General features: G+C 67.1%; 54 protein-coding genes (2 of these 54 only partly in view). 39 read left to right on the top strand and 15 right to left on the bottom strand.

The annotated features are described in order from the left end of the window. Positions 1-645: the 3' end of a S9 family peptidase gene (locus tag LK996_RS08705; protein ID WP_230526706.1), read on the top strand. The gene continues 1,755 nt to the left of window position 1, outside the view; the window shows 645 of its 2,400 coding nt (coding positions 1,756-2,400); its start codon lies off the left edge, out of view; it ends in the stop codon at positions 643-645. Here the strand turns inward: LK996_RS08705 and LK996_RS08710 are convergent. Further along, positions 632-1,291, bottom strand: coding sequence for a DUF1120 domain-containing protein (locus LK996_RS08710; protein ID WP_230526707.1), 660 nt, complete (start codon positions 1,289-1,291; stop codon positions 632-634). The two genes, LK996_RS08705 and LK996_RS08710, sit on opposite strands and share 14 nt — an antisense overlap. 195 nt (positions 1,292-1,486) lie before the next feature. On the opposite strand from LK996_RS08710, the gene LK996_RS08715 reads away from it, so the two are divergent. From LK996_RS08715 to LK996_RS08725, 3 genes are all read left to right on the top strand, one after another. Next, positions 1,487-1,675, top strand: coding sequence for a hypothetical protein (locus LK996_RS08715; RefSeq protein WP_230526708.1), 189 nt, complete (start codon positions 1,487-1,489; stop codon positions 1,673-1,675). Between the two features lie 112 nt (positions 1,676-1,787). Continuing rightward, positions 1,788-2,438 (top strand): DUF1120 domain-containing protein, encoded by a 651-nt coding sequence (locus LK996_RS08720; RefSeq protein ID WP_230526709.1) that lies wholly within the window; start codon positions 1,788-1,790, stop codon positions 2,436-2,438. A gap of 38 nt (positions 2,439-2,476) precedes the next feature. Next, entirely contained in the window at positions 2,477-3,073 is a 597-nt protein-coding gene (locus LK996_RS08725) for a hypothetical protein (RefSeq protein ID WP_230526710.1), read from the top strand. Between the two features lie 3 nt (positions 3,074-3,076). Here LK996_RS08725 and LK996_RS08730 read toward each other — a convergent pair whose 3' ends face one another. Beyond that, entirely contained in the window at positions 3,077-3,439 is a 363-nt protein-coding gene (locus LK996_RS08730; RefSeq protein ID WP_230526711.1) for an I78 family peptidase inhibitor, read from the bottom strand. Positions 3,440-3,578: 139 nt separating this feature from the next. Here LK996_RS08730 and LK996_RS08735 point away from each other — a divergent pair, with 139 nt between their 5' ends. Beyond that, complete coding sequence (locus tag LK996_RS08735) at positions 3,579-5,501, top strand: M61 family metallopeptidase (protein WP_230526712.1); 1,923 nt, start codon at positions 3,579-3,581, stop codon at positions 5,499-5,501. Positions 5,502-5,702: 201 nt separating this feature from the next. On the opposite strand, the gene LK996_RS08740 is transcribed toward LK996_RS08735, so the two are convergent. Both LK996_RS08740 and LK996_RS08745 read right to left on the bottom strand, forming a co-directional pair. Beyond that, complete coding sequence (locus LK996_RS08740; protein ID WP_230526713.1) at positions 5,703-6,128, bottom strand: hypothetical protein; 426 nt, start codon at positions 6,126-6,128, stop codon at positions 5,703-5,705. A 285-nt stretch (positions 6,129-6,413) separates the two neighbouring features. Continuing rightward, positions 6,414-10,112: an indolepyruvate ferredoxin oxidoreductase family protein gene (locus LK996_RS08745; RefSeq protein ID WP_230526714.1), complete on the bottom strand. Its 3,699-nt coding sequence runs from the start codon at positions 10,110-10,112 to the stop codon at positions 6,414-6,416. Positions 10,113-10,275: 163 nt separating this feature from the next. Between LK996_RS08745 and LK996_RS08750 the strand changes: the two genes are divergently transcribed. The 11 genes from LK996_RS08750 to LK996_RS08800 all read left to right on the top strand — a co-directional run bounded on the left by LK996_RS08750 (position 10,276) and on the right by LK996_RS08800 (position 21,704). Further along, the gene (locus tag LK996_RS08750; RefSeq protein ID WP_230526715.1) at positions 10,276-11,463 is read left to right on the top strand and encodes an EAL domain-containing response regulator; all 1,188 of its coding nucleotides are present in this window, start codon (positions 10,276-10,278) and stop codon (positions 11,461-11,463) included. A gap of 8 nt (positions 11,464-11,471) precedes the next feature. Then, a complete protein-coding gene (locus LK996_RS08755) occupies positions 11,472-14,381 on the top strand; it encodes an ATP-binding protein (protein WP_230526716.1) in 2,910 nt (969 codons plus the stop codon). A 40-nt stretch (positions 14,382-14,421) separates the two neighbouring features. Continuing rightward, on the top strand, positions 14,422-15,051 hold the full coding sequence (locus LK996_RS08760) for a ParA family protein (RefSeq protein ID WP_230526717.1): 630 nt from the start codon (positions 14,422-14,424) through the stop codon (positions 15,049-15,051). Between the two features lie 67 nt (positions 15,052-15,118). Further along, positions 15,119-15,595, top strand: a complete 477-nt coding sequence (locus LK996_RS08765) for a SixA phosphatase family protein (protein WP_230526718.1) — start codon at positions 15,119-15,121, stop codon at positions 15,593-15,595. A gap of 9 nt (positions 15,596-15,604) precedes the next feature. Beyond that, positions 15,605-16,201, top strand: a complete 597-nt coding sequence (locus LK996_RS08770; RefSeq protein ID WP_230526719.1) for a YceI family protein — start codon at positions 15,605-15,607, stop codon at positions 16,199-16,201. Continuing rightward, positions 16,198-18,099 carry a phospholipase D family protein gene (locus LK996_RS08775; RefSeq protein ID WP_230526720.1) on the top strand — a complete coding sequence of 634 codons (1,902 nt, stop codon included), beginning with the start codon at positions 16,198-16,200 and terminating at the stop codon, positions 18,097-18,099. The genes LK996_RS08770 and LK996_RS08775 overlap by 4 nt, the downstream gene beginning before the upstream one ends. A gap of 94 nt (positions 18,100-18,193) precedes the next feature. Beyond that, positions 18,194-18,808 (top strand): YkvA family protein, encoded by a 615-nt coding sequence (locus LK996_RS08780; protein WP_230526721.1) that lies wholly within the window; start codon positions 18,194-18,196, stop codon positions 18,806-18,808. Positions 18,809-18,849: 41 nt separating this feature from the next. After that, the gene (locus LK996_RS08785) at positions 18,850-19,233 is read left to right on the top strand and encodes a hotdog fold thioesterase (RefSeq protein ID WP_230526722.1); all 384 of its coding nucleotides are present in this window, start codon (positions 18,850-18,852) and stop codon (positions 19,231-19,233) included. Positions 19,234-19,237: 4 nt separating this feature from the next. Further along, positions 19,238-19,993 (top strand): lysophospholipid acyltransferase family protein, encoded by a 756-nt coding sequence (locus tag LK996_RS08790; protein WP_230526723.1) that lies wholly within the window; start codon positions 19,238-19,240, stop codon positions 19,991-19,993. Positions 19,994-20,052: 59 nt separating this feature from the next. Then, entirely contained in the window at positions 20,053-21,072 is a 1,020-nt protein-coding gene (locus tag LK996_RS08795) for a YheT family hydrolase (protein ID WP_230526724.1), read from the top strand. 17 nt (positions 21,073-21,089) lie between these two features. Next, positions 21,090-21,704 (top strand): YbhB/YbcL family Raf kinase inhibitor-like protein, encoded by a 615-nt coding sequence (locus LK996_RS08800; protein WP_230526725.1) that lies wholly within the window; start codon positions 21,090-21,092, stop codon positions 21,702-21,704. Here the strand turns inward: LK996_RS08800 and LK996_RS08805 are convergent. The 3 genes from LK996_RS08805 to LK996_RS08815 form a co-directional block, all read right to left on the bottom strand. Beyond that, complete coding sequence (locus tag LK996_RS08805; protein WP_230526726.1) at positions 21,682-22,524, bottom strand: undecaprenyl-diphosphate phosphatase; 843 nt, start codon at positions 22,522-22,524, stop codon at positions 21,682-21,684. The two genes, LK996_RS08800 and LK996_RS08805, sit on opposite strands and share 23 nt — an antisense overlap. Positions 22,525-22,584: 60 nt before the next feature. Then, positions 22,585-23,193, bottom strand: coding sequence for an RES family NAD+ phosphorylase (locus tag LK996_RS08810; RefSeq protein ID WP_230526727.1), 609 nt, complete (start codon positions 23,191-23,193; stop codon positions 22,585-22,587). Positions 23,194-23,254: 61 nt separating this feature from the next. After that, positions 23,255-23,638, bottom strand: a complete 384-nt coding sequence (locus tag LK996_RS08815) for an antitoxin Xre/MbcA/ParS toxin-binding domain-containing protein (RefSeq protein WP_230526728.1) — start codon at positions 23,636-23,638, stop codon at positions 23,255-23,257. 248 nt (positions 23,639-23,886) lie between these two features. On the opposite strand from LK996_RS08815, the gene glnA reads away from it, so the two are divergent. The 4 genes from glnA to LK996_RS08835 all read left to right on the top strand — a co-directional run bounded on the left by glnA (position 23,887) and on the right by LK996_RS08835 (position 28,115). Beyond that, positions 23,887-25,296, top strand: coding sequence for a type I glutamate--ammonia ligase (gene glnA, locus LK996_RS08820; RefSeq protein ID WP_230526729.1), 1,410 nt, complete (start codon positions 23,887-23,889; stop codon positions 25,294-25,296). Between the two features lie 18 nt (positions 25,297-25,314). Continuing rightward, positions 25,315-26,610 (top strand): ammonium transporter, encoded by a 1,296-nt coding sequence (gene amt, locus LK996_RS08825; protein WP_425493723.1) that lies wholly within the window; start codon positions 25,315-25,317, stop codon positions 26,608-26,610. Between the two features lie 90 nt (positions 26,611-26,700). Further along, positions 26,701-27,402, top strand: coding sequence for an RHS repeat-associated core domain-containing protein (locus tag LK996_RS08830; RefSeq protein WP_230526730.1), 702 nt, complete (start codon positions 26,701-26,703; stop codon positions 27,400-27,402). Continuing rightward, complete coding sequence (locus LK996_RS08835; protein ID WP_230526731.1) at positions 27,399-28,115, top strand: hypothetical protein; 717 nt, start codon at positions 27,399-27,401, stop codon at positions 28,113-28,115. The genes LK996_RS08830 and LK996_RS08835 overlap by 4 nt, the downstream gene beginning before the upstream one ends. On the opposite strand, the gene LK996_RS08840 is transcribed toward LK996_RS08835, so the two are convergent. The 3 genes from LK996_RS08840 to LK996_RS08850 form a co-directional block, all read right to left on the bottom strand. Then, positions 28,104-30,230: an amylo-alpha-1,6-glucosidase gene (locus LK996_RS08840; RefSeq protein ID WP_230526886.1), complete on the bottom strand. Its 2,127-nt coding sequence runs from the start codon at positions 30,228-30,230 to the stop codon at positions 28,104-28,106. The two genes, LK996_RS08835 and LK996_RS08840, sit on opposite strands and share 12 nt — an antisense overlap. A 2-nt stretch (positions 30,231-30,232) precedes the next feature. Next, on the bottom strand, positions 30,233-31,294 hold the full coding sequence (locus LK996_RS08845; RefSeq protein WP_230526732.1) for a glycosyltransferase family 4 protein: 1,062 nt from the start codon (positions 31,292-31,294) through the stop codon (positions 30,233-30,235). Between the two features lie 131 nt (positions 31,295-31,425). After that, positions 31,426-32,433, bottom strand: coding sequence for an SDR family oxidoreductase (locus LK996_RS08850; RefSeq protein ID WP_230526733.1), 1,008 nt, complete (start codon positions 32,431-32,433; stop codon positions 31,426-31,428). Between the two features lie 153 nt (positions 32,434-32,586). On the opposite strand from LK996_RS08850, the gene LK996_RS08855 reads away from it, so the two are divergent. From LK996_RS08855 to otsA, 4 genes are read left to right on the top strand one after another with little or no spacing between them, the layout of a single operon-like run. Beyond that, positions 32,587-33,150 carry a BON domain-containing protein gene (locus LK996_RS08855; protein ID WP_230526734.1) on the top strand — a complete coding sequence of 188 codons (564 nt, stop codon included), beginning with the start codon at positions 32,587-32,589 and terminating at the stop codon, positions 33,148-33,150. Between the two features lie 47 nt (positions 33,151-33,197). Continuing rightward, entirely contained in the window at positions 33,198-34,007 is an 810-nt protein-coding gene (gene otsB / locus LK996_RS08860; protein WP_230526735.1) for a trehalose-phosphatase, read from the top strand. Then, a complete protein-coding gene (locus tag LK996_RS08865; RefSeq protein WP_230526736.1) occupies positions 34,004-35,788 on the top strand; it encodes a glycoside hydrolase family 15 protein in 1,785 nt (594 codons plus the stop codon). Before otsB ends, LK996_RS08865 begins: the two co-directional genes overlap by 4 nt. Positions 35,789-35,801: 13 nt before the next feature. After that, the gene (gene otsA / locus LK996_RS08870; protein WP_230526737.1) at positions 35,802-37,166 is read left to right on the top strand and encodes an alpha,alpha-trehalose-phosphate synthase (UDP-forming); all 1,365 of its coding nucleotides are present in this window, start codon (positions 35,802-35,804) and stop codon (positions 37,164-37,166) included. A 25-nt stretch (positions 37,167-37,191) separates the two neighbouring features. Here otsA and LK996_RS08875 read toward each other — a convergent pair whose 3' ends face one another. The 3 genes from LK996_RS08875 to LK996_RS08885 all read right to left on the bottom strand — a co-directional run bounded on the left by LK996_RS08875 (position 37,192) and on the right by LK996_RS08885 (position 38,781). Next, positions 37,192-37,656 carry a tRNA (cytidine(34)-2'-O)-methyltransferase gene (locus LK996_RS08875; protein WP_230526738.1) on the bottom strand — a complete coding sequence of 155 codons (465 nt, stop codon included), beginning with the start codon at positions 37,654-37,656 and terminating at the stop codon, positions 37,192-37,194. 43 nt (positions 37,657-37,699) lie between these two features. Then, positions 37,700-37,942, bottom strand: coding sequence for a hypothetical protein (locus LK996_RS08880; protein WP_230526739.1), 243 nt, complete (start codon positions 37,940-37,942; stop codon positions 37,700-37,702). A gap of 128 nt (positions 37,943-38,070) precedes the next feature. After that, positions 38,071-38,781, bottom strand: coding sequence for an SDR family oxidoreductase (locus LK996_RS08885; RefSeq protein ID WP_230526740.1), 711 nt, complete (start codon positions 38,779-38,781; stop codon positions 38,071-38,073). A gap of 109 nt (positions 38,782-38,890) precedes the next feature. Between LK996_RS08885 and LK996_RS08890 the strand changes: the two genes are divergently transcribed. From LK996_RS08890 to LK996_RS08935, 10 genes are all read left to right on the top strand, one after another. Then, on the top strand, positions 38,891-41,797 hold the full coding sequence (locus LK996_RS08890; protein ID WP_230526741.1) for a M16 family metallopeptidase: 2,907 nt from the start codon (positions 38,891-38,893) through the stop codon (positions 41,795-41,797). Further along, a complete protein-coding gene (locus LK996_RS08895; RefSeq protein WP_425493724.1) occupies positions 41,797-42,114 on the top strand; it encodes a DUF4156 domain-containing protein in 318 nt (105 codons plus the stop codon). The genes LK996_RS08890 and LK996_RS08895 overlap by 1 nt, the downstream gene beginning before the upstream one ends. Positions 42,115-42,307: 193 nt before the next feature. After that, on the top strand, positions 42,308-43,324 hold the full coding sequence (locus LK996_RS08900; RefSeq protein ID WP_230526742.1) for a 3-oxoacyl-ACP synthase III: 1,017 nt from the start codon (positions 42,308-42,310) through the stop codon (positions 43,322-43,324). 74 nt (positions 43,325-43,398) lie between these two features. Further along, positions 43,399-44,451: an STAS-like domain-containing protein gene (locus LK996_RS08905; protein WP_230526743.1), complete on the top strand. Its 1,053-nt coding sequence runs from the start codon at positions 43,399-43,401 to the stop codon at positions 44,449-44,451. Between the two features lie 2 nt (positions 44,452-44,453). Beyond that, positions 44,454-45,350 (top strand): alpha/beta fold hydrolase, encoded by an 897-nt coding sequence (locus LK996_RS08910; RefSeq protein WP_230526888.1) that lies wholly within the window; start codon positions 44,454-44,456, stop codon positions 45,348-45,350. Beyond that, positions 45,350-47,008: an olefin beta-lactone synthetase gene (oleC, locus tag LK996_RS08915; protein WP_305068723.1), complete on the top strand. Its 1,659-nt coding sequence runs from the start codon at positions 45,350-45,352 to the stop codon at positions 47,006-47,008. Before LK996_RS08910 ends, oleC begins: the two co-directional genes overlap by 1 nt. Next, positions 47,005-48,003, top strand: a complete 999-nt coding sequence (oleD, locus tag LK996_RS08920) for a 2-alkyl-3-oxoalkanoate reductase (protein WP_230526744.1) — start codon at positions 47,005-47,007, stop codon at positions 48,001-48,003. The genes oleC and oleD overlap by 4 nt, the downstream gene beginning before the upstream one ends. Positions 48,004-48,021: 18 nt before the next feature. Then, a complete protein-coding gene (locus tag LK996_RS08925) occupies positions 48,022-48,672 on the top strand; it encodes a ubiquinone biosynthesis accessory factor UbiJ (protein WP_230526745.1) in 651 nt (216 codons plus the stop codon). Then, the gene (gene ubiB / locus LK996_RS08930; RefSeq protein ID WP_230526746.1) at positions 48,669-50,339 is read left to right on the top strand and encodes a ubiquinone biosynthesis regulatory protein kinase UbiB; all 1,671 of its coding nucleotides are present in this window, start codon (positions 48,669-48,671) and stop codon (positions 50,337-50,339) included. Before LK996_RS08925 ends, ubiB begins: the two co-directional genes overlap by 4 nt. Further along, positions 50,303-51,034: a pseudouridine synthase gene (locus LK996_RS08935; RefSeq protein WP_425493735.1), complete on the top strand. Its 732-nt coding sequence runs from the start codon at positions 50,303-50,305 to the stop codon at positions 51,032-51,034. Before ubiB ends, LK996_RS08935 begins: the two co-directional genes overlap by 37 nt. A gap of 16 nt (positions 51,035-51,050) precedes the next feature. Here the strand turns inward: LK996_RS08935 and LK996_RS08940 are convergent, their stop codons facing one another. Next, positions 51,051-51,620, bottom strand: coding sequence for a DUF2059 domain-containing protein (locus LK996_RS08940; protein WP_230526748.1), 570 nt, complete (start codon positions 51,618-51,620; stop codon positions 51,051-51,053). On the opposite strand from LK996_RS08940, the gene arfB reads away from it, so the two are divergent. The 5 genes from arfB (at position 51,619) to LK996_RS08965 (ending at position 56,692) form a co-directional block, all read left to right on the top strand. Next, the gene (arfB, locus tag LK996_RS08945) at positions 51,619-52,038 is read left to right on the top strand and encodes an alternative ribosome rescue aminoacyl-tRNA hydrolase ArfB (RefSeq protein ID WP_230526749.1); all 420 of its coding nucleotides are present in this window, start codon (positions 51,619-51,621) and stop codon (positions 52,036-52,038) included. The two genes, LK996_RS08940 and arfB, sit on opposite strands and share 2 nt — an antisense overlap. A gap of 22 nt (positions 52,039-52,060) precedes the next feature. After that, positions 52,061-52,672, top strand: a complete 612-nt coding sequence (locus tag LK996_RS08950) for a lysophospholipid acyltransferase family protein (protein WP_230526750.1) — start codon at positions 52,061-52,063, stop codon at positions 52,670-52,672. Positions 52,673-52,816: 144 nt separating this feature from the next. Next, entirely contained in the window at positions 52,817-53,845 is a 1,029-nt protein-coding gene (locus LK996_RS08955) for an NAD-dependent epimerase/dehydratase family protein (RefSeq protein ID WP_230526751.1), read from the top strand. Beyond that, positions 53,799-55,178 carry a glycosyltransferase gene (locus tag LK996_RS08960; RefSeq protein ID WP_230526752.1) on the top strand — a complete coding sequence of 460 codons (1,380 nt, stop codon included), beginning with the start codon at positions 53,799-53,801 and terminating at the stop codon, positions 55,176-55,178. Before LK996_RS08955 ends, LK996_RS08960 begins: the two co-directional genes overlap by 47 nt. Continuing rightward, entirely contained in the window at positions 55,166-56,692 is a 1,527-nt protein-coding gene (locus LK996_RS08965) for a hypothetical protein (protein WP_230526753.1), read from the top strand. Before LK996_RS08960 ends, LK996_RS08965 begins: the two co-directional genes overlap by 13 nt. A 16-nt stretch (positions 56,693-56,708) precedes the next feature. On the opposite strand, the gene LK996_RS08970 is transcribed toward LK996_RS08965, so the two are convergent. Further along, positions 56,709-56,909: the 3' end of a LysR family transcriptional regulator gene (locus LK996_RS08970; RefSeq protein WP_230526754.1), read on the bottom strand. It continues 768 nt past the right edge of the window; only the last 201 of its 969 coding nucleotides appear in the window; its start codon lies off the right edge, out of view; the stop codon is at positions 56,709-56,711.

The following is a 56,909-nucleotide window of genomic DNA, read 5'->3' on the forward strand; positions in this document are numbered from 1 at the left end:
GTCAGCGACCGCTATCCGAACTACTTCCGCGAGCAGATGTTCCACCAGCTGCTCGTCGATCGCGGCTACATCGTGCTCGACCTCGACTATCGCGGCTCGGAAGGCTACGGCCGCAAGTGGCGCACCGCGATCTACCGCAACATGGGCACGCCGGAACTGCAGGACTACCTCGACGGCCTCGACTGGCTCGTCGCGAACAAGCAGGGCGACCGCGCGCGCGCCGGCATGTACGGCGGCAGCTACGGCGGCTTCCTGACGTTCATGGCGCTGTTCAAGGAACCGGGCACGTTCAAGGCCGGCGCCGCGCTGCGCCCGGTGACCGACTGGTCGCAGTACAACCACGAGTACACGTCGAACATCCTCAACACACCGGAACTCGACCCCGAGGCCTACAAGGTCTCCTCGCCGATCGAATTCGCCGATGGTTTGCAGGACCACCTGCTCATCGCGCACGGCATGATCGACGACAACGTGTTCTTCCGCGATTCGGTGGTGCTCTCGCAGCGCCTGATCGAACTGCGCAAGGACAAGTGGGAACTCGCGCCGTATCCGCTGGAGCGCCACGGCTTCACGCATCCGGACAGCTGGTACGACGAGTACCGTCGCATCCTGGAGTTGTTCGACGAGAACGTCAGAGGTAAATGATTTCGAGCGTCGAGTTGCCGTCGATGGTGGTCGGTTGCGTGATCGACATCGTGTCGCGGCTTTCGAGGTAGACCTCGACATGGAATTGCAGGCTCATGGTCGTCGCCACGACGACCGTCGAGCCGGTGCCTGCCGCCACGAACTTGCGCCCGTTGGAACTGGGCACCCTGGCCTGCGGCGTGAGATACAGGTTGGTGTCGGCTTGCCACGTCGCGAGGTCGTTGCTGAACAACAGTGAGCGCGCCGACCCGTCCACCACGGGTTGGTAGTAGAAGCCGAATCCGTAGAACCCGATCGGATTTTGCGCCGCGGTCCAGCCCAACGCCAGGCAATGGCCGCACGAGGCCATCGCGGGATTCAACGTCTCGGAGCGATTGTCGAAGGCGCCAAGCGCGAACTGCGTCGGCGTGTCGCACGTGACCGACAACGTGCGGGAGTAAGTGTTGTAGTGCGCGAAGGAACTCTGGCTCAGGCTCGCGTAATCGATGCTACCCAGATCGATGTTCGGGTTGCCGATGTCCATCGAGCATGACGCCGCCGCGGTCACGCTGCCCGAGACGTGCATCTCCGCGCTTTCCGGAAGTGCCCAGCCCGGCGCGCAGTACATCGCAAGGGCCACCGCTGTCGCTATCGGAATGCACTTCATGGCGCCGGATCTTTCGCAGATGAGTCCGGTGCATTCTTCGCCTATCGCGCGACGCTGCAACGCCGGGAGGTTCCGGCCTGCATCGAACCGATTCGAGCTCCGCTGCCCCTTGGTGCGAATCCCGCACGATGCGTTGACGTCGCGGCAACGCCGGTAGCGCCACCCTGCGCGCCTGCACCTCGCCGGATCGCCGTGATGGAAAAACAACCGCATCGCAGGATCGAGAAGATCGCCGAGAACCGCTGGTTCCAGAACCAGCCGCGGATGGACGATCACGCCGAGCTCGGCACGTCCAAGGCCCTGGCGGAAGAGGACAACGCGCCGCCGAAGTTGTCGAAGGCGCCGCCGACGGCCCCGCAGCCCGGCGGACAGCAACGCATCTGACGCGGGGCGCGGTCCGCTGATCGCGTGGACGATTCGACGCACGGCTTGCGCCGTGTGCACGCAAAGTGCCGCCGCATGTCGAACGCGCCATGCGGCGCCACAAGGATGCGCGATGCGATTTCTTTTCGTTGTCTTGGCCGCGATGTCGGCCACGATCCCGCTCGCAAGCGCGGCACAGAACACCGGCGTCATCGCCATCGGCGGCACCGTCGTGCCCTCGTCGTGCACGCTGTTGGTGGATGCAGGCGGCGTCGACTTCGGCACCATTCCGCTGAGTGAGTTCAACGATGACGGCGGCACCGCCAAGCCCGCGCCGCGCGCGACGCAGATACGCGCCAATTGTTCGGGTCCGACATTGTTGTCGCTGATGATCCGCGACAACCGCCGCGACACGCTGACCGGTGTCCACTACGACGACGCGGGCGCCTTCGGGATCGGCAAGGCCGACTCCGGTTCGCAACTCGGCTTCTACCGCATCACGCCGGCGGCCGAAGGGGTGGTGAACGGGGCTCCGGCGCCGATCCTGCGCAGCAGCGACCGGTCCTCGTGGATCGAAAGCAGCGCGGACTGGACGAAGCTGGATGTCGCGTCGGCGGACGGGTACGCGTATCTCTCGCCGGGCACGGGCGCCGGGCCCGCCGGCGTCATGAGCGCCATCCTCCCCCTCAACGTCGCGCTGACGATCGCGCCGCTGGCGACGTTGGACCTCACGAGGGAAATTGTGATCGACGGCAGCGCGACGATCGAATTGCTCTACCTCTGACCCACTCCTCGCCGCGGTGTGGCGCTAAGCTCGGCCCCATGAAGCGCCGCGACTCGACGCCCGAAGTCCCGATTCCCGAAACGCATGCCGCCCAGCAGGTCGCCTACGCGTGGCAGATCGCCGCGCGCGACCTGCGCTTCACGCATCCCGAATTGCATGCGCAGATGACCGACAAGGTGCGCAAGCTGCTCGATGCGCAGGTGCTGGACGATCCGGCGATCGAGATACAGAAGCTGCAAGCCGAGCACACCGCGACCGCCTTGGTCTCCGAAGGTCTGCGCCGTGAACTCGACGAGCTGCGCCAGGCGCTCGCCGATGCGGTGCCCGGCATCGACGCGAAGGTGCCCGCCGCGGAAGCCGCGCGCCTGCGCATGCGCCAGTTGATCGACGCCGGTTCGCGCGGCAGCGGCCTGCCCGCGCCGGCGCACAAGCGCGGCGCCGATCCCGCCGAACTCGCGCCATCGCGCGACGTTTTGCAGGCCGTCGCCGACGGCACGCGCAACTTCACCCGCGAAGAACGCGAGTGGTGCGTGGGCGAAGCGATGGTGCTGACCGGGTTCCTCAAGACCCCCGTGCAGCTGATCGAAGAAGGCGAGCCTGCCCTGGCGAAGATCCTCCTCGACGCTCAGGCCTGAGCCTCAACCGCAGTTGACGTCGACCACCATGTCGTTGCCGTCGAGGATGATGTTCAGGCGATCGCCGCGGTAATCCATCGTGACCGGTTGATTCGGACGAATGACGCGCACGGTCGCGGCGCCCGCGGCGGTGCGTGCCTGTTCGGAGAACGCGTCGCTGATCTTCTGGCCTTCGAACTTTTCCGCCGGGTCGACGTTGCAGGTGACTTCGAGATGCCCTTCGGTCGTCGACGTGTCCGCCGAGGCGGACGACCCTTCGGCGGCCGCGGTTTCCGACGTCGCGGCGTCTGCGTCCGAGGACGGCGTCGAAGTGCAGGCGGCGAGCGCGAGCGACGTGCACAGTGCGAGGGCGATGCGGGTCTTCACGGCAGACTCCTGACCGGTGGGGAAGCCGCAAAGTACACCCGACCATGCCGAATGGCATAGGTCCGTTCGTCAACGATTCCGCAGGATGGGGCGTTTGCGCCTTTTCGCTTCCGTTGCGTTCACGACTCCAGGACACCGCATGCCCCGCCACACCTTGCTCGCCCTCGCGCTGACCCTCGCGCTGCCCAGCCTCGCCATCTCATCCGTAGCCGTTGCCCAGACCTCGCCGCAGGCACCGGTCTACGCCGCCAGCACCACGCCGTACCCCGGCACGATCGCGCTCGAGGTCGATGCGACCAACCTGTCGCAACGCGTGTTCTCGGTGAAGCAGCGCATCCCGGTGTCCGCCGGCCCGGTGACGCTGCTGTTCCCGAAGTGGCTGCCCGGCAACCACGCCGACTACGGGCGCATCGACAAGGTCGCGGGCCTGGTGATCACCGCCAACGGCCAGAAAGTGGAATGGACGCGCGATCCGCTCGACGTGTACGCGTTCAACGTCGACGTGCCGCAGGGCGCATCGACGCTCGACGTCGCGTTCCAGTTCATCACGCCCACCGATCGCGAGCAGGGCCGCGTCGTCATGACGCCGAACATGCTCAACCTGCAATGGAACATGGTCGCGCTGTACCCGGCGGGTTACGCCGCGAGCGCGATCACCTTCGCGCCGAGCGTGAAGCTGCCCGCCGGCTGGCAGGCCGCCACCGCGCTGGAAGTGCAGTCGAAGGCGGGCGACGTCGTGACCTACAAGCCGATCGACTTCGACACGCTGGTCGATTCGCCGATGTTCGCGGGGCGTCACTTCAAGACGATCGACCTGTCGAACGGCAAGGGCAAGCCCGTGCGCCTCAACGTCGTCGCCGACGACGCCAAGTACCTCGAAGTGAAGCCCGACCACCTGCAGGCCCATCGCAACCTGGTCGAGCAGATGCGCAAGCTCTACGGCGCCGAACACTACGACCATTACGACTTCCTGTTCGCGCTGAGCGGGCAGATGTCGGGCATCGGCCTGGAGCACCATCGCTCCAGCGAGAACGGCGTCGGCGTGAAGTACTTCACCTCGTGGGATCCGAAGAAGGGCAGCAGCGACCTGCTCGCGCACGAGTACAACCATTCGTGGGACGGCAAGTACCGCCGCGGCGCCGACCTCACCACGCCGACCTTCAACACGCCGATGCAGGGCAGCCTGCTGTGGGTGTACGAAGGCCAGACGCAGTACTGGGGCAACGTGATCACCGCGCGCTCCGGCCTGCGCACGTTCGAGACCTCGAAGGACGCGCTCGCGCTCGTCGCCGCGGCGTACAGCGAAAACCGCGCCGGCCTGTCGTGGCGCGCGCTGCAGGACACGACCAACGATCCGATCATCGCCAAGCGCACGTCGAAGGCGTATCGCAGCTGGCAGCTGAGCGAGGACTACTACTCCGGCGGCCAGCTGATCTGGCTCGAAGTCGATGCGCGCCTGCGCGAGAAGTCGAACAACAAGGTGTCGCTCGACGATTTCGCGAAGAAGTTCTTCGGCGGCAACGACGGCGACTTCAAGGTGAACCCGTACACGTTCGACGACGTGGTCGCGACGTTGAACGGCCTCGTCGCCGACGACTGGCACACGTTCCTGCGCGATCGCCTCGACGGCAAGAAGGCGATCACCGGCGGCATCGAAGCCGCGGGCTGGCGCCTGGTGTTCAAGGACAAGCCGAACGGTTACGCGAAGGCCGCGGCCTCCGAATACGGCGGCGGGGACGACTTCCTGTATTCGCTCGGCATCACCGTCGGCCGCGACGGCAGCATCTCCGACGTGCGCTGGGACAGCCCGGCGTTCAAGGCCGGTGTCGGTCCGGAGATGACGCCGGTCGCCGTCAACGGTCGCCAGTACAGCGGCGAAGTGATGGAAGACGCAATCACCGCGGCGAAGGCATCGAAGCAGCCGATCGAACTGTTGGTGAAGGAGTTCGACACGTATCGCACGATCAAGCTGCCGTACTACGACGGGTTGCGTTACCCGCACCTGGAGCGGATCGAAGGTCGACCGGATCTGTTGTTCTCGATTTACGCGCCGAAGAAGTAACCCACAGTTGCGTGTTGCGCGCGCCGCAACACGCGACTACCATCGCGCTGTCGCCACGAGCGACCAAGGACCCGACGAACCGGTTTGAGTTTGGTCTACCGCCCGAAAGGGTCCCACCCAGAGTGGGATAACCAAGAGTCCCCGGCCCGATCGACAGAAGCCCGCCTCCAGGCGGGCTTTCTGTTTCTGGACCAGCAGGACCTAGGCCGGTGGGCGATGCGTTCTCCGCCCGTTTGCGGCGTTGACGATCAGCGTGGTCAGGCTGACTTTTCGCGCTCCTGCCTTGGCCTGCTTCGCATCGCCTCGCAGGTAGGCGCTTTCGATCTCCATCTCGACGAATGTCCCGCGGCGCCTGATGTTGAAGTAGACGAAGTACTCATCCGACCCGGCGACGGTCGGATCGCGCCACACGAAATAATTGTGGTGGCGCGTGAAGTAGCAGTTCCGGATTCCGGCGACGATTTCGGGCAACGCCAGGCTTTCGTTCCAGCGCACCGTGCAGAAGACACGGTGATCCTGCGGCCGTCTCGTGCAGTTGTAGTAGTGCTCGGGATTCGCGCCGGCGACTTTCGCCAGTGCCTGCGTGAAGCAATGGTGCGAGTAGACGACTCGCACCTTGACGGTCATCGCTGCGCGCCCCGGCTTTCGCACCGTGCGAGCGACCGCGGGAATCGAATGATCCACGAACGACGGTTGCACGTGGCTGACCGAGTAACAAACGCCGTCCTGCGAGTGGTCGGCCCAGTGGGGACCGGTGGCAAGCGTAGCCAAGGCTCGGTCTCCGTCGCGGTTCTCCCGAAGCTCCGCGATCCACCGATCCCGTTTCGTGACCTTCTCGGCCGGAACTCGAGGCATGAAAAAAGCCGCCCCGAAGGGCGGCTTTTTCTCCTGCGACGATCAGGCTTGCGCCGATCAGGCCGCCGATGCCATCGCCTGCGGCGGCGCCTTCCACTGCGCGAGCAGCTTCGCCTCGCGGGCCTTCGCATCGTGCAGGTGCGCTTCCTTGACGTGGCCGTAGCCGCGGATGTGTTCGGGGATCGACGCGATCTCCGCCGCGAGCGCGACGTTGACGGCGTTCAATCCATCGACCAGCATGCCGACCGTCGCCGCGTAGTCTTCGATCAGGCGACGCTCCATCCTGCGTTCGCCGGTGTAGCCGAACACGTCGAGCGCAGTGCCGCGCAGGAAGCGCAGCTTCGCCACCACCTTGAACGCGGTGAACACCCACGCGCCGTATTCGCGCTTGAGCAGGCGGCCTTCCGCGTCCTTCTTCGCCAGCAGCGGCGGGGCGAGGTGGAAGCGCAGCTTGTAGTCGCCGTCGAACTGCTGTTCCAGGCGACGCTGGAACTCGCCGCTCGTGTACAGGCGCGCGACTTCGTACTCGTCCTTGTACGCCATCAACTTGAACGCGTAACGCGCGACCGCTTCCGACAGGTCGGTGCTGCCCGGCGCGCGCTGCTGTTCGGCGGCGCGGACCTTCGCGACCAGGTCGGTGTAGCGCTTCGCGTACGCGGCGTTCTGGTAGTCGGTGAGGAACGCGACGCGGCGCGCGACGACTTCGTCGAGCGAACGCGACAGGCGCGCATCGTCGAGCGGCAGGAACGCCACGTCGCCGCCGCCGTGCGCGGGCAGGTGGCGCGACTCGTCTTCCACCGCGTTCGGCTTCGGCGCGACGTTCGCGCCCCACTCGTGGCCTTCCCATTCGCCCGGCGACAGGACCGGAAGCTCGTGCAAGGTGTCCTGCGACGGAATCGAACGCGCGATGCCCGCCGCGTCGAGCACCGCCGGCAGGTCGGTCGCCGCGAGGCGACCCCACGCGAACGCGGTCTTGTTCATCTCGATCGCCGCGCCGTTGAGTTCGATCGCGCGCATCAGCGCGTCGAACGAGATCGGCACCAGTGCACGCTGCCAGGCGTAGCCGAGGATGAAGAGGTTGGTCGCGATCGCATCGCCCATCAGCGCCGTGGCGAGTTGCGTCGCGTCGACGAGGTGCATCGCCTTGTCCGCATCGCCGTCGGTGCCCAGCGCGAGCTTGATCGCCGCGACGATGTCCTGTGCGGGGAACTGCATGTCGGGGCGCGTGGTGAACGTGCCCGGCATCGCCTCGTAGCTGTTGAGCACGACCTGCGTGCGGCCGCTGCGGATCTTCGACAGCGGCCAGTAGTCGTTGACCACGACCATGTCGCAGCCGAGCACGAGGTCGGCTTCGCCCGCGGCGATGCGCACGGCGTGGATGTCGGCCGGCGTATTCGCGATGCGGATGTGCGTGGTGACCGCGCCCCCCTTCTGCGCAAGACCCGTCTGGTCGAGCACGCTCGCGCCCTTGCCTTCGAGGTGGCCGGCCATGCCGAGCAACGCGCCGATCGTGACGACGCCCGTGCCGCCGACGCCGGTGATCAGGATGTTCCAGGGCTGGTCGAGCGACGGCAGCGTCGGCGTCGGCAGGTTCTGCAAACGATCGGCGGCGCCCGTTCCCTTCTTCTTGCGCAGCGAACCACCATGCACCGTCACGAACGACGGGCAGAAGCCGTTGACGCAGGAGTAATCCTTGTTGCAGTTGCTCTGGTCGATGTCGCGCTTGCGGCCGAACTCGGTTTCCTTCGGCAGCACCGACACGCAGAACGACTTCTTGCCGCAATCGCCGCAGCCTTCGCACACCAGCGAGTTGATCATCACGCGCTTCTGCGGATCGACCATCTTGCCGCGCTTGCGGCGACGACGCTTTTCCGTCGCGCAGGTCTGGTCGTAGATCAGCACGGTGGTGCCGGGCGTTTCGCGCAGGCGCTTCTGCACGTTGTCGAGTTCGCTGCGGTCGAGGAAGTCGACGCCGTTCGGGAAGATCGACGGATCGCTCCACTTGGCGATGTCGTCGGACAGCACGACGATCGTCTCCACGCCTTCGCTGCGTACCTGGTGCGCGATCTGCGGGACGCTCAGCGTGCCGTCGACCGGCTGGCCGCCGGTCATCGCGACCGCGTCGTTGTAGAGGATCTTGTAGGTGATGTTGACCTTCGCCGCGATCGACTGGCGGATCGCGAGCGAGCCCGAGTGGAAGTACGTGCCGTCGCCGAGGTTCTGGAACACGTGCGGCGTATCGGTGAACGCGGCCTGGCCCGCCCACGTCACGCCTTCGCCGCCCATGTGCGTGAAGGTGTCGGTGCTGCGGTCCATCCACGTCACCATGTAATGGCAACCGATGCCGCCCAGCGCGCGCGAGCCTTCTGGCACGACGGTCGAGGTGTTGTGCGGGCAGCCCGAGCAGTAATGCGGCACGCGCGGGAACGCGGCGCGCGGCAGCGCGAGTTCGGATTCCTTGCCTGCCATCCAGCGCATGACGTCGCGGATGTGCTCGCTGTCATGGAACTTCTGGATGCGCTTTGCGATGACACGCGCGATGCGCGCCGGCGTGAGTTCGCCGGTCGAGGGCAGGATCCATTCGCCGGCTTCGTCGTACTTGCCGACGACCGACGGACGCTCGCCCGTCCAGTTGTACATCGCTTCCTTCATCTGGCTCTCGATGAAGGCGTGCTTCTCCTCGACCACGAGGATGTCCTGCAGGCCGCGCGCGAAGTTGCGCAGGCCGATCGGTTCCAGCGGCCAGGTCATCGCGACCTTGTAGACGCGGATGCCGAGGTCGGCGCATGCACGCGCGTCGAGGTCGAGGTATTCCAGCGCCTGCAACACGTCGAGGTACGACTTGCCGGTGGTGATGATGCCCAGGCGGGGCGTCGGCGAATCGATGACGATCCTGTCGATCCTGTTCGCGCGCGCGAATGCCTGCGCGGCCTTCACCGCGTACTGGTGCAGGCGCATTTCCTGGTCCATCGGCGGGTCGGGCCAGCGGATGTTCAAGCCGCCGCGCGGCATCTCGAAATCGTCGGGCGTGATGATCTGCAGCGCCATCGGATCGACGTCGACCGACGCCGACGACTCCACGTTCTCCGCGATCGTCTTGAAGCCGACCCAGCGGCCCGTGTAACGCGACATCGCCCAGCCGACGAGGCCGAGGTCGAGGATGTCCTGCACGCCCGCCGGATTGAGCACCGGCATCATCGCGCTGACGAACTCGTGTTCCGAACCGTGCGGCAGCGTCGAGGAACGGCACGCGTGGTCGTCGGCCGCGAGCGCGAGCACGCCGCCCTTCGGCGAAGTGCCCGCGGCGTTCGCATGCTTGAACACGTCGCCGGTGCGATCGACGCCCGGGCCCTTGCCGTACCACATGCCGAACACGCCCTCGACCTTCGCGCCTGGGAACAGGTTCGTCTGCTGCGTGCCCCACACCATCGTGGCGCCGAGGTCTTCGTTGAGGCCCGGCGTGAACTTCACCGACTTGCCTTCCAGGTGCTTGCGCGCGCGCCACAGCTCCAGGTCGAAGCCGCCGAGCGGCGAACCGCGATAGCCGCTGACGAAACCCGCGGTGTTCAGCCCCGCCGCTTCGTCGCGCAGCTTCTGCATCAACGGCAGGCGCACGAGGGCCTGCACGCCCGACAGATAGATGCGGCCCGATTCGCGCGTGTACTTGTGGTCGAGCGTGTAGTCGGCGTCGACGGCGCTGTTGGTGAGCGCGGTGTTGGCGGAGGCGGGGGAAGAGAGCTCGGCGGTGCTGGTCATGACAGGCTCACGGGCAGGCCACGCCCGGGGACGGGCGCGGCAAAAGCGGGAAAAAAGACGCGGGATTGTAGCAGCGGCGGCTTGCGCGGCCGCCCCGGCCCCCCCGACACGTTTCAATACGCAGGCGCACGCGGCAGTGCGCCCCGATCGGGGGAAGCTCCGGATGAGCTTGAGCGCGCTGCGCGTGATGGTGGTGGAAGACCACGGCTTCCAGCGCCGGCTGGCGCTGCGCCTGCTTGCTGAACTGGGCGTCTCGTCGGTGATGGAAGCGGCCGACGGCGTGGCGGCGCTCGCCCAGCTGGAAACGCAGATCCCCCCCGACGTGGTGCTGGTCGACCTCGACATGCCCGGCATGGACGGCATCGAATTCATCGGCCACGTCGCGCAGCGACGCCTCGCGCGCGGCGTCGCGCTGGTCAGCGCGCTCGACCCGGCCCTGCTCAACACCGTGCAGATGATGGCGCGCGCCTACGGCCTGCACGTGCTCGGCAGCATCGAGAAGCCGCTGAGCGCGGAGAAACTCGAAGCGGTGCTCACGCGCTACGAGGAACGCCTGCAATCGAACCCCGACGACGAAACGCTGTTCCTCGAGATCGCCGACGTGCGCCGCGCGTTGAACGAAGGCGAGATCGTCCCGTGGTTCCAGCCGCAGGCCGAATTCGCGAACGGCAAGATCGTCGGCATCGAAGCGCTCGCGCGCTGGGAACGCGACGGGCAGGTGATCCGCCCGCACCACTTCGTCGGCATGCTCGAATCCGACGGCCTGGCCGCCGGCCTCACCGACACGATCCTCGACCAGGCCTGCGCGTGGAAGCGGCGCTGGCAGGACGATGGCCTGCGCCTGAATCTCTCGGTCAACGTCTCGCCCGCGACGTTGCACGACCCCGCCGCCGCCGATCGCTACCAGCAGATCGTCGAAGCGCACGGCGTGTCGCCGTCCGAAGTGATCCTCGAGATCACCGAGAGCCTGTTGATGGCCGATGCGGCGCGCGGGCTCGGCGTGCTCGCGCGACTGCGCCTGAAAGGCTTCGGCCTGTCGATCGACGACTTCGGCACCGGCTATTCGTCGCTCGCGCAGTTGTCGCAGGTGCCGTTCACCGAACTCAAGATCGACCAGGGCTTCGTGTTCGGCGCGCATTCGCAGCCGCGCAAGCGCGCGGTGGTCGAAGCGAGCCTGGACCTCGCGCGCAAGCTGCAACTGGAAACCGTGGCCGAAGGCGTGGAGACGGTCGAGGACTGGCAGATGCTGGCCGAGCTGGGGTGCGGCATCGCGCAGGGCTATCTCGTCGGCGCGCCGGTGCCGGCCGAAGACCTCGCCGAGTGCGTCGCGCGCTGGCGGGCGCCGCACTGAGGGCGCGCATGCGGTTCCGTTCCTTTTCGCTCGGGATGCGCCACCAGTTGTGGGGGCTGTTCGGCCTGTTCCTGCTGGCCGGCGCGACCGTGCTCGTGATCGACGAATGGGTGCAGTACCAGCAGCGCGCCTCGCTCGAAACGCTGCGCGACAACTCGCTTCAACGCCTGCGCCACCTCAAGGCCGTGTCCGACGGTTACGGGCTCGACGTCGTCGACACCACCTTCCGCGTGCGCAACAACCTGATGACCTGGAACCAGGGCGTCGCCACGCTCGATGCCGCGCGCGCGAAGATCGACCGCAGCTGGAAAGCGTTGGCGTCGATGCCGCGCGACCCCGAGCAGAAGGCGATCTTCGAGCAGGTGCTGGTCGCGCGCGTGCGTTCGCACAAGGCGATGGACACCTTGCGCGCGATCCTCGTGGCGCGCGACCTTCCCGCGCTCGGCCACTTCGCCGACACAGAGCTGTATCCGTCGATCGATCCGGTGACCACGCGCATGGAAGCGTTGTCGCAGATCGCGATGGTGAACTCCGAGCGCATGGTGCGCGAAGACATCGAGCGAGGACGGCGCGCGAGCGCGCTGCGCATCTCGCTGTCGATGATCGCGCTGCTGTTCGCCGCGTTGATCGCGCGGCACATCCTGCGCAACGTGTACAAGGGCGTGGAATCGCTCACCACGCTCGCGCGCGACATGCGCAAGCACCAGTTCGACGAGAGCGAACCGATGTACCGGCCGCGCGGCGAACTGGGCACGGTGATGGATGCGTTCGTGGACATGCGGCGCGACGTCGTGCGCTACGAATCCGACCTCACCGGCCAGCTCGCGGTGAACGAAGCCGTGCGCCAGGAACTCGAGCGCCGCGAGGAATTCCAGCGTTCGCTGCTCAACGCCGCGCAGGTCGCGATCCTCGCGATGGACGGCCACGGGCGCTGGATCATGTACAACCCGTTCGCCGAGAAGCTGCTCGGTTGGCACCCGCACGAACTGCTCGGCAAGGTCCCGCGCCACGGCACGCAGCCCGCCGAGGACGATTCGCCGATGCTCGTGCCGGCGGAGCAGGTGGAGCATGTGGTCGCCGGGCTCGAACGCATGCGCGGCAAGCGCGTGCCCGCCGACTGGCGCGCGATGTACGCGCTCGCCGAACTCGATCGGCCGCCGCACGAAGCGGTGCTGGTGCATCGCGACGGCCACATGGTGCCGGTCGTGCTGTCGCTCGCTGCATTCAAGGACGAGGCCGGCAACCCCGGCGGCCTGATCGCGGTGGCGACCGACCTCACCGAACGCAAGCGCCTGGAAGAAGCGTTGCGCGAGAGCGAATCGCGCGCGCACGAGGCGAACATCGCGAAGAGCGCCTTCCTCGCCGCGATGAGCCACGAGATCCGCACGCCGATGATCGGCGTGACCGGCATGGTCGAAATCCTCGCGCACACGCAGCTCGACGGCGACCAGCGTCGCGCGCTCAACGTCATCCAGTCGTCCGCCGAATCGCTGTTGCAGATCATCGGCGACATCCTCGACTTCTCGAAGATCGAAGCGGGGCGCCTGGAGCTCTCGCCATCGCCGGTCGATCTGCGTCGCGTCGTGCGCATGACCGTGGCGAACTTCTCGGGCTCCGCGTCGAGCAAGGGCTTGCAGTTGTCGTGCGATGTCGACGATCGCATCGGCCCCGCGTATCGCGCCGACGCGTTGCGCGTGCGACAGATCGTGTCGAACTTCCTGTCGAACGCGATCAAGTTCACCGAGCAGGGCCGCGTCGAAGCAGTATTCGAGTGGAAAGCCGCGGAGCCGGACGCGGGCCCGTTGGGCGGCGATCGCCTCACCGTGCGCGTGACCGACACCGGCATCGGCGTATCGCCCGAACAACAGGCGCGCCTGTTCCAGCCGTTCTCGCAGGCCGACAGCGATACGACGCGCCGTTTCGGCGGCACGGGTCTCGGGCTTGCGATCTGCCGCCGCCTCGCCGAACTGATGGGCGGCGCGGTGACGATGGAAAGCGCGCCGGGGCAGGGCACCACGATGCGCTTCGACGTCGCCTTGCCGCGTGCGCGCGTCGAAGACGTGCCGGCCGAGTCGCTGCAGCCTTCGACACCGTTGCTCGCACCGCGCAAGTTGCCCACGGTGGCCGAAGCCGAAAGCGAAGGCAGCCTCGTGCTGCTGGTCGACGATCATCCGACCAATCGCGCAGTGATCGCGCGCCAGCTCGCGCTCGCCGGCTATGCGAGCGAAAGCGCCGACGACGGCGAACAGGGCCTGGTTCGCTGGCGCACGGGCCGCTATGCGCTCGTCCTCACCGACGTTCACATGCCGAAGCTCGATGGCTATCAGTTCGCGCGTGCGATCCGCGAAGAGGAAGCACGCGAAGGCCGCATGCGCACGCCGGTGATCGCGCTCACCGCCTCCGCGTTGAAGGGCGAGGCGGAACGTTGCCTCGCTGCCGGCATGGACGATTACCTCGCCAAACCCGTCCGCATCCCTTCGCTCGTGGAGATGCTCGCGCGCTGGTTGCCGCATACGCAGGTCGCCGCCACGCCGACGCAGATCGCGGACCTCGCGTCGATGCTGCCGCAGGCCGAACGCCCCGCGCCCATCGACGAGTCGGTGCTCACCGGCCTCACGCACGGCGACGCAGCGGAAACCCGCGAACTGCTCGACGACTTCCTGGCCAGCACGACCACCGACCTCGCCACGCTCGAAGCCGCGCGCGATTCCGGCGACCTCCCCGGCGTGACGCGCGAGGCCCACAAGATCAAGGGCGCCGCGCGCAGCATCGGCGCGGGCGAACTGGGCGAGGCGGCGGATGCGCTGGAAACCGCCGGCCGCGCGCAGGACGCCGCGCACGTGCCCGCGCTGGTCGCCGACGTCGCCACCGCGGTGCACCGGATGGTCCTCTGGATCGACGCACGCTGGCCCCGGTGAGGTAAGGTCCGACTTCCAAGCGTGCTTCCAGGGGGTCGGGATGAAGACCGTGCTCGTGGCCAGTTCGAAGGGGGGCGTGGGCAAGACCACGCTGTCGACCAACCTCGCCGCGCATTTCGCGAACGACGGCAAGCGCACCGTGCTGGTCGATGCCGACCGCCAGGGCTCCTCGCGCCACTGGGCCGAGAAGCGCGCGCACCTGAATACCGCGGTGCTGCCCGTCGACGGCACGCGGCGCGACTGGAACCGCAAGGTGCCCGACGATGCGCAACACGTCGTCGTCGATGCATCGGCTGGCGCGCATGGACCGGAGCTCGTGCACTTCCTCGACGTCGCCGACGCGGTCGTCGTGCCGGTGCTCGCATCGCGGATCGATATCGAAGCCACCGTGCCGTTCCTCGACACGCTGGCCAAACATCCGCGCGTGCGCAAGGGCGACCTCCCGGTCGGGCTCGTCGGCAATCGCCTGCGCCCGTGGACCAACGCCTCGCAGCAATTCATGGATGCGCTGCGCGAATGGCCGTACCCGCTGGTCGCCGAATTGCGCGATACGCAGGCCTACGTCCTGATGGCCGGGCTCGGCAGGAGCCTGTTCGACTACCAGTCGCAGCAGGTGCGCGAACACCAGGCCGACTGGGCGCCGCTCTTCAAGTGGCTCAAGCGCGCGTGAGGGAAGATCGCGCACTGCCGGGGAATTCACCCCTCGCGCCCCCGGCGGTCGGCTAAGCTCACCGCATATGCGCGAACTCATCCTGCTGCGTCACGCCCATGCCGAGCCGGCCACCGCCGGCCAGGCCGACCTCGATCGCCCGCTCTCGCCGGAGGGCCTCGCCGAAGCGGAGGCCGCGGGCCGCTGGCTCCGCGAGCGCCAGCTCGTGCCCGATCGCGTGTTGTGTTCGCCTTCGCGGCGCACGCGCGAAACGCTCGAAGCCGTGCTCGGCGCGGTCGGGTACGTCGACCAGCGCCTCGAGCCCGCGATCTACGAAGCCACGCCCGGCACGCTGATGGAACTCGCGGACGGGCACAAGGACGTCGATCGCCTGTTGCTCGTCGGCCACAACCCGGGTTTCGAACAACTCGCCGCGTTGATGCACAGCGGGCAGTCGGGCGATTACCGCGGCATGCCGCCGGCGGGCATCGCGGTGCTGCACCTGCCGCGCGAGGCCGCATTCGAGCCGGGCGCCGCGCAGCTGGCCGCGTTCTGGTGGCCGTGACGGCCTGACATGCGCGCGTTCGTCGCCACGCTGCTGCTGGCGGGAGTCGGCGCCGGCGTGGTGGCGTCGCGGGACGTCGGCGCACAGCAACCGGTCGCGCCGATCGCGGTGATCCAGCCGGAATCGCGCTTCGAGTTCTCGATGGTCACGCGCTGGAACCAGGTGCTGATCGGGCGCTTCCCCGAAGCGGAAGGCGATGTGCTCGCGTTGCCCGACGGCCGTCGCCAGGTGCGAATCCGCCTGTCGACCGCGAGCGTGGAGATCGTCGACCATCCGCGCTACACGCGCTTCATGCGCGGTCCCCGGTTCTTCGACGCCCCCAAGTTTCCCGACGTGACGTTCCTTTCCGATCCCTACGACGCCGACCTGCTGAACACCGGCGGCACGTTGCACGGGCGCCTGCGCATGCACGGCATCCAGCGCCGCGAAACCTTCGTGCTCGAACCCGCCGCGTGCGTGCGCCCGGGCCGCGACTGCCCGATCGTCGCCGCCGGCACCGTGCGTCGCGCCGCCTACGATCTCGACGGCTGGCGCATGGCGCTGCGCGACGAGGTGCGGTTCTCGATGCAAGTGCGACTGCACGACACGACGGCCGGCCAGCGATGACGTTCCCCGGTGGTGCCCGATGGCTCGCGCTCGCCGCGCTGCTGTTCGCGAGCGGCTGCACGACGTTGTCGTTCGGCCAGCGCGATCGGGCGCAGCAGGTCGCGTTCGACGCGCGCGCGCGCGAGGTCGCCTGCGTGCGCACCGACGACGCCTGCGCGCAGCCTTCGCCGCTGCGCGACCTCGGCGATCGCGCGATGGCCGCGTCCGTGCCCGGCGCGCCGATGCACTACGCGCTGATCCTCGACCGCGGCCCCGACGCCCTCGTCGCGCGCCTCAACCTCATCCGCAGCGCGCGCAAGACGATCGACCTGCAGACCTACATCTTCGACGAGGACGACGCGGGCCACCTCGTGCTCGACGAACTGCTCGCCGCCGCGCGCCGCGGCGTGCGCGTGCGGTTGCTCGTCGACCAGTTGTCCGCGCTGAAGAAGGCCTCGACCCTGGCCGCGCTCGCCTCGCAGCACGCGAACTTCGACCTGCGCGTCTACAACCCGATGTTCAACGACTCGCGGATGAGCTATCCGAAGTACCTGGCGGCCTCGATCTGCTGCTGGAACCGGCTCAACCAGCGCATGCACAGCAAGTTGCTGTTGGTCGACGACGTGGTCGGCGTCACCGGCGGGCGCAATTACCAGGACGATTACTACGACTGGAGCAGCGAGTACACGTTCCGCGACCGCGACATCATCGTCGCCGGCCCGGTCGCCCGCGAGATGGCGGCGAACTTCGAGACGTTCTGGAACTTCGAGCGCAGCGTCCCCGCCGAACGCCTCGACGACGTGGGCCGCATGCTCCTGCGCGAAGGCGCGCCCGAGATGGCGCATCCGCCGCTCGAAGCGCCCGCGCGCGTGGCCGCGTTGTCGCAGCAAGCGAGCGACGAGGCGCTGGTACGCAAGCGCTTCGTCGATCCTGCATTGATGGTCCGCGAGGTCCACTTCATCGCCGACGTGCCGGACAAGCACCGCGACGACCAAAGCCCGTCGGCGGAGAACGCCGGCCAGCGCCTGCGCGACATCGTCGAATCGGCGAAGCACGAAGTGCTGCTGCAGACGCCGTACCTCGTGCTCTCCGAGGCCGCGCAGGACATGTTCCGCGGCATGCAGCAGCGGCCCGACGCGCCGCGCGTGATGGTCTCGACCAACAGCCTCGCGGCGACCGACGCCTTCATCGTCTACGCGCTGTCGTACAAGTACAAACGCCGCTACCTGCGCGAGTTCGGCTTCCACATCTACGAATACAAGCCGTTCCCCGCGACTTCGCCGATCGATCTGGCGGCGATCGCCGCGGGCGCGGAGGAGGAAGCGCAGCGCATCGCGCTCACCGAAGGCGACGAACGCCGCGCGCCGCCCCAGCAACAGGGCGAAGGCGTCGCGACGCGCTACTTCGGCAGCGGCGCCAACGCCCCGGTGCCGCTGGAGAAGGCCGGCGTGCGCATCGGCCTGCATGCGAAGTCGATCGTCGTCGACGAACGCATCGGCGTGGTCGGCACCCACAACTTCGATCCGCGCGGCGACAACTACAACACCGAGAGCATGGTGGTGATCGAGGACGCCGCGTTCGCGAAGGCGCTCGCCGACAGCATCCGCGGCGACATGCGGCCCGAGAACGCCTGGGTGATCGCGCGTCGCGACAAGGCGCCGGTGTTCTCGGGCATCGACTACTCGCTGGACAAGGTGTCGGAAGACCTGCCGATCTTCGACCTGTGGCCCTGGCGCTACGCGACGAGCTTCGAGTTCGTTCCCGGCCCCGGATGTCCGGCGCCGCTGCTTCGCGACGACCCCGGATTTCGCGCCTGCTACGAGCCGGTCGGCGATTTCCCGGAGGTCAGCGGCAGCATCAAGGGCCTCACGACGCGGATCTTCACCGCCTTCGGCGCAGGGTTGGCACCGATCTTGTAGGCATGTCCCGGCAAGCAGCCGGAATGTTCGGAGACGCACGGTTCTGCTAGTCTGCCTGCCCTTGCCCCCATCGCTTACGGACTGGATTGCCGCCATGTCGATTTCGCTGAACTTCGAACTCAACGACCGCGACCTCGAGCACTTCCAGAAAGCGCAGGCCGCCGCGAAGGAATCGGCCAAGGACCGCACGGCCGACGACATCATCTCGTGCGCCAGCGGCCTGCTCGCCGACGCGCAGAAGGTCCACATCCCCGACTTCATCAAGGAACGCCTGCTGCGCCTGGACGACATGATCGCCATGGTGCGCGACGAAGGCTGGCACCTGCCGGAAGAAGACCGCCAGCGCGTGCTGTCGGCGCTCGTCTACTTCTGCGATCCGAAGGACATCATCCCGGACAACGTCGAGGTGCTGGGCTTCCTCGATGACGCGGTGATGATCGAACTGTGCGTGCGCGAGCTGAAGCACGAGCTCGAGGCCTACGACGACTTCTGCGATTACCGCGAGCACGAAGCCAAGCGCCGCGGTTTGGACGCGTCCCAGCTCGGCCGTACCGAGTGGCTGGAATCGCGCCGCGACGAACTCGTCGACCGCATGCACGTGCGCCGCGAACGCGACTTCGGTTCGGGTTACGGCAGCAGCAGCGGCTACGCCTCCACGCGCCAGTCGTACACGCGCGGCTGGCGCCCGGGCATCTTCAAGTTCGGCTGACGGTGTTCCGGCCGGGCATAAGTCTCGATGCCCTGAATGCGATGTCGCGCGGCACCGCGATGGAGCCGCTCGGCATCGTCTTCACCGAAATCGGTCCCGATTTCCTGCGCGCCACCATGCCCGTGGATGCCCGCACGAAACAGCCCTACGGTCTCCTGCACGGCGGCGCATCGGTGCTGCTCGCCGAAACGCTGGGCAGTTCGGCCGGCATGTGGAGCACCCGGGAGGGTGACGGCGTGGTCGGCCTCGAGATCAACGCGAACCACCTGCGTGGCGTGCGCGACGGCCTGGTCACCGGCACCGCGCGCCCGCTGCACGTGGGTCGGCAGACGCACGTGTGGGAGATCCGCATCGAGGACGAACGCGGCAAGCCCGTTTGCATCTCGCGCATCACCCTCGCGGTGATCCCGCTGCCCACCCAGTGATCGCATGAACTCGTTGCGCTTCGCGCTCCGCCTGCCCCTGCTGCTGTGGCACGTGCTGGTGGACCTGCCGCTGACGCTGCTGCTGATGGCGCCGCCGTTCCGCCGCATCCGCATCGGCGGCGAACCGCTCGACCATCGCGCGATCCGCTGGTGGCAGGGCGGGTTGATGCGCGTGTTCGGCTTCCGCATGCATCGCCGCGGCACGCCGTTGCCGGGCGCGACCCTGTTCGTCGCCAACCACGTGAGCTGGGTGGACATCGTCGCACTGCACAGCCAGCGCATGATGGGCTTCGTCGCCAAGCGCGAGATCAGCCGCTGGCCGATCGTCGGCTTCCTCGCCACGCGCGGCGAAACGATCTACCACGAGCGCGGCAGCAGCGAATCGATGGGCGGCGTGCTGCACGAAATGCTCGCGCGACTGCGCGCAGGACGCTCGGTCGGCGTGTTCCCGGAAGGGCGCACGCGCGACGGCCACGGGATCGGCCCGTTCCATGCCCGCATCTTCCTCGCCGCGGTCGAGGCGGGCGTGCGCGTGCAGCCGGTCGCGCTGCGTTACGGCAAACGTGCGGAGGCGCAGACGGTGGTCGCCTTCGCCCCGGGCGAAAGCTTCGCGGGCAACTTCCTGCGCCTGCTGGGCGAACCCGCGCGCGACGCCGAAGTGTGGTTCCTCGATCCGATCGACGTCGGCGACGCCGGCGGCCGCCGCCGCATCGCCGAGCTGGCGCGCGACCGCATCGTCGCGGCGATGGAGGCCCCCTGAACCATTCAAGCGGCGGGCTAGAGCGCGCTCTCGACATGCATCGCGCTAGCCTGCCGGTCATGTCGAACGCCTGCGATTACGCGCCGCCCCGTTCGCTGCGCAGCCCGCATCTCCAGTCGGTGCTGGGATCGAGCGCGCTGCGACGCCGCCGCGGTCGCCAGGCACTGGCCGCGACCGGCGCAATCACCACCCCGCAGATCATCGACGCCGGCGAAGGCGTGCGCCTGCAGGGCCTGCATTCGGCGATTCCCGGACACACCGCGCGCGGCCTCGCGCTGCTGCTGCACGGGTGGGAAGGCAGCGCGGATTCGAGCTACATGCAGCTCACCGCGGCGCGCCTGCTCGCGCGCGGCTTCGAAACCTTCCGCCTGAACTTCCGCGACCACGGCGACACGCACCACCTCAACGAAGGCCTGTTCCACTCCAATCGCATCGACGAAGTGGTGTACGCCGCCGCCGAAGTCGCGCGCCGCTACGCGACGCGGCCGATGGTCGTCGCCGGTTACTCGCTCGGCGGCAACTTTGCATTGCGCGTCGCGTTGCGCGCGCCCGCCGCCGGCATTCCGATCGCGCATGTCGCGGCCGTGTGTCCGGTGCTCGACCCGGCGCGCACGATGGACGCGATGGAACACGGGCTGTTCCTGTACATGTGGTATTTCGAGAAGAAGTGGCGCGATTCGCTCGTGCGCAAGCGCCGCCTGTTCCCGCAGCAGCACGACTTCGACGATCGCGTGCTCGGCCTGCGCATGCGGCCGCTGACGCAGTGGATGGTCGAGCGGCACACGCAGTTCGGCTCGCTCGACAACTATTTCGACGGGTATTCGATCGCGGGCGACCGGCTGGCGTCGCTGCACGTGCCGGCGAGCATCCTGATGGCGGAAGACGATCCGGTCATTCCGGTCGACGCATTCCGCGCGCTGCACCTGCCGTCGAACGCACGCCTGGAAATCGCCGCGCACGGCGGCCATTGCGGTTTCCTCGAGAACTGGCGCGGCGACGGCTTCGCCGAACGCTGGGTCGCCGAACGCCTCGACAGCGCGATCGACGCGACCGTGGCAACATCGCCCGCCATCGCCTGACCGCAAGGAGCGCCTGCATGCATCTCACCAGCGAGAGTTTCGAACATCGCCATCGCATCCCGGCCGAGTTCGCGATGGGCACGCCGGAGGGGTTCGGCGGCAACCGCAATCCGCATCTCGCATGGTCCGACGCGCCGGCCGACACGCAGTCGTTCGTGCTGCTGTGCATCGACACCGATGCGCCCACCGATCCGTCGACGGTGGGCCGCGACGACATGGAGATTCCGGTCGAACAACCGCGCGCCGACTTCGTGCATTGGGCAATGGTCGACATCCCCGCGAGCGTGCGCGAGATCGCAGCCGGCAGCTGCAGCGACGGCATCACGAAGCACGGCAAGCAGGCACCGAAGGGTCCGCCGGGCGCGCGCCAGGGCTTGAACGACTACACGGGCTGGTTCGCGGGCGACGCCGACATGCGAGGCAAATGGCGCGGTTACGACGGCCCGTATCCGCCGTTCAACGACCTGCGCCTGCATCGCTACTTCTTCCGCCTGTTCGCGCTGCGCGTGCCGAAGCTCGAGCTGCCCGAGGACTTCACCGCGGCGGATGTCTTCCACGCACTGCAGCCGCACGAGATCACCGAGGCGGCGATCTACGGCACGTATTCGCTCAATGCGAAGGTGAAGGGCTGACCAGCAGCAACAGCGCCACGCCCAGGATCACGCGATAGACCGCGAACACCGTGAACGTGTGCGACTGGATGTAGCGCAACAGCCACTTCACCGCGACGAACGCGGTCAGCGCCGACGCGGTGAACGCCACCGCGAGCGACCCCCAGTCTTCGCCGGCGAGCTGGCCGTCGCGGGCGAGGTCGATCAGTTCATAACCCGTTGCGGCGAACATCGTCGGGATGCCGACGAGGAACGCGAACTCCGTCGCCGCCGCGCGATTGGTCGTGCCGAACAGCAACGCGACGAAGATCGTCGACGCCGACCGCGATGTTCCCGGGAACACACCCGCAACGACCTGTGCGACGCCAACGAGAATCGCAACGAGCCACGTGATCTGCGTGCGCTCGCCGAGCGCCTGCGCACGACGCGCGGCGAGTTGCTCGGCGATCACCATCCAGATAGCGCCGATCACCAGCGCCCATGCGATCGGCGCGACGTCTTCCGGCAATTCGAAGCCGAGCTTCTTGACGATCACGCCCAGCACCGCGGTCACGCCGAACGCCGCGGCGAGCTTCCACGCGTAATCGCGCGGCGCCTGGCCGTGCACGGTCGTCTGCGCCTTCGCCGGATGCAGGAACGCATCGGCCAGCTGCCACAGGCGCTGGCGATAGATCAGCACCACCGCGAGGATCGCGCCGGCCTGGATCGCGATGTTGAACAGATCGCTGCGATGCCCGAGCCAGCGCTCCGCGATGAGCAGGTGGCCGGTGCTGGAAATCGGGAGGAACTCGGTGATGCCTTCGATGATGCCGAGCAGGAGCGCGGCGAGGAACTCGGTCATGGACGCACGATGCCGGAAGGAATGCCCATCATCGTACGGTAGCGGACGTGGCCGGCGGCATCACGCAGGGGCCGTCCAGGTGAATCGCACGTCGTCGCGCTTCCAAAGCGCGTTCTCTCGCGAGACCTGCAGCCACCAGGTTTGTTCGCCGGGCTCGGGTCGTGGCGATGCGAAGCCCGACGGCGCCAACAGCGCAACGCACCACGCGGGATTCGGGTCGCGCACCGACGCGTAGACCAGTGCACCAACGCCCGCCTCCCGCGCGACGCGCGCGATCACTTGCGACTGCAGGTAGTCGTCGGAATGCCTCCAGGCGCCCGCGTCGACATCGAAGGGCGGTTCGCGAAGGTCGACGCACGTCGTCGCAATGCGCGCCGCGAACGCAGTGAAGGGCAGGGGGGCCAGCGACCGCAGCGCCGGTGCATCCATCAGGAATCGCCAACGCCAGTAGCCAAGCTCCATGCAGGCGGTGCGCACGGATTCGGCGCCATAGAACACGCCCGGGTCGTGCGCGGCACGAAAGCGGGACCCACCGCGCGCTGGCGAATAGCGGAACGGCGTGGCGAGCAGGTAATGCAACGCCGCCGTTCCATCGGCACGCGGCGGCTTGGACGTTTCGAGCAGGCGCTCCAGGAGATCCTGTTCGTCCGCACCGTCAACGAGCTTCATCGTCGACGCGACATGCTGCGCCTCGACCATTCGCCACGCGAGGCCTTCCCAGGGGCGTGCCTCAGATGCGACCGCGGTGGGTGTCCAGGTAGTCCACGACATGCACGAGCCCTTGGATATGCGTGATCAGATTCGCGGGCATATCTCGCAGGGCGAGGTTCTCCGAGCGCATCCACGTGCGCGCAGCTTCATCGGAGCCGACGATCGAATCCAGCGATCGAAACAAGCGAACGAACAAAAGCGCCAGATCCCATTCCTTTCGAGACGGATTCAGCGAATAGGTGCCTGCGGCGAGACGGCTTGCAGAGGAGGGACTGATACCGAGCACGCGCGAGAGCGTGTCTCCGTTGATGGCCAGTCGTTCGGCCACGCGCACCACGGCTTTGCCGAGGACCGCCGCCGAATCGCTTTCTGAATGCCCGGGATGGGGAACGCTGATGGCCATGGACCCTCCTTTCCCTTGCAACATACGCCAGTTTTATTTCTCAAGCAACAGTCGTCCGTCCGCAATTTGGTGCAGATCTCCGTCGAAGGTTCACCATTCTGGTGCAACAAGCTGCTCCGGATTCTTTCGGTCGATTAAAAATCAATAACTTGAGACGCTTCCGGGCTTGGCACGCACCTTGCTCTCCTACGGACGTCCCGGCACCAACGCCGGCCCGATTCCCGCCTCCCGTCCCCAGGAAATCCGCCATGTCCCTCGAACACGTCGAAAAGCTCATCAAGGACCACAAGGTCGAATTCGTCGACCTCCGCTTCTGCGACATGAAGGGCGTGCAGCACCACGTGACCTTCCCGAAGTCGATCATCGACGCGTCGCTGTTCGAAGACGGCAAGATGTTCGACGGTTCGTCGATCGTCGGCTGGAAGGGCATCAACGAATCCGACATGGTCCTGCTGCCCGATGCGTCGACGGCGTTCCTCGACCCGTTCACCGCCGACCCGACGATCGTGCTGACGTGCGACATCCTCGACCCGGCGACCATGCAGGCCTACTCGCGCGATCCGCGCGGCGTCGCCAAGCGCGCCGAGGCCTACCTGAAGTCGAGCGGCGTCGCCGACCAGGCGTTCTTCGGCCCGGAGCCGGAGTTCTTCATCTTCGACAGCGTCCGTTTCGCGAATGAAATGGGCCACACCTTCTTCCACATCGATTCGGAAGAAGCGCATTGGAACTCGGGCCGCGAATACGAAGGCGGCAACACCGGCTACCGTCCGATGGTGAAGGGCGGCTACTTCCCCGTCGCGCCGCTCGACTCGCTGCACGACCTGCGCGCCGAAATGTGCAAGACCCTGGAACAGGTCGGCATGGAAGTCGAAGTGCACCACCACGAAGTCGCGAACGCGGGCCAGTGCGAGATCGGCACCAAGTTCAACACGCTGGTGAAGAAGGCCGACGAACTGCTGACGATGAAGTACGTCATCAAGAACGTCGCGCATCGCAATGGCAAGACCGTCACCTTCATGCCCAAGCCCATCGTCGGCGACAACGGCAGCGGCATGCACGTCCACCAGTCGTTCGCCAAGGGCGGCCAGAACCTGTTCTCGGGCGACGGCTACGGCGGCCTGTCGCAGATGGCGCTGTGGTACATCGGCGGCATCTTCAAGCACGCGCGCGCGATCAACGCGTTCGCCAACTCGACGACCAACTCGTACAAGCGCCTGGTCCCGGGCTACGAAGCACCGGTGATGCTCGCCTACTCGGCGCGTAACCGCTCGGCTTCGTGCCGCATCCCGTACGTGGCGAACCCGAAGGCGCGCCGCATCGAGATCCGCTTCCCCGATCCGATGAACTCGGGCTACCTGATCTTCGCCGCGCTGATGATGGCGGGCCTGGACGGCATCAAGAACCAGATCGATCCGGGCGCGCCGAGCGACAAGGATCTGTACGACCTGCCGCCGGAAGAAGAGAAGAACATCCCGACCGTCTGCCACTCGCTGGACCAGGCGCTCGAGGCGCTCGACAAGGACCGCGACTTCCTCAAGGCCGGCGGCGTGTTCACCGACGACTTCATCGACGCTTACATCGCGGTGAAGATGCAGGAAGTCACGCGCTTCCGCGCCGCGACGCACCCGCTCGAGTACCAGATGTACTACACGCTGTAATCGCTGCATGCAGTAACGATGCAAGACGGGTTCGGCGCCGCAACGGCGCCGAACCCCGCAACTCCCGCAACAGGAGGCTGCATGGTCGTCGCGAAGGCCGACACCGCGTGGATGTTCTTCTCCACGGTGCTCGTGATGCTGATGATCGTCCCCGGCCTCGCGCTGTTCTACGGCGGCCTCGTCCGCGCGAAGAACATCCTCTCCGTGCTCATGCAGGTCCTCGTCGTCGCTTCGCTCGCGCTCGTGCTGTGGGCCGCTTACGGCTATTCGCTCGCCTTCGACGGCGGCAATGCGTTCATCGGCGGGCTCGGCAAGGCGATGCTCGCGGGCGTTTCCCCGGCATCGACCGTCGCGACCTTCACCCAAGGCGTGCGCATTCCCGAACTCGTGTACGTCGCGTTCCAGGGCGCGTTCGCCGCGATCAGTTGCGCGCTGGTGGTCGGTGCGATCGCCGAGCGCGCGAAGTTCGCCGCGGTGCTGCTGTTCACGGCGATCTGGTTCACCTTCGCCTACCTGCCGCTCGCGCACATGGTGTGGGCGTCGAGCGGTTTTCTCTTCAAGCTCGGTGCGCTCGATTTCGCGGGCGGCACCGTCGTGCACATCAACGCGGGTGTCGCGGGGCTCGTCGGGGCCTACATGCTCGGGCCGCGCATCGGCTTCGGGCGCGAGCGGTTGTCGCCGCACAATCTTCCGCTGACGTACGTCGGGGCATCGCTGCTGTGGGTCGGCTGGTTCGGGTTCAACGCGGGTTCTGCGCTGGAGGCGAATGGCACGGCGGCGCTCGCGTTCGTCAACACGATGATGGCCGCCGCGGCCGCGGTGCTGGTGTGGAGTGCGATCGAGGCGTTGCTGCGCGGGCGCGCGTCGATGCTCGGTGCGGCGTCGGGCGCGGTCGCCGGACTCGTCGCGATCACGCCGGCGTGCGGCACGGTCGGCGTCGGCGGCGCGCTCGCGATCGGCGCGTGCGGCGGCGCGGCGGGCTTCTGGGGCGTCAATGCATTGAAGCGCCACCTGCGCGCAGACGACTCGCTCGATGTGTTCGGCATCCACGGCGTGTGCGGCATCGTCGGTGCCGTGTTGACCGGCGTGTTCACCGCGCCCGCGCTGGGCGGCGCCGGTGCGGACGACTTCGACATCGTGCGGCAGGTCGGCGTGCAACTCGCCGGCGTCGGCATCACGCTCGCGTGGTCGGGGTTTGTCGCGTTCGTCGCGTTCCAGGTGGCGCATCGCGTGCGCGGATTGCGCGTGGATCACGATGCGGAGCGCGAAGGGCTGGACATCAGCGCGCATGGCGAATCGGCGTACGAGATCTGACGAACTCGCCGAGTCGGGCCGAAGCTGATTCGGACATAGCGGTCCCTCGCAAGCCATAACCATCGGGCCTCCAGACAAGGAGGTCGTCCGATGGCACGCCTGCTTTCGCTCTTGCTCCTATTGTGCGTCGCATGTCCGGCGCAAGCGCGCTTCGTATCCGCCGATCCTGTTGAAGCGAAAGCCGAGAGCGGCGAGAACTTCAATCGCTACGCATACGGCAACAACAACCCGCACCGATACACGGATCCTGATGGCAGGTGGGCCGAGGATCTGATCCTGGGCGTTCCGAGCGTCGCCATCGGAGGCAAGAGCCTCTACGACAACGCACGCGCGGGCCGGGTTGGACCAGCGATCGCCGATGGCATCGGGCTCGCATACGACTTTGGCGCAATCCTGCTTCCGGGCGTGCCGGGGGGCGCGGGACTTGGTATCCAGGCCGGGCGTGCGGCGGCGGCGCGGTTGCCGGATGCGGCACTAGTTGTTCGAGGAGGGACGAACATCGGGAACGGTGGCAACACAGCGCAGAAGATCGCCGAAGGAACGAAGCTGCACCCAGACGGGGTCCTTGGGTTCTCCGCACAGAGCGCAGCAGATGCGACGTTGTGTCAGCTGTGCGCAAGTATCCCGAACGGTCAGGTCGGAGTGACGACGGTGGGTCAGGTACGACAGTCCGGCGGAGATGTAATCTCCACCTCGGGGCAATCGAGCTCGCACGTTACCGTCACGGGCCTGGACCCGAACACGGCGCAGGGCCTTTTCAGAATCGAACCCAATCCTGCGAAGCAGCCATGAAACCGCAAGCGCCAGAAACACCCGCGATCGTAGTTCTAGAGTTCGACGACGGCGCAAAGTCGGGGTTCTCGACCGGACTCCATGCCACTACGGCACCATCTCGGTTCCAGTGCATCGCGCGTGACCTTGCCACAGGGGAACGACTCTATGTCGTGGCGCCCGTGGACGCGGAACTCTTTCGAGGCCTGTTGCGCGCGCACGGTGGAAATCGTTACTTCATGGCGCAACCAGCGTTGATGGATGAAGCGAGCCGCCGCCGACTCGAGGCGCTGATGACGGCATCCGAGCATAGTCTTGAATCACCGGAGGCAAAGCTCGTCTTCGCGTTGCATATCGACACCGTTCCCCTCGCCGTTGCTTCGACGGAAGGCGTTGAAGCCCGAGTATCCCGGGCGCTGCGCCAATCGGAAACCAGCGAGCTGTCGACGTGGGCCGATGTGCGGCAGTCTGCCGTCGAGATCGATTGGCTGGATGCGATCCAGGCGAGGGCGGAGGTTACGACCCCTGGCCCGTGGCGCTCGTATATCGAGGGACGCGACCACTGGGGTGGCGCCGACTTCATCCAGACCGCGAGTGACGATTTCGAGTTTGTCGGAGCGACCCATGCCGACCAGGATTTCATCGCGCATGCTCGACAGGATGTCCCGCGACTCATCAGCGAGATCCGGCGGTTGAGACGGCAACTCGCTTCGAACGAAACGTCAGCTCCGTAGCCGCACCGCCGGCACGTCGCTTCCGCGGCCTTCGACGAACATCCCGACCCGCGTGTCGACGCGACGGAATAACAGATCGACACGATCGCCGCCGAGCGCGACATCATGCAGGCGCACCTCGTCGATGCCTTCGGGCAGGCGCGGGCGATCGACCTGGATCTCGCCGCGCAATCCGTCGATCTCGAGGCCGAGGCACGACTGCAGCAACATGAAGGGCGCGCCCGCGGCCCACGCCTGCGGCATGCACGCGACCGGATACGCGATCGGCGGCGCGCCCTGCACGCGCTTGAAGCCGCAGAACAACTCCGGCAGGCGCATGTCGAAGTGCACCGCGGCCTGGAATGCGCTCGTGAATACCCGTTCCGCCGCTTCGCGATGGCCGTAACGCGCGATGCCTGCCGCGCACAGTCCGGTGTCGTGCGGCCAGATCGATCCGTTGTGGTAACTCATCGGGTTGTAGCGCGCCTGTCCCTGCGCGAGCGTGCGCAACCCCCAACCGGTGTGGAAGGCGGGCGTCATCAACTGTTCGGCGACTTTCGCCGCGCGTTCCGCACTCGGCAATCCGCAGAACAACAGATGTCCGGGATTGCTCGAACGCACTGCGCACAACGCGCCGTCGCCATCGACCGCGATGCCGTAGAAGCCCTGGTCTTCCATCCAGAACTTCGATTCCACCGCTGCCTGCAGTCGCGCGGCGCGGCCGGCCCATGCGCGCATGCTGTCGTCGTCGCGTCGCAGTTCGGCGAGTTCGGCCATCGCGCGGAACGCCGCGAACGCGTAGCCCTGCACTTCGACGAGCGCGATCGGGCCCTTCGGGAAACGGCCGTCCGCGTGGAAGACCGAGTCCTCGCTGTCCTTCCAGCCCTGGTTCGACAGCCCCGTGGACTCGCCGCGCGCGTAATCGAGGAAGCCGTCGGCGTTGTTGTCGCACACGCGTTCGATCCACGCGGTCGCCGACAACAACGCGGGCCACAAACGATCGACGAACGCGAGATCGCCCGTGCGCCGCGCATACGCGCCCGCGAGCATCACGAACAACGGCGTGGTATCGACGCCGCCGTAGTAGCGGCCGAACGGCAGCTCGCGCAACGCCGACATCTCGCCGCGCCGCGTCTCGTGCATGATCTTGCCCGGCGCCGAGTCGAGGAACGACGACTCTTCCTGCGCCTGGTGCGCGGCGAGGAAGCCGAGCACGCCGCATGCGATCGTCGGATCGAGCCACAGCGTCTGTAGCGCCGTCACCACTGCATCTCGGCCGAAAGGCGTGGAGAACCACGGGATGCCTGCGTAGGGATACGGTCCGGTTTCGAGTTCGCTCGTCAGCAGCGAGAGGTCCGCGCGCGACTGCTGCATCCAGCGATCGAACAGGGGCGCGTCGCTGCGCACGCGTCCGCCGCGACGTCCGCGCGCGCGCATCCGCTTGCGTGCCTGCGCCGCCGCTTCGCGATGACGTTCGCGCGACGGCATCGCGCCGGCCTCGTTCCCGCATTCGACGAACAATGTCTGCTCGACGCCGGGCACGAGATGCAGCAGGAACTCGAACACGCGGCCATCGACCTTCGTCGCCGGCTGCGAGAACGCGATCGCGGACGTGCGGACGACATCGTCGAGCCCGCGATACTTGAAGATCACGCCGCGCGGTCCCTTCAACTCTTCCTGGTCGAGCAGCCGCCCTCGCGCCGCGCGCACTTGCCCGCGCACCTCGAACATGTCGCGGAAGTCCGCATCGACCTCGATGCGCAACGGCGCAATGATCGCGTGCGTGCCGTAGTTCATCAGCGTGATGCGCTCGTGCATCCGTTCTTCGTGCAGGAACCGGGCGCGCAGCAAGTGCAGCAAGCCGTGCGAGGCCGCCGTGACCTCGCCGAGCGGCGGCAACTGCCGGTTGGTCATGTGCGCGAGGAACACGACGTTGTCGTCGGTCACCGCCGCGCTCAGCAGGGCGGGTTGCGTCTCGCCGAGGCGCAACCGGAACATCGACAGCAGCCGCGTGTCGTCGCGGAAGAAGCCGGTGCTGCCTTCCTCGACATCGCCGAAGCCGTTGGCGACGAGGAAGCTGTCGCCGTCCTTCAGCACGTAACTCGCATACAACGCGGCGGTCGCCGCCGGATCCATGCTCACGCCAGGCGCAGGCCGAGATCGGGTTCCCGGGCGCGCACGAGTTGGGCGTAAAGATCGAGGTAGCGGCTGGCCATGGCCTCGTCGGTGAAGCGGCGTTCGAAGACCGCACGCACGGCGCGACGATCGTACGCCAGCACGTCGTGCACGGCCTTCACGGCGTCGTCTTCGTTGTCGACGATACGGCCGGTGACACCGTCCTCGAGCACCTCCGGCACGGAGCCGCGATGCCACGCGACCACCGGCGTGCCGCACGCCATCGCTTCGATCATCACGATACCGAACGGTTCCGGCCAGTCGATCGGGAACAACAGCGCGCGCGCGTTGCCGAGGAATGCGGGTTTCTGCCGGTCGTTGATCTCGCCGATGTACTCGACGTCGCCGCCTTGCAAGAGCGGTTCGATCTCGCGCTCGAAGTAGGCCTTGTCGCCGGGATCGATCTTCGCCGCGATCTTCAGCGGCATGCCGACGCGGCGCGCGATCGCGATCGCGCGATCCACGCGCTTCTCCGGGGAAATGCGGCCGAGGAACGCGAGGTAATCGCCGTCGGGCGCGTCGTTGAAGCGGCACAGATCGCGCGGCAAGCCGTGATGCACGCAACCGATCCAGTTCGCCGTGCGCAAGGGTTTGCGCTGATCGAGCGAGATGGACGCGAGCGGGAACTGGTGCCAGCGGCGATACACGCCCGGCAGGTCCTTGAGATCCAGGCGGCCGTGCAACGTGGTGAGCGTGCGTTCCGCGCAATCCTCGAAGAACGGGAAGTGGATCATGTCGACGTGGAAGTGCAGGACGTCGAACTCGTCCATGCGCCGACGCACTTCATGCAGCATCGCCATGTGCGCGGCGAGGTCGGACTTCAGCAATGCAGGATCCAGGCGGATCGCCTGGTCGCGTACCGGCACCAGCGTGGCGCGCGTCTGGGCATCGGCCGAAGCGAACAGCGTGACGTCGTGTCCCGCATCCACCAATGCGTCGCTCAACCAGGCGACGACACGTTCGGTGCCACCGTACAGCTTCGGCGGGACGGCCTCGTAGAGAGGCGTAATCTGCGCGATCTTCAATTGTCGTTCCAAATGTCCGCCCGGCGCGGCGCTATACGCAAGCTAAAGCCGCCTGCGTAAACGACGCGTGGCGGTGCGCGCGCTGGAAACGTTTGCGCGTATTCAAGTTCGGGATGACGTGCGTGAATGCTTCAGCCGCGCGGTCCGCCCATCACCGGCAGGATCGCGCCGTTGACGTACGACCCGGTGACCTTCGATGCGAGGAACACGAACGCCGGCGAGATCTCCTCCGGTTGCGCGGGCCGCGCCATGTCGCTCTGCTTGCCGAATTCGGCCACCTTCTTCGCATCGCGATCCGCAGGATTGAGCGGCGTCCACACCGGACCCGGCGCCACCGCGTTGACGCGGATGCCGCGTTCGAGCAGGTTCGACGCGAGCGACTTCGTGAACGCGTGGATCGCGCCCTTCGTCGCCGAGTAGTCGAGCAGTTCCTTGCTGCCGAACAGCGCCGTCTCCGAACCGCAGTTGATGATCGACGCGCCTTCCTCCATGTACGGCAACGCGGCGCGGGCCATGTGGAAGTAACCGCCGATGTTGGTCTGCAGCGTTTCCTGCAGGTGTTCTTCGCTCAGGTCTTCGAGTGAGGCGCTGTGCAGCTGGAATGCCGCGTTGTTGACGAGGATGTCGAGGCGGCCGAACTTCTTCACCGTCTTCTCCACCGCGCGCTCGCAGAAGCCCACCGACTTCACGTCGCCGGGGATCAGCAGGCAACGCGTGCCTTCCTTCTCCACCCAGCGCTGCGTTTCCTTCGCGTCTTCGTGTTCGGAGAGATAGACGATCGCGACATCCGCGCCCTCGCGCGCGAACAGCACCGCGACCGCGCGACCGATGCCGGAGTCGCCGCCGGTGACGATCGCTGCCATCCCTTCCAGCTTTCCGCTGCCGACGTAGTCGGGCGCGAGGAAACGGGGCGCGAGGTCGAGCTCGTGTTCGTTGCCGGGCTTTTCGAGATGCTGCGCGGGAAGCCTGGTCGGCTGGTCGCGCTCGCCCGCCTGCACGGGCGGCTTTTGCTTCTTCGCGGCGGACTTCGGTTTCGCCGCGTCCTTCGCGTCGATGTCGTCCTGCAATGCGCGGTGCTTCGCCGCAGTCTGTTCGCCTTCGCCTGCCGCCGTGTTCGCGTTCGCTTTCTTCTTTGCCATGGCGCGCACCTTGCATCGTTTCGGATCACGTGGAAGCTAGCGTGCGCAGCGTTGAAGTCGCGTAAACCCGACGCATTCCTGCATTCGTTCGTCACGCGATGCATTCGACGCGCGCGCTAGCGTCGGTCCGTGCCCCATCATGGAGAACGTCGCATGCCCCGCGAACCGCAAGGCGGCCATCACGATCCTCGCCGCAGCGTCGAATGGCGCGACCCGCGCCGTGCACCCGATCGCGCGCGCGACCACGACGTGCGCATGGACGATCGCCGCGATCGCGAACTCTTCCATGACCTGCCGTCGGTCACCAATCGCAGCTTCGGCCCGATCGATGCGGGCGACGGTTTCGGATACGCGGGGCAGGGCGGCTGGGGCCAGGATCTGCGCATGGGTGGATACAGCGGCGTGGGGCCGAAGGATGCGGCGCGCTCGGACGATCGCATCCAGGACGAGTTGCACGTGCGGCTCACCGATGCCGATTCGATCGATGCGACCGCGGTCATTCCGGTCGTCACCGACGGCAAGGTCACGCTCAACGGCTGGGTGCCGGAGCGCTGGATGAAGCACGATGCCGAAGAGCTCGCGCACCACATCCGCGGCGTGAAGGATGTCGACAATCGCATTCGCGTCGGCGGCGATCCGCGCGAACTCGGTCGTCCGGGCGAAGCAATCCGTTCGGGCAATGACCAGAAGGGCAGCGGCTTTTCGAGTCCGCCTTGAGGCCGCGTCCACCCGGCTCTCACGCCTTCATCACCAGAATGGATCGGATGGAAGGCCTTGCCCGGACCGACACGCCCGACCAGACGACACCGCGACCGCAACCGCCGCTTCCCGCGCGCGATTGGGCGTTGTTCTTCGACGTCGATGGATGCCTGCTGGATTTCGCCGCGCATCCCTCCGACGTGATCGTGCCGGAAGGATTGCAGCGCCACGTCCTGAAACTCGCGTCGATGCTCGACGGTGCGCTCGCGATCGTGAGCGGACGCGCGATCGATGCGCTCGATGAGACCTTCCCCGAGTTGCAACACCTCCCCGCAGCGGGCATGCATGGCCTGGAGCGTCGCGAGATCCACGGCCAGCGCACGCATGCGCCGAAGCCGCCCGCCGCGCTCGACACCGTGCTCGCCGAAGCGATCCACGTGTCGTCCGCGCATCCGGGCACGCTGGTCGAACGCAAGGGGCCGAACCTCGCGATGCACTGGCGCGCCGCGACGATGCCCGAGCTCGCGCGCGACGCGTTCCGCGCATTCGCCGCTGCGACCTTGCGCCTGTTGCCCGACTACGTCGTGCAGGGCGGCGACATGGTGCTCGAGCTGCGCCCCGGCGGCGCCACGCCCGACAAGGGCGACGCGGTCGAAACCTTCCTGATGTCGCCACCGTTCGCGGGCCGCGTGCCCGTGTTCGTCGGCGACGACCTCACCGACGAACACGCGTTCTCGGTGGTCAACGAACGCGGCGGGCTGAGCGTGCTCGTCGGCGCGCGCGAACCGAGCGTGGCGCGCTGGCACCTCGCGGACCCCGCATCGGTGCGCGCGTGGATCGCGCGCGCAGCAGCCCATGACGGAGCGAGCGCATGACTTACCCCGCGAATCTCGACCTTGGCGTCGTCGGCAACGGGACCTACGGCGCGTTGATCGATCGCGTCGGCAGCCTCGTCTGGGCGTGCCTGCCCGCGTTCGACGGCGACCCCGCGTTCTGCGCGTTGCTGTCGCCCAAGCGCGATGGCGGCGCGTGGTCGATCGAGATCGAACACTTCGCCGGCAGCGAGCAGTACTACCTGCCGAACACCGCGATCCTGCGCACGATCCTGCGCGACAAGAACGGCGCCGCGGTGGAGATCACCGACTTCGCCCCGCGCTGGCGCCATTACAACCGCCTGTATCGCCCGGTCGGCCTGTATCGCCGCGTGCGTCCGCTCAACGGTTCGCCGCGCATTCGCGTGCGCATCCAGCCGCTCGCCGACTGGGGCGCGCGTGAACCGGAAAGTACCTGGGGCAGCAACCACATGCGCTGGTTGTTGCAGGACCATGTGCTGCGCCTGACCACCGACCTGTCGCTGCGCATGGTGCGCGACGAGTTGCCGTTCGTGCTCGATCGCGAACTGCACTTCATCCTCGGCCCCGACGAAACGCTGACGCAACCGATCGGCGCGTACATCCGCGACGCCGAAGAACGCACCACGATCTACTGGCGCGAATGGGTGCGCTATCTCTCGATCCCGCTGGAGTGGCAGGACGCGGTGATCCGCAGCGCGATCACGCTGAAGTTGTGCCAGTACGAAGACACCGGCGCGATCATCGCGGCGATGACGACGTCGATCCCGGAAGCGCCGCACACCACGCGCAACTGGGACTATCGCTACTGCTGGCTGCGCGATGCGGCGTTCGTCGTGCGCGCGTTGAATCGCCTCGGCGCGACGCTGACGATGGAGGAATACATCCGCTACATCTTCAACCTCGTCACCGGCGAGCGCGCGGACCTGCAGCCGGTGTACGGCATCGGCTTCGAGGCGCACCTGCACGAGTCGGAAGCCGAAGCGCTCGAAGGCTATCGCGGCATGGGTCCCGTGCGCGTGGGGAACCTCGCGTGGAAGCAGGTGCAGCACGACGTGTACGGCAGCGTCATGCTCGCCTCGACGCAGTTGTTCTTCGATCAGCGCCTGCAGCAACCCGGCGACGAAGCGACGTTCGCACGCCTGGAGCCGCTGGGCGAACAGGCGTGGCTGATGCACGACCAACCCGACGCAGGCCTGTGGGAATTCCGCGGGCGCGCGTCGGTGCACACGTATTCGTCGGTGATGTGCTGGGCGGCGTGCGACCGGCTCGCGAAGATCGCGGCGCGCTTCGGCCTCGGCGATCGCGTACAGCACTGGCGCGGAAGAGCGGAAAGAATCCGCGAAACCATCCTCGCCAACGCATGGAACGAGGAACTCGGTCACTTCGTCGACGCCTTCGGTGGCGAACGTCTGGATGCGAGCCTGTTGCTGATGGCGGACACGGGTTTCATCGAGGCGAGCGACCCGCGCTACATCGCGACGGTGGAAGCGATCGGCAAAGGCCTGCGTCGCGGCCACGGCCTGTATCGTTACATCGCGCCCGACGATTTCGGTGCGCCGGAGACCAGCTTCACCATCTGCACGTTCTGGTACGTCGAGGCGCTCGCTTCGATCGGTCGCCACGAAGAAGCGCGGCAGTTGTTCGAAAGCGTGCTCGCGCGGCGCAATCCGCTGGGCCTGTTGTCGGAGGATCTCGGATTCGAGGACGGCGAGGCTTGGGGCAACTTCCCGCAGACGTATTCGCACGTCGGCCTGATCAGCGCCGCGATGCGCCTGTCGCGCGCATGGTCGGAGGCCACGTGATGGCGAGGCGGCGATGAGTCGCCTCGTCGTCGTTTCCAATCGCGTCGCGATGCCGCACGCACACCGTGCGGGCGGGCTCGCGGTGGCGATGCGTGCAGCGTTGAAGGAATCCGGCGGCCTGTGGTTCGGCTGGAGCGGCAAGCGCGTGCACGGCGATTCGGGCGAGCTGCACAAGCTCGACGACGGCAACACGAGCTACTGCACGATGGACCTGTCGTTCGAGGACTTCGACCACTATTACAACGGCTTCGCCAACCGCACGCTGTGGCCGTTGCTTCACTTCCGCCTCGACCTCGTCGATTACCGGCGCGACACGCACGAGGGCTATCGACGCGTCAACGCGTTGTTCGCCGAGAAGCTCGCGTCGCAGTTGCGCGAAGACGACATCGTGTGGGTGCACGACTACCACCTGATCCCGCTCGCGCAACGCCTGCGCGACCTCGGCGTCGGCAATCGCATCGGCTTCTTCCTGCACGTGCCGATGCCGTCGTCCGACCTGCTGGCAGCGCTGCCGAACCACGAAGTGTTGTTCGGATCGCTCGCGGCGTACGACTTGATCGGTTTCCAGACCGAGCGCGATCTCGACCGCTTCCAGAGTTACGTGCGCCTGTACGGCGGCGGTCGCGCGTTCGCCGACGGCAGGATGCGCGCCGCGGACGGGCGCGAGTTCCGCGCGGGCGCGTTCCCGATCAGCATCGACGCGGACCTGATCGCGCGCCAGGCCTCGGCCGCGGTGACGCGCGCGTCGGTGCAGCGCTTGCGCGAGAGCCTGGGGTCGCGAGTCCTCGCGATCGGCGTCGACCGGCTCGATTACTCCAAGGGACTGCCCGATCGTTTCCGCGCGTTCGAACGTTTCCTCGATCGCTTCCCGGAAATCCACGGGCAGATGACCTACCTGCAACTCGCGCCGGTCTCGCGCAGCGAAGTGCCGGAGTACCAGGCGCTGCGGCGCGAACTCGAAGGTCTCGCGGGACACATCAACGGCCGCCACGCCGCGCCGGACTGGACGCCGGTGCGCTACGTGAACCGCGACTTCTCGCACGGCGTGCTCACCGGCTTCTATCGACTCGCGCAGCTCGGGCTCGTGACGCCGTTGCGCGACGGCATGAACCTCGTCGCGAAGGAGTTCGTCGCCTCGCAGGATCCGCAATCGCCCGGCGTGCTCGTGCTCTCGCGCTTCGCCGGCGCGGCCGCGGAGATGAAGGAAGCACTGCTGGTGAACCCCTACGACCTGGACGGCGTCGCGGATGCGATCGCGCATGCGCATGCGATGCCGATGGAAGAGCGCAAGGAGCGCTGGCACGCGTTGCACCGGCGTTTGCGCCGGCACGACATCACCTTGTGGCGTCGCAAGTTCCTCGAAGCGCTGGAAGCCTGAAGTCCCGCGGCAGCGGGGGCAGCGCTCAAGCGCCGCCAGCGAACCCGCCCTGCCGCCACGCTTCGAACACGACCACCGCGACCGCGTTCGACAGATTCAAACTCCGATTGTTCGGCCGCATCGGCAGCCGCAACCGCTGCCCGTCGGGCACGCGCGCAAGCACGTCCTCCGGCAAGCCGCGGGTTTCGGGGCCGAAGAGGAACGCATCGCCCGCTTCGTAGCGCGGCTGGTCGAAGCGCACCGTCCCGCGCGTGCTCAACGCGAACAGGCGATTCGGTGCGATGGAAGCGAGCGCATCGTCGAGCGAGTCGTGGACCCGCAACTCCGCATACTCGTGATAGTCGAGGCCCGCGCGTTTGAGCTGCGCATCCTCGAGCGAAAACCCCAGGGGTCGAACCAGGTGCAGCCTGGCGCCGGTGTTGGCGCACAGGCGGATCGCGTTGCCGGTGTTCGGCGGGATCTCGGGCTGGAAGAGGATGACATCGAACATCCGTCCATGATGACACCAGCCCGGCGCCACTCAGGCGTGCAACTCAGCCTTCGCTGATCTGCACCACCACAGCCGGCGCCTTGCGCAGCACGTGCAGCGCGCCCGGCAGCATCGAGTGGAAGTCGACGGTGCGATCGGACTTCACGTCGACTTCGACGCGTGCGGTCAGGCAGTCGTCGGTCGACGGCGTGCCGGCGCCGGCCGGCGCGACCGCACCGACGAGGATCAGCAGCGCGGCGACGGGGAGGGCGTACAACCCACGCGTCACTTGCTTCTTGAGGGACATGGCGAACTCCTTTCGAATGTCCGGGCGCATCGCCCGATGCATAGGTAGATGCACGGGACGTGCCAATGGTTATCCCATTGATTCGAAAGGATCGGAGCGCGCGGCAGCGAGTGTCCGCGGACGTCCGGTCACCAGGCGACGGGTTGTCCGCGCCAGTCGAGGAAGTGGCCGCTGTCCTGGTCGCGCACGCCGTCGATCACCTGCAGCAGGCCCGCGGCCGCCTCTTCGGGCGCGAGTTCGCCGCCCGCGCCGCCCATGTCGGTGCGCACCCAGCCCGGGTTCAGCGCGACGACCTTGATCCCGCGCGAGCGCAGCGCGAGCGCGAGTTGCACCGTCGCCATGTTCTGCGCCGCCTTGCTCATCGAGTAACTCGGCGAACGGAACTCGCTGCGCGTGGACAGCGAGGCCATCTGCGTGGAGATGTTCGCCACCGTCGCGTGGTCGGCGATCAGCTTCTCGATCGCCTGCACCAGCAGCAGCGGCCCGACCGCATTGACGCGCAGGCTGTCTTCGAGGATGTCCTGGTGCAGCTTCCCCCAGCGCTCGCCGCTGTGGAGGACGCCGGCGTTGTTGACGATGAGGTCGAGTGAATCGTCTTCGAGCACGAGCGGCAATTCATGCGCGAGTTGGTCTCGCGACTTCACCGACGCCACGTCGAGGGGCAACACGTGCAGTCGACCGGGGTATTGCCCGGTGAGCGTATTCAGCGCCGTGGCCTTGCCGGGATGGCGCGCCGTGGCCACGACGCGGTCTCCGCGTTGCAGCAGCGCGGTCGCCAGCGCGAGGCCGAGCCCGCGATTGGCGCCCGTGACGAGGCTGTGGCGGGGGCGGTTGGCCATGCGCGGATCCTCGTCGGGGGTGTGCCGTCCGGCCTAGTGTATCGGCGGCGGCAGCGGGCTAGCATCGGCGGTCATCCAGATCACCTTCGCGACCAGGAGCCGCATTCCGATGATCCTTGCCCGCAAGCGCGCCGCGACGCCGTTCGCCGCCGGCACCCTCGCCATCGCCCTCTCCGTCGCGATCGGCGGGGCCTTCGCTCCGGCGCCCGCCCTGGCGAAGTCGCCGACCGCCTCCGCCGTCGACATCCCATACGAGACGTTCACCCTGCCCAACGGCCTGCGCGTGATCGTGCACACCGATCGCAAGGCGCCGATCGTCGCGGTCAACCTCTGGTACCACGTCGGCAGCAAGGACGAGCCCTCGGGTCGCAGCGGCTTCGCGCACCTGTTCGAACACCTGATGTTCAACGGCTCGGAGAACCACAAGGGCGACTTCTTCCCGCCGCTGGAAACCGTCGGCGCGACCGACCTCAACGGCACGACGAACACCGATCGCACGAACTACTTCGAGAACGTGCCGACCACCGCGCTCGACACCGCGCTGTGGATGGAATCCGACCGCATGGGCCACCTGCTCGGCGCGATCGACCAGGCCACGCTCGACGAACAGCGCGGCGTGGTGCAGAACGAAAAGCGCCAGGGCCAGAACCAGCCCTACGGCCAGGTGTGGGAAGTCCTGCAGAAGACGATGTATCCGGCGGGCCACCCGTACCACCACACCACGATCGGGTCGATGAACGACCTCAACGCGGCCAAGCTCGAGGACGTGAAGACCTGGTTCCGCACCTGGTACGGCCCGAACAACGCCGTGCTCGTGCTCGCCGGCGACATCGACGTCGCGACCGCGAAGCAGAAGGTCGCCGAATTCTTCGGCGACATCCCGGCCGGCCCGACGATGGCGCAGCCGAAGATCGATCCGGCGAAGCGCACCGAAACCACGCGCGCGACGATGGAAGACAAGGTCCCGCAGACGCGCGTCTACCGCGTGTGGAATGTCGCGCAGTACGGCGCCGAGGATCTCGAACGCCTGCAGTTGCTCGCGCAGGTGCTCGGCGGCAGCAAGGCGTCGCGCCTCGACAAGCGCCTGCTGTTCGACGACAAGTCGGTCGACAGCGTGTCGGCGTACGTCGATGCCTCGCAGCTCGGCTCGAACTTCCTCATCCAGGCCGACGTGAAGCAGGGCGTCGACGCCGCGAAGGTCGAAGCCGCGATCGACGAAGAACTCAAGCGCCTGATCGCCGAAGGCCCGACCGCGGCCGAACTCGACCAGGCCCGCACCGTGTTCAAGGCCGGCTTCGTGCGCGGCATCGAACGCATCGGCGGCTTCGGCGGCAAGGCCGACGCGCTCGCCGAATGCGCGATCTACACCGGCAATCCCGGTTGCTTCCGCGACAGCCTCAAGACGATCGAAACCGCTTCGATCGCCGACGTGCAGAAGGCGGGCAAGGATTGGCTGTCGCAGGGCGACCACGTGCTCACCGTCAATCCGGGCGTGCGCAAGGAACTCGCCGAAGATCCGGCGGGCACGCCCGCGCCGTTCGACCTGCCGAAGGTCGACGCGAAGTACACGACCACCGCGAGCACCGTCGACCGCAGCAAGGGCGTGCCGATCACCGAAGACTTCCCGTCGCTCAAGTTCCCGTCGCTGCAGCGCGCGACGCTGAGCAACGGCACGAAGGTGATCCTCGCCGAGCGCCACGACATTCCCGTCGTGCAGATGAGCTACATGTTCGGCGGCGGCTACGCGAGCGACCAGGGCGGCAAGCTCGGTACCTCGAGCTTCTCGATGGGCATGCTCGACGAAGGTGCGGGCGACATGGACGCGCTCGCGTTCGGCAATCGCGCCGAAGCGCTCGGCGCCAACATGGGGGCGTCTGCGTCGCTCGACGGCGCGACCGCGTACATGTCGGCGCTGAAGGAGAAGCTGGATCCGTCGCTCGAACTGTTCTCGACGATGGTGCGCAACCCGCGCTTCGACCAGAAGGAAATCGATCGCGTGAAGGCGACCTGGATCGCCGGCATCAAGCAGGAGAAGGCCAAGCCCGCGGGCGCGGCGATGCGCGTGCTGCCGCCGCTGCTGTACGGCGAAGGCCATCCGTACTCGATGCCGTTCAGCGGCTCGGGCACCGAGAGCTCGATCGGTTCGCTGACGCGCGAGGACCTCACGAAGTACCACGACACGTGGGTGCGTCCGGACAACGCGACGCTGGTGATCGTCGGCGACACGACGCTCGCGCAGATCCAGCCGCTGCTCGAGAAGCGCTTCGGCGACTGGAAGGTCGAAGGCGCCGCGCCGAAGCTCGATACCCCCGCACAGGTCGCGTTGCCGAAGCAGGCGCGCGTGTTCCTGATCGACCAGCCGGGTGCGGTGCAGGCCAACCTCTACGTCGGCCAGTTGCTGCCGTCGAGCAAGGACAAGGGCGCGATCAAGGTCGACTTCGCCAACGGCGTGCTGGGCGGCGAGTTCTCCTCGCGCCTCAACATGAACCTGCGCGAAGACAAGCACTGGGCGTACGGCGCGTACAGCATGGCGTCGAGTGCGCTCGGCCAGCGTCCGTGGATGGCGTTTGCGCCGGTGCAGATCGACAAGACCGCCGAGTCGCTCGCCGAACTGCGCCGCGAGATCACCGAGTACGCCGACGGCAAGGCGCCGGCGCGCGAGGATGAAGTCACGCGCATCCGCAACACCGAGATCCGCGGCATGCCCGGCTCGTACGAAACCGCGGGCGCGGTGATGTCGACCATCGGCGGCATCGTGCGTTACGACCGCCCGGACGATTACGTCACGCGCCGCATGGCCGAGATCGAAACGCTGACGCCGGCGCAGGTCGCCGAAGCGGCGAAGTCGATCGATCCCGCCGCGCTGACCTACGTCGTCGTCGGCGATCTGTCGAAGATCGAACAGCCCGTGCGCGCGTTGAACATCGGCGCGGTGTCGATCGTCGATGCCGACGGCAAGCCGGTGCAGAACGTCGCTTCGGCCAGCCCGGCCAACGCGCCGGCGGTGTCGAAGTAATGCGGGCGACGCAGTGGGTCGCCATCGCGGCCCTCGCCACGTGCACGCTTTCGGCGTGCACGTGGGTCCACATGGCCCCGGGCGCGAAAGAAGTCACCGTGGTCAACGGCCAGCCCGCGGGTTGCGAGAAGCGCGGCGAAGTCGAGGTCTCGGTGAAGGACAGCGTGGCCTTCTACGACCGCAATCCGCTGCGCGTGCAGGAAGAACTCGAGACCCTCGCGCGCAACGAAGCGCCCGGCATGGGCGCCGACACGGTCCAGCCGCTTGCCCCGCCGCATGACGGCGGGCAGCGCTTCGCCGCCTGGAAATGCAAGTAGTGGCGGGCAAGCAGGGGCGGCCGCGACGTGTGAAAACACGGATGTAACGCTCAACTTCATGAATCCCACGGCGTTCCCGGCCCCCGGAAGGGTCGGGAACGCTGTGCAGGGCCGGTGAAGCCGGTATCCTGTCTGACCCGTTCAACCGGCAATACGCCGGGGTACGCGGCTCCTCATCTTCAAGGCACTGCCCATGTTGTTCCAACACGTCGCCATCGCCGGCCTCGCCCACGTCGACGCGCCGCGCCGACTGAGCTCGGACGAAATCAACCTGCGCCTGAAGCCGACGCTCGATCGTCTCAACATCAAGACCGACGTGCTCAAGGACATCGCGGGCATCCATGCGCGCCGTTTGTGGGACGAAGGCATGCAGGCCTCCGACGCCGCGACGCTCGCCGGCGTCAAGGCGCTCGCCGATGCCGGCATCGATCCCGACAAGGTCGGCCTGCTGGTCAACACCTCGGTGAGCCGCGATTACCTCGAGCCGTCGACGGCCTCGATCGTGAGCGGCAACCTCGGCCTGCCGGACACCTGCCAGAACTTCGACGTGGCGAATGCGTGCCTCGCGTTCCTCAACGGAATGGACATCGCCAGCCGCATGATCGAACGCGGCGAGATCGACTACGCGCTGATCGTCGACGGCGAAACCGCCGACCTCGCGTACGAGAAGACCGTCGCCCGCCTCCTTCGTGCGGAAACGACCGAGGAAGAATTCAAGAACGAAATGGCGACGCTGACGCTGGGTTCCGGCGCCGCCGCGATGGTGCTCGCGCGCGCCGAACTCGCGCCGGGCGCGCCGCGCTACAAGGGCGGCGTCACGCGCGCGGCCACGCAGTGGAACAAGCTGTGCCGCGGCAACCTCGACCAGATGGTCACCGACACGCGCACGCTGCTGATCGAAGGCATCAAGCTCGCGACGAAGACCTGGGGCGCGGCGAAGCAGGCGCTGGGCTGGGCCGCCGACGAGATGGACGAGTTCGTCATCCACCAGGTCAGCCAGGTGCACACCGCCGCCTTCGTGAAGGCGTTCGGCATCAACCCGAAGAAGGTGCTCACGATCTTCAACGAGCACGGCAACATCGGCCCGGCCTCGGTGCCGATCGTGTTGTCGAAGCTCCGCGAAATGGGCCGCCTGAAGAAGGGCAACCGCATCGCGCTGCTGGGCATCGGCTCGGGCCTCAATTGCTCGATGGCCGAAGTCGTTTGGTAAGAACCGGACGGCCAAACTTTACAATCCGACGGGTTTAACTTTCCAATCGGGGCGGATAACTTTACAATCCGCCCGTGGCCAGACCCGACCGATCCCATGAAATCGACGCCGCCCTGCTGGTGGCCGTCGACGCCCATCCAGGCGACCTCGTCCACCACGTGGCGGACGAGCTCGCGGTGACGCGTGCCGCGATCGCGCCGCGCGTTCGGGCACTGATCGAAGCGGGCTATCTCGAAAAGGAAGGGACTACGCGCCCGACGTACCGCCGCGGTGCGAACCGGCGTGGTCATTTCGAGTACCCGCGCGAAGGATTGGCTGAAGATCGCGTGTGGACCCGCGATGTCGCGCCGCTGCTGGAGGGGTTGCCGCGTAACGTGTTCGATATCGCGCACCACGGTTTGACCGAGATGGTGAACAACGCGATCGATCATTCGGAAGGAACGCACGTCGAAGTGCTCGTCGATGTCGAAGGGCGTCGTTTGACGATGATGGTGACCGACGACGGCGTCGGCATCTTCCGGAAGATCACGAACGCCTTGTCGTTGCCGGACGAACGACTCGCCTTGCTCGAGCTGTCGAAGGGCAAGCTCACCACCGACCCACGCCGGCATTCGGGCGAAGGTGTTTTCTTCTCATCGCGCATGTTCGACCAATTCCAGATCGCTTCGGGCGATCTCGTGTTCGATCACGACCACGAAGATGCAACGGATCTCCTCTACGACCTCGACGCCGAAGACGTGCGCACGGGCACGACGGTGATCATGGAGATCGCGACGGATTCGCAGCGAACGGATCGGGAAGTATTCGAAGCCTATTCGAGCGGGCCGGACGAGTACGCATTCGCGAAAACCGTCGTACCGGTGCGTCTTGCGCGCATCGGCGATGAGAACCTGGTGTCGCGCTCGCAGGCCAAGCGCCTGCTGCAACGCGTCGACCGGTTTCGCAATGTCGTGCTGGATTTCGACGGCGTCGAACGCATCGGCCAAGCATTCGGTGACGAAATCTTCCGCGTGTTCGCGCTCGAGCATCCGGACGTCGAGCTCGTGGCGATCCACGTCGTTCCCGAAGTCCAACAGATGATCCGGCGCGCCGAAGTCCTGCGCGACGAAACCACGGTATCCAAATGACGTTGAACGCACTTCCCGACTATCCGTTCACGCCCGCGCGGACCGACATCCGCCCGGGCATCGCGCTGTCGTACCTCGACGAAGGTCCGCGCGACGGTGAAGTCGTCGTCATGCTGCACGGCAATCCGTCGTGGAGTTACTACTGGCGGCATCTCGTGCTCGCCTTGCGCGACAAGTACCGCTGCATCGTGCCGGACCATGTCGGCATGGGCTTGTCCGACAAGCCCGATGACGCGGCGTATCGCTATACGCTGCAATCGCGCGTCGACGACGTCGAAGCGCTGCTCGACAAGCTCGGCATCACCGGCCCGGTGACGCTCGCCGTGCACGACTGGGGCGGCATGATCGGCATGGGCTGGGCGATGCGGCATCCGGAACGCGTGAAGCGCTGGGTCGTGCTCAACACCGCGATGTTCACGCTGCCCGAAGCCAAGCCGATGCCCTGGCAGTTGACGCTCGGCCGCGACATGAAGCTCGGTGCGCTGATGATCCGCGGCTTCAACGCGTTTTCGTCGGGCGCCTCGTATTTCGGCGTCGATCGCCGCATGCCGGCGGACGTGCGCCGCGCGTACGTCGCGCCGTACGACACGTGGGATAACCGCATCTCGACGCTGCGTTTCATCCAGGACATCCCGTTGCGCGAAGGCGATCCCGCGTGGGCGCTGGTGTCGCAGGCGGGGAAGATGTTGCCCGCGTTCGCCGATCGACCGGCCTTCATCGGTTGGGGCCTGAACGACTTCGTGTTCGACAAGCACTGCCTCGATGCGTTCACGCGCGCATGGCCGCGCGCCGAAGTGCAGGCGTTCGATGACGCGAACCACTACGTGCTCGAGGACAAGCACGAAGTCCTCGTTCCGCGCATCCGCGCATTCCTCGAGCAACACCCGCTGGCGGCCTGATGGACGCCTGCAACATCGCCGCGACGCTGCCGCGCCTCGCGCGCGAACGCCCCGACCAGGTGGCGATGCGTTGCCCCGGCCGCAGTGGACGTTACGACGTTGCGGTGACCTACGCCGACCTCGATCGACGCAGCGATGCGATCGCCGCGGGCCTCGCGCGCCGCGGCATCGTGCGCGGCACGCGCACCGTCGTGATGGTGAGGCCGACCCCGGAATTCTTCCTGTTGATGTTCGCGCTGTTCAAGGCGGGCGCGGTGCCGGTGCTGGTCGATCCCGGTATCGACAGGCGCGCGCTGAAACAGTGCCTCGATGAGGCGGAGCCCGACGCCTTCATCGGCATTCCGCTCGCGCAACTCGCGCGCGCGTTGCTGCGCTGGGCGCGGAGTGCGCGCGTGCGCATCACGACGGGCGCTCGCGCATGGCTCGCCGATGCGACGCTCGCCGATGTCGAACGCGACGGCGCCAACGCGGCCCCCGATTTCGTCGCCACGCTCCTCGCCGACACGCAGCCCGACGATGTCGCCGCGATCCTCTTCACAAGCGGATCGACCGGCGTGCCGAAGGGCGTCGTGTATCGCCATCGCCACTTCGTCGCGCAGGTCGGCATGTTGCGCGATGCGTTCGGGCTGCAGGCGGGCGGCGTCGATCTGCCGACGTTCCCGCCGTTCGCGTTGTTCGATCCGGCGCTCGGCGTCACTTCGATCATCCCCGACATGGATCCGACGCGCCCGGCGAAGGCCGACCCGCGCAGGCTGGTGCAGGCGATCGAACGTTTCGGCGTGACGCAGTTGTTCGGTTCGCCCGCGCTCGTCGGCGTGCTCGCGCGACACGGCGCGCACCTGCCGACGGTGAAGCGCGTGTTGTCGGCGGGCGCGCCCGTGCCGCCCGATGTCGTTGCACGCATGCGCGAACTGCTGCCCGACGACGCGCAACTGTGGACGCCTTACGGCGCCACCGAATGCCTGCCCGTCAGCGTGATCGAAGGCCGCGAACTGCAGGCCACGCGCGAAGCGACGGAACGCGGCGCCGGCACGTGCGTCGGTCGCCCCGTGCCGCCGAACGACGTCCGCATCATCCGCATCGACGACGGCGCGATCGATGCGTGGTCCGACGCCTTGCTCGCGAAACCCGGCGAAGTCGGCGAGATCACCGTCGCCGGCCCGACCGCGACCGACAGTTACTTCCGCCGCGACACCGCGACGAAGCTCGGCAAGATCCGCGAGCGCTGCGATGACGGCAGCGAGCGTATCGTGCATCGCATGGGCGATCTCGGCTGGTTCGACGAAGAAGGACGCCTGTGGTTCTGCGGGCGCAAGACGCAGCGCGTGGTCGTGGATGCGTCGACGACGCTGTGCACCGAACAGGTCGAACCCATCTTCAACACGCACCCGACGGTGAAGCGCACCGCGCTGGTCGGCGTCGGCGAGCGCGGCGCGCAGGTTCCGGTGCTGTGCTTCGAACTCGCCGACAACGTGGGCCGCGGAATTTTCGACATCGACACCGAGTTGCGCCACATCGCCGAAGGTTTCGTGCACACCGCGAAGATCCGGCACTTCCTGCGGCATCCGGGCTTCCCCGTCGATATCCGCCACAACGCGAAGATCGGTCGCGAGAAACTCGCGGCGTGGGCTGCGCAGCAACTGGAACGCAGCGCATGAAGATCCTCGTCACCGGCGGCGGCGGGTTCCTCGGCCAGGCCCTGTGCCGCAACCTGGTCGAGCGCGGCTTCGAAGTCGTCAGCTTCAATCGCGGTCGTTACGACGCGCTCGACGCCATCGGCGTGCAGCAGGTGCAGGGCGACCTCGCCGATCGCGACGCGATGGTCGCGGCGGCGAGGGGCGTCGGCGCGATCTTCCACAACGCCGCGAAGGCCGGCGCGTGGGGCCCGTACGACGACTACTTCCGCGCCAATGTCATCGGCACGCGCAACGTCATCGAGGCCTGCCGCACGCATGGCATCCACCGGCTCGTGTACACCTCGACGCCGAGCGTCACGCATCGCGCGACGCATCCGGTCGAAGGCGGCACCGCGGACGACGTGCCTTACGGCAGCGGCTTCAAGGCGCCTTACGCGACGACGAAGACCATCGCGGAACAGGAAGTGCTCGCCGCGAACAGCGACACGCTCGCCACGATCGCGTTGCGTCCGCGCCTGATCTGGGGCCCCGGCGACAACCAGTTGGTGCCGCGCCTGGCCGAACGCGCGCGCGCCGGCAGGCTGCGCATCGTCGGCACCGGCGACAACCTGATCGACACCACTTACATCGACAACGCCGCGCAGGCGCACATCGATGCGTTCCACCACCTCGTGCCCGGCGCCGCGTGCGCGGGCCGCGCGTACTTCATCAGCAACGGCGAGCCGATGGCGGCCCGCTCGCTCGTCAACTCGCTGCTGCGTGCGGTGGGTGCGCCGCCGGTGGACAAGCACCTGTCGTTCCGCGCCGCCTATGCGATCGGCGCGGTGTGCGAAGCCGCATGGACGCTGCTGCCCCTGCGCGTCGAGCCGCCGATCACGCGTTTCCTCGCCGAGCAGTTGAGCACCGCGCACTGGTACGACATGGGGCCGGCCACGCGCGACTTCGGCTACGTCCCCAGGGTCACCATCGTCGAGGGCCTGCGCCGCCTGGCCGATGCACACGCGCGCGGCCGCTAGCCCCTTACAATCCGCGCAATGAGCGCATCGTCGTCCGCAGGCTCCCCCTTGAACTGGCGCGTCCATGCCGGCCGCGTGCTCGAGGCCGCGCTCAATCGCGCGCTCGCCCTGGACCCGGACACGCGCGCGAGCCTGCGCGCCCTCGACGGGCGGCGCATCCAGCTCGCCGTCGAGTCCCCGCAGCTCGCGGCCGAGATTCGCGTCGAAGGCGAACGCCTCGCCGTCGGCCCCGCCGATGCGAACAACGAACCGGACCTCGGCGTGCGCGGCACGCTCGGCGGCCTGATCGCGCAATTGCCGTTCTTCAAGCGCGACGACGCACCGCCGGTGGGTCGCGTGCGCGTGTCCGGCGACGCCGACCTCGCGCGTCGCCTGCAGCGCATGGCCGAACGTTTCGATCCCGATTGGCAGCAGCCCTTCGTCAACGTGTTCGGCGAAGTCGTCGGCGTGCAGATCGCGAAGGGCGTCGCCGCCGCGTTGCGCGAAGCGAAGGTCGCTGGTGCAAGCGTCGCCGGCAGCGCCGCCGAATACGTCACCGAGGAATCGCGCGACGTGGTGGCGAAGGACGAAGTGCACGCGTTCTGCGACGACGTCGACGCGCTGCGCGACGACGTCGAACGCCTCGCCGTCCGCGTGCAACGCCTGCAGTCGCGCGGAGGCCGCGCATGACGCCGGTGTTCCGCGCCGCGCGCATCGGGCGCGTGCTGCTGCGCTATCGCCTCGACGATCTGCTCGACGACACGCCGGCCGAACGCTGGTTGCGTCTGATGCGCCCGTTCGTGCCGGGCGCGTCGCGCGAGATCGCCGCGCAACCGCGCGGCGTGCGCCTGCGCCTGGCGTTGCAGGACCTCGGGCCGATCTTCGTGAAGTTCGGCCAGATCCTGTCGACGCGCCGGGATCTCGTGCCGCCCGACGTCGCCGAAGAACTGACGCACCTGCAGGATCGCGTCGCGCCGTTCGACGGCCAGACCGCACGCGAGATCGTCGTGCAGACACTCGGTCGCCCGATCGACGTCGCCTTCGCGAGTTTCGACACCACGCCGCTCGCCTCCGCGTCGATCGCGCAGGTGCATGCGGCAACGTTGCCGCCGGTCGGCGATGCGCCGCCGCGCGAAGTCGTGGTCAAGGTGCTGCGTCCCGACATCGAAAAGCAGATCGGCGCCGACGTCTCGCTGCTGAAGTCGATCGCCGCGCTTGTCGACCGCACGCATCCGTCGGCCGACAAGATCCGCCCGCGCGAGATCGTCGCCGAGATCGAGAACACGCTCGCCGCGGAACTCGACCTGCAGCGCGAAGCGGCGAACGCCTCGGTGCTGCGCCGCAACTGGCTCGACTCGAACGACCTGTACGTGCCCGAGCCGATCTGGTCGCACACTGCTGAGCGCGCGCTCACGATGGAACGCGTGCGCGGAATTCCGAGCGACGACATCGCCGCGCTCGACGCCGCCGGCATCGACCGCAAGGCGCTCGCGGCGAAGGGCGTGCGCGTGTTCTACACGCAGGTGTTCCGCGACAACTTCTTCCACGCCGATGCGCACGCCGGCAACATCTGGGTCGATCCGGAACGCAAGGTCGACCCGCGTTTCATCGCGCTCGACTTCGGCATCATGGGCCAGCTCTCCACCGAGGATCAGTACTACCTCGCGGAGAACTTCATGGCGATCTTCAACAAGGACTATCGCCGCATCGCCGAACTGCACGTGCAGGCGGGCTGGATGCCGTCGCACATCCGCATCGACGAACTCGAAGCCGCCGCGCGCGCCGTGTGCGAGCCGTACTTCACGCGGCCGCTGTCGGAGATCTCGCTCGCGGAAGTGTTGCTGAAGCTGTTCCGCACCGCGCAGCGCTACGAACTCACGCTGCAGCCGCAATTGATCCTGCTGCAGAAGACGCTGCTCAACATCGAAGGCGTCGGCCGCCAGCTGGATCCGAACATCGACATCTGGGCCGTCGCCAAGCCGGTGCTCGAACGCATCCTCGTGGATCGCTACAGCCCGCAGCAGTTGTTCGAAGAGTTCCGCAAGCGCCTGCCGGAGATGGTGACGCGCGCGCCGGAAATGCCGCGCTTGCTACATTCGTGGCTGACGCAGCAGGTCGAAGGCTCGCACGCGCTCAACATGCGCTCCCCCGACATCCGCGAACTCAACGCCACGATCCGCCGCGCGCAACGCCGCGTGATCTCCGCGATCCTCGGCATCGGCCTGCTGATCGTCGCCGCGGTGTTGTACGGCCTGGAAGCCGGCGGCCCGCAGGTGTTCGGGCTTCCCGCCGCCGTGTGGATCGCGGGCCTCGGCGGTGTCTGGGCATTGCTGGCGGCCTGGCCGCGCAGGAAGTGAACCTTGAAGTGGTATACGTCGACGATGCACTCGCCGTCGTCGACAAACCCGCGGGCCTGATGGTCCACGACTCCGCGCTCGCGCGCGGGGAAACCGACTTCGCCGCGGACCGTTTGCGCGAACAATTCGGCCGCCCGATCTTCATCGTGCATCGCCTCGACCGCGCGACCAGCGGATGCCTGCTGCTCGCGTTCGATCGCGAGGTCGCGTCCGCGCTCGGCAAGACGTTGATGGCGCGCGACGTGGAGAAGGACTACGTCGCGGTGTGTCGCGGCTGGCCGGCGGAGGAACGCTTCACCATCGACCATCCGCTCGATGGCGGGCCGGGCAAGCCGGTGAAGAAACCGGCGACGACGACGTTCGAGCGCATCGCGACGTGCGAACTCGCGATGGCCTCCGAACATTTTCCGACGTCACGCTACGCATTGCTGCGCGCGCATCCGCTGACCGGGCGCTTCCGCCAGATCCGCCGCCACCTCAAGCATGTGTCGCATCACCTCATCGGCGACACGAGCCACGGCGACGGACGCCACAACCGCGCGTTCCGCATGCTCGGCATCCATCGCATGCTGCTGCACGCGCGGCGCCTGGCGTTCGTGCATCCGGTGAGCGGCGCGCGCATCGACGTGCGCGCGCCATTCGATGCCGAGTTCGCGAAGGCGCTCGCGTTGTTCGGCGCCGACGTCGACGCTTGATCCGTCGACGCCTGAATTACTCCGCGGTACCTACGTCTGCGCCCGCTTCGGCATTGGCCGGTGCGCCGAACTCCCTGATCATGTCTTCCTGCATGCGCTGCAGCATCGGCACGGTGAGCTCCTGCACCAGGCCCATCGACTTCTGCATCAGCGCCGGCATCTTGTCGAGGTAGCGCTGCCCGGCCGGGGACGCATAGAACGCGGTGATCGCCTCGATGTCCTCGCTGCCGAGCGATTCCGCGTACAGGGCGCGGAACTTCGGCGCCAACTTTTCCCAGGACAGCGTTTCGCGGACGTGCTTGTTGGAAATCGCGAACAGACGATCCATCTTCGCGCGGTCGTCCGCGGTCAGCGTCTTGCCCTTGGTCATTTCGGCCAGCATTCCTTGATGGATGCCCTCCATCTCGCCCAGCACGCTATCCAGCATCTGTTGCTGGCGCATCACTTCGAACAGGCGGTCGATCTGCGCATCGGTCGGCTTGGCCGCGAAGGCCATCGGTGCGACGAGCGAAAGGACCACGGCGAGCAGCATCCGGCGCATGTTGCGATTCCCCTTGGCGAGGCCCGCATCGTACAGTCGCCGCATGCTGGAAATCGCGCCCAACCTCGAGATCCCCGACGACGAACTCGTCGAACGTTTCGTGCGTTCGTCGGGCCCGGGCGGGCAGAACGTCAACAAGGTCGCGACCGCGGTCGAACTGCGGTTCGACATCGCCAACTCGCCGTCGTTGCCCGAACCGCTGCGCGCGCGCCTGCTCGCGAAGCGCGATCGGCGCCTGACCGACGAGGGCGTGCTGGTGCTCAGCGCGCAGCGCTTCCGCACCCAGGACCGCAACCGCGAGGACGCGCGCGAACGCCTGGCCGCCTTCATCGTCGCCGGCCTGCACGTTCCGAAGAAGCGCATCGCGACCAAGCCGTCGAAGGGCGCCAAGCAGCGGAGACTGGACGAAAAGCGCGGGCGCAGTACGATCAAGCGCGAACGCACGCGCCGCGACTGGGACTGACGGCGCCGACGAAAGGATCCCGATGGCGCCCACCCCCGACGAGGCCGGCTACGTCCTGCCGCTCCCGCCTTCCGTGCCGCGCACGCGGCCGAACGCCTTCGCGCGCTGGTTTGGGCGCACGCTCCTGCGGCTAGGTGGCTGGCGGATGGTCGGCGCATTCCCCGACCTGCCGCGCGCGGTGTTGATCGGCGCGCCGCACTCTTCGAACTGGGACGGCGTCTGGGGGTTCGCCGCGAAGCTCGCGCTCGGGCTCGATGTGAAGATCCTGGGCAAGCACCAACTGTTCTGGTGGCCGATGGGTCCGATCCTGCGCAAGCTCGGGGTCATCGCGGTCGACCGCAGCGCGGCCCACGGCGTGGTCGAGCAGGCTGCGTCACTTATTACCCAAGCTCGGCAGTTCTGGTTCGGTCTGGCACCCGAGGGCACGCGCAAGCCGGTCGAGCGCTGGAAACCGGGCTTCTGGAAGATCGCAAAAGCCGCGAACGTGCCGGTAGTTCCCGCGTACTTCCATTATCCGGATCGCATCATCGGCATCGGCCCCGCGTTCGACCTGACCGACGACATGGCGGGCGACATCCAGCGGATCCGCGGCTGGTATCGCCCGTGGCACGGCAAGCACCACGGAACCCCTTGATTCGTAAGCGCCCCGACCGCCGGGCAGGAAAACCTTTCCGGCTGTCTGGCCGGAATGGCATGCGCCTTGCGTCACTTTAGGGACATCCATCACAGTTCCTGACGCGTCACGGCGTTGAAAGCCCTCACCAGGGGGAGGGCATCCATGCATATCCTCGTAACCGGAGGCGCCGGCTTCATCGGCTCCCATCTGGTCGACCTGCATCTGCAGCGCGGCGACCAGGTCCATGTGGTCGACGATCTCTCGACCGGTGTGCGCGCGAACCTCGCCGCGCATGAAGACGATCCCAACTTCCGTTTCGACGAAGCCGACATCCTCACGTGGGATCGGCTCGACCGCGCGGTGTGCTGGGCCGACCGCATCTATCACCTCGCCGCCGTCGTCGGCGTGTACCGCGTGCTCGCCGAGCCGACCAAGGTACTCGCGACCAACATCGCCGGTTGCGAACGTCTGCTTCGCGCCGCGCATGCGGGCAGCTGGAAGCCGCAGGTCGTCATCGCTTCGTCGTCCGAGGTCTATGGCCACAACGACGAAGACATCCTGCGCGAAGACCAGGACCTGTCGGTCAGCACGCGCGCCGGCACGCGCTGGGGTTACTCGGTGAGCAAGATCGCCGACGAAGCCCTCGGCCTGTCGTACGCGCAGCGCTTCGGCATCCCTGCGGTGATCGCACGCTTCTTCAACACCGTCGGCCCGCGCCAGGTCGGTCGCTACGGCATGGTCGTGCCGCGCTTCGTCGCGCAGGCCGTGCGCAACGAACCGATCACGGTGTTCGGCGGCGGCCTGCAGACGCGTTCGTTCTGCGATGCGCGCGACACCGTCGTCGCGCTCGACGCACTCGCACAACGCGCCGACCGCAACACGCTCATCGCGAACGTCGGCAACGACCGCGAAATCAGCATCCTCGAACTGGCGCAGCTGGTGATCGAACGCGCCGGCAGCCGCTCGCCGATCCACCACGTCCCGCTGCGCGAAGCGTACGGCGAGGACTTCGAGGACATCCGCCGTCGTCGCCCGAGCCTCGCGCGCCTGCGCTCGCTCACCGGCTTCGAACACAAGTACACGCTCGAGCGCACGATCGACGACCTGATCGCCATCGAACGCACCAAACTGGAAGAGGGCCGCGATGGCTACTGCACCCTGGTTCGTCCTCAGTCCGAACGCGCTGCTTAGCGCGATCGGGCTCATCCACGGGCCCGACAAGACTGTCCCCACGCCGGCGCTGGACTGGGAAACGGCGATCGTCGACGTCGTCATCCCGGCGTTCAAGGAAGAAGAGAACATCGTCCACTGCCTCGCGTCGATCGCGCGGCAGACGTTCAAGCCGCGCAACGTCATCCTCGTCGACGACGGCGGCAAGGACCTGACGGTGCCGCGCGCGCGCGAATACGCCGCGGCCGCGGGCCTCAACCTGACGGTGATCGAACGCGCGTCGTCGATCGGCAAGACGCCGACGATCAAGCGCCAGGCACGCGAGTTCGATTGCGACGTCGAGTTCATCCTCGACGGCGACACGTTCCTCGAATCGCCGAACTACATCGAACGCTGCGTGCAGGAGCTCTACCAGGGCGTCGGCATCGCCAGCGCCTGCGGCAACATCCTGCCGATGCGGCCGAAGGACCGTCGCGCGCTGGCCGAAACGCCGGAGTTCAAGCAGTGGCACGGCGCCGCGCAGTTCGACGATCCGCATGCCAAGCGCGGCCTGCTGCACGGCTTCTGGTGGTGGATCACCAACACCTACCGCGAATGCCTGTACCTGTTCCTGCAGCGCTTCGTCTACAAGGGCCAGATGGTGTTCTTCGGCAGCATCACGAATCCCGTGGGCTGCGCGGTCGCGTATCGCCGCAAGTACATCGTGGATCTGTTCGACAAGTACGAACCGATCTTCGGCGACGACCTGACCAACTCCGAGGACATCTTCATCGGCTTCGCGCTGAACAACGAGGGCTACCGCAACATCCAGCTGCAGGACGTGCTCGCGCGTTCGGAAGAGCCGGAAGTGCAGCGCCTGCCGCGCCAGGTGTACCTGTGGTCGTCGTCGTTCCTGCAGAGCTGCTACTACTTCGACGGCTTGATGCGCACGCCGTTCCGCACGTTCAAGCGCATGGCGAAGAAGCGCCGCGACGAACGCGCGGGCGTGGAGAACCTGCGCAACATCAAGGAACAGTATCGCCAGCCGTTCGGCGAGAAAGCCACGCAGACCTACGGCCGTCCCGTGGGCTGGGCGATGTTCCTCGGCGCGCTGGAGAAGGTCGGTTTCCCGACCGCGCTGATCATCCTCGTCGCGCTGCAGATGTGGGAGCCGCTCGCGGTGACCGTGCTCGCCGAGATGATCGTTTCGCTGAGCGTGTTGTTCGCGGTGGCGAAGGGCCAGCGATTCTCGATGCTGCTCAAGGGCCTCATCGTCATGCCGGTGCGCTACGTGTTGATGGTGGCGGACACGATCACGATGGCGCGCTTCGCCATCGACTTGTGGATTACGGGGAATCGCAAATGGCGCAAGTGACGCTCGTGCGCGCGACGCTCGCACACGCGATCGCGCTGACGCTGGGACTGGCGACGCTGCCGGCGCTCGCGCAGGACACGATCCTGCGCCAGCAGGCGCGCGAAGCCGCGTGGGCGGGACGCACCGCGCAGGCCCTGCACATGATGGATCGCCACCTGCAGGAATTCCCGCAGGATCGCGAAGCGCAGATGGACCGCGCGCGCTGGCTCGCCTGGAACGGCGACTATGCGGGCTCCATCGAAGCGCTCGATGCCCTCGGCGGCGACGATGCCGAAGCGCGCGCGCTGCGTGCACGCGTGCAGGCGTGGGCGGGTCGCCGCGATGCCGCGCTGGTGTTGAACACGCCGCTGTACGCGCCGCAGCCCGGCGACGTGCAGTCGTTCCATACGCAAGTCGCTTCGGCCTCGGGCGAGGCAGGTGCAACCGCGCCCGATGAATACGGCATCGCGTGGACGCAGGCGCTCGCCGAACGTCTCGGCGAACGCCCCGAACGCGCCCTCGAACCGCTCGCCAACGTCGCGCGCCTGCAGCCGGGCACGAAGGACACGCTCGATCTCACCGATGCGGTGCGCCTGCCGTTGTATTCGTACGTCGGCATGCCGGCGTCGACGTACACCGACTCCGACGACATCGACATCCGCGCGCGCATGCTCGAAGCGAACCTGCGCGTGTCCGACGTGATCCGCCTGCTCGCCGACGGCGGCAAGCGCACGCACGAAGCGCAACTCGGTGGTCCGTTCGCCCCGATCATGGGCGGCGATACGATCGACGAACAACGCATGGGCATCGGCGCGCGTTTCTCGCTGACGACCGACTTCGCTTTGGAAGCCTGGGGCGGACGATCCGAACTCGACTTCCAGAACGGCGCCACGGATGGCGCCACCATCGGTCGCCTGCTGTTCTCGCATCGCGCCACCGACGACGTGTCGTACACCGTGGGCTTCGAGCGCGACCGCGTCGCGTATTCGCCGCGCGCATTGTCGCTCGACGTGATGCGCAACGGCGGCTACGTCGAAGGGCGCCTCACGCCGACGCTGCGCGACACGATCGCCGTGCGCCTGGCCGCCGACAACTTCAGCGACACGAATCGACGTCGCGCGGTGTCCGCCGACTGGCGCCACGCCGTGTATCGCGGCGTCAAGACGTATATCGACGTCGGCGCGCAGGCCGAGTGGCTCGGCTACAGCGAGAAGCCCGACACCGGCTACTACAGCCCGGACAACTACCGTCGCATCGCGCCGGTGGTGTCGAGCTACATCGCGTTCACACCGGAGGTCGCGCTGTATCTGTCCGGCGCGGTCGGCGTGCAGCGCGACGAGACGTTCACCGGCTGGGAACGCGCGGCGGACTTCGGTGCGAACCTGACGTTCGGCGTGTTCACGCACTGGCAACTCGTCGCGTCCGCCGGCTACAGCGAACGCCTCAACGAGTTCGGCCAGTACGACGGTCGTTCGTACGGTCTCTCGCTGCGCTATCGCTTCTGCGAGTTCAACGCGGACCGCTGCCCCAACTGAGGCGGCGGCGGCGTCGTCAGCGTTCGGAATGCCCGGCGAATTCGTCGGGCTGGATCAGCTCGATGAACGCGCGCGCCTGCGGCGACAGGAACTTCCCCTTGCGCACCACCACGCCGTAACTGCGCGAGGGGAAATACTGCGCGAGCGAACGCGCGGCCAGGCGCGTGCGGTCGTGCTCCGTCAGGCAGATCGCGGTGACGATGCTGATCCCCAGGCC

Source organism: Noviluteimonas lactosilytica (assembly GCF_020866925.1).
GTDB lineage: Bacteria > Pseudomonadota > Gammaproteobacteria > Xanthomonadales > Xanthomonadaceae > Noviluteimonas > Noviluteimonas lactosilytica.

Coding starts and splice junctions, on each gene's coding strand:
- LK996_RS08875 (WP_230526738.1), bottom strand. CDS start 37,656: ATGTTCGATGTCATCCTCTTCCAGCCCGAGATCCCGCCGAACACCGGC.
- LK996_RS08715 (WP_230526708.1), top strand. CDS start 1,487: ATGGAAAAACAACCGCATCGCAGGATCGAGAAGATCGCCGAGAACCGC.
- LK996_RS08840 (WP_230526886.1), bottom strand. CDS start 30,230: ATGGATCCGGCGGCGACCGCCGCGTTGTATGCGAGTTACGTGCTGAAG.
- LK996_RS08815 (WP_230526728.1), bottom strand. CDS start 23,638: ATGGCCATCAGCGTTCCCCATCCCGGGCATTCAGAAAGCGATTCGGCG.
- LK996_RS08960 (WP_230526752.1), top strand. CDS start 53,799: ATGGCTACTGCACCCTGGTTCGTCCTCAGTCCGAACGCGCTGCTTAGC.
- LK996_RS08740 (WP_230526713.1), bottom strand. CDS start 6,128: ATGACCGTCAAGGTGCGAGTCGTCTACTCGCACCATTGCTTCACGCAG.
- LK996_RS08830 (WP_230526730.1), top strand. CDS start 26,701: ATGGCACGCCTGCTTTCGCTCTTGCTCCTATTGTGCGTCGCATGTCCG.
- LK996_RS08810 (WP_230526727.1), bottom strand. CDS start 23,193: ATGAAGCTCGTTGACGGTGCGGACGAACAGGATCTCCTGGAGCGCCTG.
- LK996_RS08725 (WP_230526710.1), top strand. CDS start 2,477: ATGAAGCGCCGCGACTCGACGCCCGAAGTCCCGATTCCCGAAACGCAT.
- oleD (WP_230526744.1), top strand. CDS start 47,005: ATGAAGATCCTCGTCACCGGCGGCGGCGGGTTCCTCGGCCAGGCCCTG.
- LK996_RS08855 (WP_230526734.1), top strand. CDS start 32,587: ATGCCCCGCGAACCGCAAGGCGGCCATCACGATCCTCGCCGCAGCGTC.
- LK996_RS08880 (WP_230526739.1), bottom strand. CDS start 37,942: ATGTCCCTCAAGAAGCAAGTGACGCGTGGGTTGTACGCCCTCCCCGTC.
- LK996_RS08890 (WP_230526741.1), top strand. CDS start 38,891: ATGATCCTTGCCCGCAAGCGCGCCGCGACGCCGTTCGCCGCCGGCACC.
- LK996_RS08770 (WP_230526719.1), top strand. CDS start 15,605: ATGCGCGCGTTCGTCGCCACGCTGCTGCTGGCGGGAGTCGGCGCCGGC.
- otsA (WP_230526737.1), top strand. CDS start 35,802: ATGAGTCGCCTCGTCGTCGTTTCCAATCGCGTCGCGATGCCGCACGCA.
- LK996_RS08800 (WP_230526725.1), top strand. CDS start 21,090: ATGCATCTCACCAGCGAGAGTTTCGAACATCGCCATCGCATCCCGGCC.
- glnA (WP_230526729.1), top strand. CDS start 23,887: ATGTCCCTCGAACACGTCGAAAAGCTCATCAAGGACCACAAGGTCGAA.
- LK996_RS08760 (WP_230526717.1), top strand. CDS start 14,422: ATGAAGACCGTGCTCGTGGCCAGTTCGAAGGGGGGCGTGGGCAAGACC.
- arfB (WP_230526749.1), top strand. CDS start 51,619: ATGCTGGAAATCGCGCCCAACCTCGAGATCCCCGACGACGAACTCGTC.
- LK996_RS08735 (WP_230526712.1), top strand. CDS start 3,579: ATGCCCCGCCACACCTTGCTCGCCCTCGCGCTGACCCTCGCGCTGCCC.
- LK996_RS08940 (WP_230526748.1), bottom strand. CDS start 51,620: ATGCGGCGACTGTACGATGCGGGCCTCGCCAAGGGGAATCGCAACATG.
- LK996_RS08755 (WP_230526716.1), top strand. CDS start 11,472: ATGCGGTTCCGTTCCTTTTCGCTCGGGATGCGCCACCAGTTGTGGGGG.
- oleC (WP_305068723.1), top strand. CDS start 45,350: ATGGACGCCTGCAACATCGCCGCGACGCTGCCGCGCCTCGCGCGCGAA.
- LK996_RS08850 (WP_230526733.1), bottom strand. CDS start 32,433: ATGGCAAAGAAGAAAGCGAACGCGAACACGGCGGCAGGCGAAGGCGAA.
- otsB (WP_230526735.1), top strand. CDS start 33,198: ATGGAAGGCCTTGCCCGGACCGACACGCCCGACCAGACGACACCGCGA.
- LK996_RS08805 (WP_230526726.1), bottom strand. CDS start 22,524: ATGACCGAGTTCCTCGCCGCGCTCCTGCTCGGCATCATCGAAGGCATC.
- ubiB (WP_230526746.1), top strand. CDS start 48,669: ATGACGCCGGTGTTCCGCGCCGCGCGCATCGGGCGCGTGCTGCTGCGC.
- LK996_RS08785 (WP_230526722.1), top strand. CDS start 18,850: ATGTCGCGCGGCACCGCGATGGAGCCGCTCGGCATCGTCTTCACCGAA.
- LK996_RS08965 (WP_230526753.1), top strand. CDS start 55,166: ATGGCGCAAGTGACGCTCGTGCGCGCGACGCTCGCACACGCGATCGCG.
- LK996_RS08790 (WP_230526723.1), top strand. CDS start 19,238: ATGAACTCGTTGCGCTTCGCGCTCCGCCTGCCCCTGCTGCTGTGGCAC.
- LK996_RS08865 (WP_230526736.1), top strand. CDS start 34,004: ATGACTTACCCCGCGAATCTCGACCTTGGCGTCGTCGGCAACGGGACC.
- LK996_RS08955 (WP_230526751.1), top strand. CDS start 52,817: ATGCATATCCTCGTAACCGGAGGCGCCGGCTTCATCGGCTCCCATCTG.
- amt (WP_425493723.1), top strand. CDS start 25,315: ATGCAAGACGGGTTCGGCGCCGCAACGGCGCCGAACCCCGCAACTCCC.
- LK996_RS08765 (WP_230526718.1), top strand. CDS start 15,119: ATGCGCGAACTCATCCTGCTGCGTCACGCCCATGCCGAGCCGGCCACC.
- LK996_RS08795 (WP_230526724.1), top strand. CDS start 20,053: ATGTCGAACGCCTGCGATTACGCGCCGCCCCGTTCGCTGCGCAGCCCG.
- LK996_RS08745 (WP_230526714.1), bottom strand. CDS start 10,112: ATGACCAGCACCGCCGAGCTCTCTTCCCCCGCCTCCGCCAACACCGCG.
- LK996_RS08780 (WP_230526721.1), top strand. CDS start 18,194: ATGTCGATTTCGCTGAACTTCGAACTCAACGACCGCGACCTCGAGCAC.
- LK996_RS08925 (WP_230526745.1), top strand. CDS start 48,022: ATGAGCGCATCGTCGTCCGCAGGCTCCCCCTTGAACTGGCGCGTCCAT.
- LK996_RS08750 (WP_230526715.1), top strand. CDS start 10,276: ATGAGCTTGAGCGCGCTGCGCGTGATGGTGGTGGAAGACCACGGCTTC.
- LK996_RS08775 (WP_230526720.1), top strand. CDS start 16,198: ATGACGTTCCCCGGTGGTGCCCGATGGCTCGCGCTCGCCGCGCTGCTG.
- LK996_RS08950 (WP_230526750.1), top strand. CDS start 52,061: ATGGCGCCCACCCCCGACGAGGCCGGCTACGTCCTGCCGCTCCCGCCT.
- LK996_RS08885 (WP_230526740.1), bottom strand. CDS start 38,781: ATGGCCAACCGCCCCCGCCACAGCCTCGTCACGGGCGCCAATCGCGGG.
- LK996_RS08900 (WP_230526742.1), top strand. CDS start 42,308: ATGTTGTTCCAACACGTCGCCATCGCCGGCCTCGCCCACGTCGACGCG.
- LK996_RS08720 (WP_230526709.1), top strand. CDS start 1,788: ATGCGATTTCTTTTCGTTGTCTTGGCCGCGATGTCGGCCACGATCCCG.
- LK996_RS08895 (WP_425493724.1), top strand. CDS start 41,797: ATGCGGGCGACGCAGTGGGTCGCCATCGCGGCCCTCGCCACGTGCACG.
- LK996_RS08835 (WP_230526731.1), top strand. CDS start 27,399: ATGAAACCGCAAGCGCCAGAAACACCCGCGATCGTAGTTCTAGAGTTC.
- LK996_RS08710 (WP_230526707.1), bottom strand. CDS start 1,291: ATGAAGTGCATTCCGATAGCGACAGCGGTGGCCCTTGCGATGTACTGC.